Origin of the sequence: Paracoccus albus (genome assembly GCF_027913035.1) — a bacterium.
GTDB classification, from domain to species: domain Bacteria; phylum Pseudomonadota; class Alphaproteobacteria; order Rhodobacterales; family Rhodobacteraceae; genus Paracoccus; species Paracoccus albus.
Map to the genome: position 1 here is coordinate 900365 of NZ_CP115775.1, position 57671 is coordinate 958035.

46 protein-coding genes, 3 tRNA genes and 4 pseudogenes (1 of these 53 cut by a window edge) are annotated in these 57671 nt (G+C 57.8%); 26 read left to right on the forward strand and 27 right to left on the reverse strand.

What is annotated here, in order from left to right; all coding sequences use genetic code 11:
• Nucleotides 1-102: 102 nt before the first annotated feature.
• From phaR to PAF20_RS04495, 5 genes are all read left to right on the forward strand, one after another.
• Nucleotides 103-669, forward strand: a complete 567-nt coding sequence (phaR, locus tag PAF20_RS04475; protein WP_271072537.1) for a polyhydroxyalkanoate synthesis repressor PhaR — start codon at nt 103-105, stop codon at nt 667-669.
• Between the two features lie 42 nt (nt 670-711).
• A tRNA-Ser gene (locus PAF20_RS04480) sits at nt 712-801 on the forward strand.
• Between the two features lie 217 nt (nt 802-1018).
• Nucleotides 1019-4486, forward strand: a complete 3468-nt coding sequence (locus PAF20_RS04485; protein WP_271072538.1) for a class I SAM-dependent DNA methyltransferase — start codon at nt 1019-1021, stop codon at nt 4484-4486.
• A 114-nt stretch (nt 4487-4600) separates the two neighbouring features.
• The gene (locus tag PAF20_RS04490) at nt 4601-4825 is read left to right on the forward strand and encodes an AbrB/MazE/SpoVT family DNA-binding domain-containing protein (RefSeq protein WP_271072539.1); all 225 of its coding nucleotides are present in this window, start codon (nt 4601-4603) and stop codon (nt 4823-4825) included.
• On the forward strand, nt 4822-5208 hold the full coding sequence (locus PAF20_RS04495; protein ID WP_271072540.1) for a type II toxin-antitoxin system death-on-curing family toxin: 387 nt from the start codon (nt 4822-4824) through the stop codon (nt 5206-5208). The genes PAF20_RS04490 and PAF20_RS04495 overlap by 4 nt, the downstream gene beginning before the upstream one ends.
• Before the next feature lie 45 nt (nt 5209-5253).
• Here the strand turns inward: PAF20_RS04495 and PAF20_RS04500 are convergent, their stop codons facing one another.
• Genes PAF20_RS04500 through PAF20_RS04515 form a run of 4 tightly spaced genes read right to left on the reverse strand, consistent with a single transcriptional unit; the run spans nt 5254 to nt 7887 of the window.
• Nucleotides 5254-5799, reverse strand: coding sequence for a metallophosphoesterase (locus PAF20_RS04500; RefSeq protein WP_271072541.1), 546 nt, complete (start codon nt 5797-5799; stop codon nt 5254-5256).
• 22 nt (nt 5800-5821) lie between these two features.
• Complete coding sequence (locus tag PAF20_RS04505; RefSeq protein ID WP_271072542.1) at nt 5822-6892, reverse strand: hypothetical protein; 1071 nt, start codon at nt 6890-6892, stop codon at nt 5822-5824.
• Nucleotides 6893-7294: a DUF3768 domain-containing protein gene (locus PAF20_RS04510; protein ID WP_271072543.1), complete on the reverse strand. Its 402-nt coding sequence runs from the start codon at nt 7292-7294 to the stop codon at nt 6893-6895.
• 14 nt (nt 7295-7308) lie between these two features.
• Entirely contained in the window at nt 7309-7887 is a 579-nt protein-coding gene (locus PAF20_RS04515) for a tyrosine-type recombinase/integrase (protein WP_271072544.1), read from the reverse strand.
• 672 nt (nt 7888-8559) lie between these two features.
• On the opposite strand from PAF20_RS04515, the gene PAF20_RS04520 reads away from it, so the two are divergent.
• The 3 genes from PAF20_RS04520 (at nt 8560) to PAF20_RS04530 (ending at nt 14062) form a co-directional block, all read left to right on the forward strand.
• Nucleotides 8560-11688 (forward strand): P-loop NTPase, encoded by a 3129-nt coding sequence (locus tag PAF20_RS04520; protein ID WP_271072545.1) that lies wholly within the window; start codon nt 8560-8562, stop codon nt 11686-11688.
• Nucleotides 11689-12150: 462 nt separating this feature from the next.
• The gene (locus PAF20_RS04525) at nt 12151-12864 is read left to right on the forward strand and encodes an adenylate/guanylate cyclase domain-containing protein (protein ID WP_271072546.1); all 714 of its coding nucleotides are present in this window, start codon (nt 12151-12153) and stop codon (nt 12862-12864) included.
• 274 nt (nt 12865-13138) lie between these two features.
• Nucleotides 13139-14062, forward strand: a complete 924-nt coding sequence (locus tag PAF20_RS04530; RefSeq protein ID WP_271072547.1) for a TIR domain-containing protein — start codon at nt 13139-13141, stop codon at nt 14060-14062.
• Nucleotides 14063-14367: 305 nt separating this feature from the next.
• Here the strand turns inward: PAF20_RS04530 and PAF20_RS04535 are convergent, their stop codons facing one another.
• Complete coding sequence (locus PAF20_RS04535) at nt 14368-15219, reverse strand: cation diffusion facilitator family transporter (RefSeq protein WP_007803328.1); 852 nt, start codon at nt 15217-15219, stop codon at nt 14368-14370.
• A gap of 63 nt (nt 15220-15282) precedes the next feature.
• On the opposite strand from PAF20_RS04535, the gene PAF20_RS04540 reads away from it, so the two are divergent.
• Entirely contained in the window at nt 15283-15633 is a 351-nt protein-coding gene (locus PAF20_RS04540) for an ArsR/SmtB family transcription factor (protein WP_007803330.1), read from the forward strand.
• A gap of 321 nt (nt 15634-15954) precedes the next feature.
• Here PAF20_RS04540 and PAF20_RS04545 read toward each other — a convergent pair whose 3' ends face one another.
• On the reverse strand, nt 15955-16746 hold the full coding sequence (locus PAF20_RS04545; RefSeq protein WP_271072549.1) for a phytanoyl-CoA dioxygenase family protein: 792 nt from the start codon (nt 16744-16746) through the stop codon (nt 15955-15957).
• Between the two features lie 358 nt (nt 16747-17104).
• Nucleotides 17105-17788, reverse strand: coding sequence for a UPF0149 family protein (locus tag PAF20_RS04550; protein WP_271072550.1), 684 nt, complete (start codon nt 17786-17788; stop codon nt 17105-17107).
• 252 nt (nt 17789-18040) lie between these two features.
• Between PAF20_RS04550 and PAF20_RS04555 the strand changes: the two genes are divergently transcribed.
• Nucleotides 18041-19231 (forward strand): Aq_097 family APC-type transporter, encoded by a 1191-nt coding sequence (locus PAF20_RS04555; protein ID WP_271072551.1) that lies wholly within the window; start codon nt 18041-18043, stop codon nt 19229-19231.
• Nucleotides 19232-19449: 218 nt separating this feature from the next.
• On the opposite strand, the gene PAF20_RS04560 is transcribed toward PAF20_RS04555, so the two are convergent.
• The 3 genes from PAF20_RS04560 to PAF20_RS04570 form a co-directional block, all read right to left on the reverse strand.
• The gene (locus PAF20_RS04560) at nt 19450-19929 is read right to left on the reverse strand and encodes an SRPBCC family protein (protein ID WP_271072552.1); all 480 of its coding nucleotides are present in this window, start codon (nt 19927-19929) and stop codon (nt 19450-19452) included.
• Nucleotides 19930-20250: 321 nt separating this feature from the next.
• Nucleotides 20251-20907, reverse strand: coding sequence for an HXXEE domain-containing protein (locus PAF20_RS04565; protein WP_271072553.1), 657 nt, complete (start codon nt 20905-20907; stop codon nt 20251-20253).
• Between the two features lie 286 nt (nt 20908-21193).
• On the reverse strand, nt 21194-21634 hold the full coding sequence (locus tag PAF20_RS04570) for a hypothetical protein (protein WP_271072554.1): 441 nt from the start codon (nt 21632-21634) through the stop codon (nt 21194-21196).
• Nucleotides 21635-21679: 45 nt separating this feature from the next.
• Between PAF20_RS04570 and PAF20_RS04575 the strand changes: the two genes are divergently transcribed.
• The gene (locus PAF20_RS04575; protein ID WP_271072555.1) at nt 21680-22006 is read left to right on the forward strand and encodes a hypothetical protein; all 327 of its coding nucleotides are present in this window, start codon (nt 21680-21682) and stop codon (nt 22004-22006) included.
• A gap of 243 nt (nt 22007-22249) precedes the next feature.
• Here PAF20_RS04575 and PAF20_RS04580 read toward each other — a convergent pair whose 3' ends face one another.
• From PAF20_RS04580 to PAF20_RS04610, 7 genes are all read right to left on the reverse strand, one after another.
• The gene (locus PAF20_RS04580) at nt 22250-23872 is read right to left on the reverse strand and encodes a DUF927 domain-containing protein (RefSeq protein WP_271072556.1); all 1623 of its coding nucleotides are present in this window, start codon (nt 23870-23872) and stop codon (nt 22250-22252) included.
• Nucleotides 23873-24111: 239 nt separating this feature from the next.
• Entirely contained in the window at nt 24112-24831 is a 720-nt protein-coding gene (locus PAF20_RS04585) for a hypothetical protein (protein ID WP_271072557.1), read from the reverse strand.
• A complete protein-coding gene (locus tag PAF20_RS04590; protein WP_271072558.1) occupies nt 24824-25042 on the reverse strand; it encodes a helix-turn-helix transcriptional regulator in 219 nt (72 codons plus the stop codon). Before PAF20_RS04590 ends, PAF20_RS04585 begins: the two co-directional genes overlap by 8 nt.
• Before the next feature lie 217 nt (nt 25043-25259).
• Nucleotides 25260-26228, reverse strand: a complete 969-nt coding sequence (locus PAF20_RS04595) for a hypothetical protein (RefSeq protein ID WP_271072559.1) — start codon at nt 26226-26228, stop codon at nt 25260-25262.
• Between the two features lie 25 nt (nt 26229-26253).
• Nucleotides 26254-27438 (reverse strand): tyrosine-type recombinase/integrase, encoded by a 1185-nt coding sequence (locus tag PAF20_RS04600; RefSeq protein WP_271072560.1) that lies wholly within the window; start codon nt 27436-27438, stop codon nt 26254-26256.
• Nucleotides 27439-27946: 508 nt separating this feature from the next.
• Nucleotides 27947-28552: a hypothetical protein gene (locus PAF20_RS04605; RefSeq protein WP_271072561.1), complete on the reverse strand. Its 606-nt coding sequence runs from the start codon at nt 28550-28552 to the stop codon at nt 27947-27949.
• Nucleotides 28553-28623: 71 nt separating this feature from the next.
• Entirely contained in the window at nt 28624-31008 is a 2385-nt protein-coding gene (locus tag PAF20_RS04610) for a DEAD/DEAH box helicase family protein (protein WP_271072562.1), read from the reverse strand.
• On the opposite strand from PAF20_RS04610, the pseudogene PAF20_RS04615 reads away from it, so the two are divergent.
• Together PAF20_RS04615 and PAF20_RS18825 are read left to right on the forward strand one after the other, a co-directional pair.
• A pseudogene (locus PAF20_RS04615) lies at nt 31008-32315 on the forward strand (terminase gpA endonuclease subunit); the annotation flags it as partial. The gene PAF20_RS04610 and the pseudogene PAF20_RS04615 overlap by 1 nt on opposite strands.
• 2 nt (nt 32316-32317) lie before the next feature.
• Nucleotides 32318-32794 (forward strand): phage head-tail joining protein, encoded by a 477-nt coding sequence (locus tag PAF20_RS18825; RefSeq protein ID WP_353620608.1) that lies wholly within the window; start codon nt 32318-32320, stop codon nt 32792-32794.
• A gap of 29 nt (nt 32795-32823) precedes the next feature.
• Here PAF20_RS18825 and PAF20_RS04625 read toward each other — a convergent pair whose 3' ends face one another.
• Entirely contained in the window at nt 32824-36372 is a 3549-nt protein-coding gene (locus PAF20_RS04625) for a type I restriction endonuclease (RefSeq protein ID WP_271072563.1), read from the reverse strand.
• On the reverse strand, nt 36365-37603 hold the full coding sequence (locus PAF20_RS04630; RefSeq protein WP_271072564.1) for a restriction endonuclease subunit S: 1239 nt from the start codon (nt 37601-37603) through the stop codon (nt 36365-36367). Before PAF20_RS04630 ends, PAF20_RS04625 begins: the two co-directional genes overlap by 8 nt.
• Before the next feature lie 409 nt (nt 37604-38012).
• Here PAF20_RS04630 and PAF20_RS04635 point away from each other — a divergent pair.
• Nucleotides 38013-39139 (forward strand): IS3 family transposase gene (locus tag PAF20_RS04635; RefSeq protein WP_271072460.1). Its coding sequence is split into 2 segments (ribosomal slippage): nt 38013-38277 and nt 38277-39139, totalling 1128 coding nucleotides; the frame shifts between segments, so codons are not numbered across the junction.
• Between the two features lie 34 nt (nt 39140-39173).
• Here PAF20_RS04635 and PAF20_RS04640 read toward each other — a convergent pair.
• On the reverse strand, nt 39174-39305 hold the full coding sequence (locus PAF20_RS04640; RefSeq protein ID WP_271072565.1) for a hypothetical protein: 132 nt from the start codon (nt 39303-39305) through the stop codon (nt 39174-39176).
• Nucleotides 39306-39572: 267 nt separating this feature from the next.
• On the opposite strand from PAF20_RS04640, the pseudogene PAF20_RS04645 reads away from it, so the two are divergent.
• Nucleotides 39573-40821, forward strand: a pseudogene (locus PAF20_RS04645) (IS256 family transposase).
• A gap of 83 nt (nt 40822-40904) precedes the next feature.
• Here PAF20_RS04645 and PAF20_RS04650 read toward each other — a convergent pair.
• Nucleotides 40905-41191: pseudogene (locus PAF20_RS04650) on the reverse strand (IS5/IS1182 family transposase); the annotation flags it as partial.
• A gap of 312 nt (nt 41192-41503) precedes the next feature.
• Here PAF20_RS04650 and PAF20_RS04655 point away from each other — a divergent pair.
• The 5 genes from PAF20_RS04655 (at nt 41504) to PAF20_RS18935 (ending at nt 47694) form a co-directional block, all read left to right on the forward strand.
• Complete coding sequence (locus PAF20_RS04655; protein WP_271072566.1) at nt 41504-43654, forward strand: autotransporter outer membrane beta-barrel domain-containing protein; 2151 nt, start codon at nt 41504-41506, stop codon at nt 43652-43654.
• A 50-nt stretch (nt 43655-43704) separates the two neighbouring features.
• Nucleotides 43705-44831 (forward strand): IS3 family transposase gene (locus tag PAF20_RS04660; protein ID WP_271072567.1). Its coding sequence is split into 2 segments (ribosomal slippage): nt 43705-43969 and nt 43969-44831, totalling 1128 coding nucleotides; the frame shifts between segments, so codons are not numbered across the junction.
• A gap of 39 nt (nt 44832-44870) precedes the next feature.
• Nucleotides 44871-46811 carry an autotransporter family protein gene (locus tag PAF20_RS04665; RefSeq protein ID WP_271072568.1) on the forward strand — a complete coding sequence of 647 codons (1941 nt, stop codon included), beginning with the start codon at nt 44871-44873 and terminating at the stop codon, nt 46809-46811.
• A gap of 113 nt (nt 46812-46924) precedes the next feature.
• Entirely contained in the window at nt 46925-47488 is a 564-nt protein-coding gene (locus PAF20_RS04670) for an invasion associated locus B family protein (RefSeq protein ID WP_271072569.1), read from the forward strand.
• A complete protein-coding gene (locus PAF20_RS18935) occupies nt 47458-47694 on the forward strand; it encodes a hypothetical protein (protein ID WP_434802940.1) in 237 nt (78 codons plus the stop codon). The genes PAF20_RS04670 and PAF20_RS18935 overlap by 31 nt, the downstream gene beginning before the upstream one ends.
• 99 nt (nt 47695-47793) lie before the next feature.
• On the opposite strand, the gene PAF20_RS04680 is transcribed toward PAF20_RS18935, so the two are convergent.
• The 3 genes and pseudogenes from PAF20_RS04680 to PAF20_RS04690 form a co-directional block, all read right to left on the reverse strand.
• On the reverse strand, nt 47794-48102 hold the full coding sequence (locus PAF20_RS04680) for a hypothetical protein (RefSeq protein ID WP_271072570.1): 309 nt from the start codon (nt 48100-48102) through the stop codon (nt 47794-47796).
• Between the two features lie 95 nt (nt 48103-48197).
• Nucleotides 48198-48904, reverse strand: a pseudogene (locus PAF20_RS04685) (IS6 family transposase).
• 118 nt (nt 48905-49022) lie between these two features.
• A tRNA-Ser gene (locus PAF20_RS04690) sits at nt 49023-49112 on the reverse strand.
• A 141-nt stretch (nt 49113-49253) separates the two neighbouring features.
• Here PAF20_RS04690 and PAF20_RS04695 point away from each other — a divergent pair.
• The 6 genes from PAF20_RS04695 (at nt 49254) to PAF20_RS04720 (ending at nt 56439) form a co-directional block, all read left to right on the forward strand.
• On the forward strand, nt 49254-50123 hold the full coding sequence (locus PAF20_RS04695; RefSeq protein ID WP_271072571.1) for a hypothetical protein: 870 nt from the start codon (nt 49254-49256) through the stop codon (nt 50121-50123).
• Entirely contained in the window at nt 50120-51205 is a 1086-nt protein-coding gene (locus PAF20_RS04700) for an NUDIX domain-containing protein (protein WP_271072572.1), read from the forward strand. Before PAF20_RS04695 ends, PAF20_RS04700 begins: the two co-directional genes overlap by 4 nt.
• A gap of 103 nt (nt 51206-51308) precedes the next feature.
• Nucleotides 51309-52340 carry a cysteine synthase A gene (locus PAF20_RS04705; protein WP_271072573.1) on the forward strand — a complete coding sequence of 344 codons (1032 nt, stop codon included), beginning with the start codon at nt 51309-51311 and terminating at the stop codon, nt 52338-52340.
• A 2-nt stretch (nt 52341-52342) separates the two neighbouring features.
• On the forward strand, nt 52343-54799 hold the full coding sequence (locus PAF20_RS04710; RefSeq protein WP_271072574.1) for a mechanosensitive ion channel family protein: 2457 nt from the start codon (nt 52343-52345) through the stop codon (nt 54797-54799).
• A gap of 141 nt (nt 54800-54940) precedes the next feature.
• A complete protein-coding gene (gene hmgA / locus PAF20_RS04715) occupies nt 54941-56302 on the forward strand; it encodes a homogentisate 1,2-dioxygenase (protein WP_271072575.1) in 1362 nt (453 codons plus the stop codon).
• 61 nt (nt 56303-56363) lie between these two features.
• Nucleotides 56364-56439: transfer RNA gene (locus tag PAF20_RS04720), tRNA-Val, on the forward strand.
• 301 nt (nt 56440-56740) lie between these two features.
• Here PAF20_RS04720 and PAF20_RS04725 read toward each other — a convergent pair.
• The 3 genes from PAF20_RS04725 to PAF20_RS04735 form a co-directional block, all read right to left on the reverse strand.
• A complete protein-coding gene (locus PAF20_RS04725; protein WP_271072576.1) occupies nt 56741-57121 on the reverse strand; it encodes a transposase in 381 nt (126 codons plus the stop codon).
• A gap of 61 nt (nt 57122-57182) precedes the next feature.
• On the reverse strand, nt 57183-57428 hold the full coding sequence (locus tag PAF20_RS04730) for a winged helix-turn-helix domain-containing protein (protein ID WP_271072577.1): 246 nt from the start codon (nt 57426-57428) through the stop codon (nt 57183-57185).
• Between the two features lie 226 nt (nt 57429-57654).
• Nucleotides 57655-57671: the 3' end of a hypothetical protein gene (locus PAF20_RS04735; RefSeq protein WP_271072578.1), read on the reverse strand. The gene runs 343 nt beyond the window's last position; 17 of the gene's 360 nt are visible here — the last part of the coding sequence; its start codon lies beyond the right edge, outside the window; its stop codon occupies nt 57655-57657.

The following is a 57671-nucleotide window of genomic DNA, read 5'->3' on the forward strand; positions in this document are numbered from 1 at the left end:
TTATCGCATGACGAAGGGGTGGCACGATGTGCCGCCCCTTTTTCTTTGCAATTGCGGCGGATTGGACGCAAAATGCTGCAAATGCACTCATGAGGTAGCCCGATGGCCACGACTGACGCCGCCGCGCCATTGCTTATCAAACGTTACGCCAGCCGGCGGCTTTATAACACAGAGACAAGCGATTACGTCACTCTGGAAGATATTGCCCGGTTCATCCGCGAAGGGCGAGAGGTGAAGATCGTCGATCTGAAAACTGGCGACGAACTTACGCGCCAGTATCTTCTCCAGATCATTGCGGAACATGAAGGCCGCGGCGAAAATGTCCTGCCGGTCGATGTGCTGACGGACCTTGTGCGCAGCTATACCAGCCAGGCGCAAAGCGTGGTGCCGCAATTCCTTGCGGCCAGCTTCGAGATGCTGCGCGAAGGTCAGTCGAAGATCATGGAAAACATGTCCTCCATGCCGACGCCGATGTCCTCCATGCCCGGCTTTGACCAGCTTCAGCGCCAGCAGCAGGCCTTCCTGAAAGCGATGATGGGCGGCTGGCGCGGCGGCTCGTCGGGGCCTGCACCTGATGAGATGGATAACGCGGAAAACAAAGACAAAGGCGACATGGACGATATCCGTCGTCAGCTTGCCGCGCTTCAGGACAAAATTTCAAAACTCTGAGCCTTGCACAGCGCTGCATCACCCGCTAACTAGCGCTGGCACGGACGGTTGGCCGAGTGGTCGAAGGCGCACGCCTGGAAAGTGTGTAGGCGGGGAACCGTCTCGAGGGTTCGAATCCCTCACCGTCCGCCACAATATCCTGATTTGTCTTTATATTTTAGATACTTGAGGTGAGGTTATTTCACAGAGCCCCACATTTCACCCCACTTATTTTTCTGGATTGCATTGCTCTTCCGTGGATGAAGCTGGACACAGTCCGCCGATGACCGAACGCTTTGCCAGCCCAACCCCGCTTGCAGTCCTGACACTTCTTTGCCACTGATCGGACCTGACAGAGGTGGAGTTGCCGGTGCCGATCACAGTTCAGGAATTCGTAGAACGGTGGAAAGACAGCGGCGGTAGCGAGCGGGCGAATTTTCAGCGTTTTGCGGTCGAGCTGACGCAGCTCTTGGGGGTTGAGGAACCCAAGCTCGCCACAAGCGACGATCAGAATGACGGCTACCGGTTCGAGCGTCCGGTGGATTTCGGGCCAACCTCCATGCGCTCGCATGGGTTTATCGACCTCTACCGCAAAGGCTGTTTCATCCTTGAGGCCAAGCAAGGGGCGGCAGGCAAGGCCGGTTCAGGCACGAACCAGCTTCCTGCAACAGACAACAACACCCCAAAACAGGCGCGCACCGGGCATGGCGTACGGGGCACGCGCCGCTGGGATGACACAATGCTCAAGGCGCGCAATCAGGCCGACCGCTATGCGCGGGCAGTGGCGCGAGAGGATGGATGGCCACCCTTTCTGCTGGTTGTCGATGTCGGCCATGTGATCGAGGTCTATGCGGATTTTTCCGGTCAGGGTCAGGGCTATTCGCAGTTCCCCGACGGCAACAGCTACCGCATCCGGTTGGAGGACCTGACTGACGAAACCATACGCGCGCGGCTGAAAACCATCTGGCAGAACCCACTGTCGCTGGACCCCTCGCTTCAGGCGGCACGCGTCACGCGCGAGATTGCCACCCATCTCGCCGCATTGGGTAAATCGCTGGAAACACAGGGTCATGACAGCGAGGCGGTGGCGCGGTTCCTGATGCGCTGCCTGTTCTCCATGTTCGCCGAAGATGTGGAGCTGATCCCGAAACACAGCTTCACCGAGTTGCTGGAAAAGCTGCGCGGCCACCCCGAACATGCCGCGCCGTCGCTGTCGGGGCTGTGGCAGACGATGAACAGCGGCGGGTTCTCGCAGGTGTTGATGCAGGACCTGAAACGCTTCAATGGCGGGCTCTTCGCCGATGCCAGTGCCCTGCCGCTGAACGATGCCCAGCTTGCCCTGCTGATCGAGGCGGCACAGGCCGACTGGAAGCAGGTCGAACCGGCGATTTTCGGCACGCTTCTTGAGCGCGCTCTGGACAAGCGGCAGCGCCACAAGCTGGGGGCGCATTACACCCCGCGCTCCTATGTCGAACGCCTTGTCACGCCAACGATTATCGAGCCACTGCGCGAGGACTGGAAGGATGTCCAGACCGCCGTGCAGCGCCTGACCGAAGACGGCAAGGACGGTGACGCCCGCAATCTGGTCCATGACTTTCACCGCCGCCTGTGCGAGATCCGGGTGCTGGACCCGGCCTGTGGATCGGGCAACTTCCTTTATGTCGCGCTGGAGATGATGAAGCGGCTGGAGGGAGAGGTGACCGCCCTGCTGGAAGAACTGGGCGAAAGCCAGTCCTCGCTTGGCCTGTCGGGCATGACCGTGGACCCGCATCAGTTTCTGGGGATCGAGTTGAACCCATGGGCGGCGGCGGTCTCTGAACTGGTGCTGTGGATCGGGTTTCTGCAATGGCATTTCCGCACCCATGGTCAGGCCGCGCCGAGCGAGCCTGTGCTGCGTGATTTCAAGAACATCACCAATGCCGATGCGGTGCTGCAATGGACCGACCGGACCCCGCGCATGGACGCAGATGGTAACCCGGTCACCCGGTGGGACGGCGTGACCACGATCCGCCATGCCGTGACCGGGGAAGAAGTGCCGGACCCAGCCGCGCGGGTGCAGGTCTATGACTATGCCAAGCCGAAAGCGACCATCTGGCCACAGGTGGATTTCATCGTCGGCAACCCGCCGTTCATCGGGGCCAGCCGCCTGCGCGACAGCCTTGGCGATGGCTATGTCGAGGCACTGTGGAAAGCCTATCCAAAAATGCCGCAAAGTGCCGATCTTGTGATGTTCTGGTGGGAAAAGGCGGCGCTTGCGGCGCGGGCCTTTGACGCGAAGAAGGGTAAGGGCACGCGGCGTTTCGGGCTGATCACCACCAATTCGCTGCGCCAGACCTTCAATCGCCGTGTGGTTGAGCCGCATCTGAACGATCCGAAAAAGCCACTATCCCTGCTGTTCGCGATCCCGGATCACCCTTGGGTCGATGCGACACTTGGCGCGGCTGTGCGGATCGCGATGACCGTGGGCGCGGCGGGCAACCGTCAGGGGCGGCTGCTGAGCGTGGTGACCGAAAGCCGCGAGCAGAGCGAGGCGGATGGGCGGGCCGTCACCTTTGATATGCAGGTCGGAAAAATCTTCGCGAATTTGCAGATCGGGGCGGATGTGGCCGGGGCGAAGCCGTTGAAGGCGAATGAGGGCATAGCCAATCGTGGCGCTTTCCTGATTGGAATGGGCTTTCTCGGCACGAAAGAAGAATTGACATCTTTGTCCCAAGGAACCGACGCGATCCAAAAAAGAGTCGTTCGCCCGTTTGTGGGCGGCACCGATTTGGTCCAACGCAACCGCCAGCATTGGGTCGTGGATTTCTGGGGTCTTGACGAGAAGAGAGTCCAAAGCGTCTACCCCGCACTTTTTCAGAAAATCCTTGATGAGGTAAAGCCCGCGCGAGACCAAAACAATATGAAGTGGCGTCGCGAAAATTGGTGGGTTTTTGGTGACCCTGCGCGTGGCTATCGTGCAGCCACTGCTGAACTCAATCACATGATCGTAACCTCGCGAACCGCCAAGCATCGGATTTTTCAAACAGCATCACCAGACTTCATGCCAGAAAGCGAGGTCGTGACCTTCGGGTTAGAGAAAACATTTTATATCAGTGTTTTAAGTTCAAAAATTCATGTTATATGGTCTCTCGCAGCCGGGTCCCGTTTGGGAATGGGCAATGATCCTCGATACAACAGCAGCCTTTGCTTCGATCCCTTCCCCTTCCCCGACCTCACCGAGCCGCAGAAAACCCGCCTCCGCGAGTTGGGCGAGGAACTCGACGCGCATCGCAAGCGCCAGCAGGCGGCGCATCCGACACTCACTCTCACCCAGATGTATAACGTGCTGGAAAAACTCCGTGCAGGCGACCGGATCGAGGGCAAGGACCGCGAGATTTACGACCATGGCCTGATCGCCATCCTGCGCGACCTGCACGACCAGATCGACGCCGAGGTCGCCGCCGCCTATGGCTGGCCCGCCGATCTGACCGACGAAGAGATCCTGTTCCGCCTCGTCGCGCTGAACAACGAACGCGCGGCAGAAGAAGCGCAGGGCCATATCCGCTGGCTGCGCCCCGACTACCAGAACCCCGAGGGCCGCATGGCCGCGGCGAAGGACTCGCAGACCGCCATGGATATGGGCGTGGTAGAAACCGCGCAGAAAGAACCGTGGCCGAAAACCCTGCCCGATCAGATCGCCGCCGTCCGCGAGGCATTGGAAACCGCAGGCGAGGCCACCCCCGAACAAATCGCCCGCCGCTTCCTCCGCGCCCGCACCACCAGTGTACAACCGCTGCTCGAAAGCCTCGCCGCTCTTGGGCAGGCCACGGTGCTGGAGGATGGTCGCTACGCGGCATGATGCGAGATCGAAAGGCGATTACCAACGGCTCTTGCTGATGCCGAACTGAAAAACCCTGCTTGATAGCAGTGTTGCAGATGTGTATACATTTGTATATTCAAGTGAGGTATAGGCATGATGCAGGTCAAAATCCGTAAGGTCGGTAACTCGTCGGTGGTGACGCTCAGCGCCGAAATGTTGGCAATCCTCGATGCGAAGGAAGGCGACACGCTCTATGCAGTTCGCACCGATGATGGTGGCCTCAGGCTGATGACGGAAGACCCCGAACTTCAGGCGGTGTTAGCCGCTGCTGAAGACGTCATGGACGAAAACCGCGACCTGCTTCAGGCGCTTGCGTGAGTGATTGGCTTTGGGTGCCATTGAGGGCAGTGCTGATTATCCATGACCGGCAGATTGCACGGCATGGTGGGGCACCGGGCATAAGGGACGTTGCATTACTTGAAGCCGGATGTACCCGCCCTTTGCAACTGGAACATTACGGTGAACCGGACGTCTTCGACCTCGCCGCCGCCTATGCATTCGGGATTGCAAAGGCGCATGCTTACGTCGATGGAAACAAGCGCTCTGCATTTGTGACGGCATTTACATTCCTGCGCCTGAATGGTGCGGCCAAACGACCTGACCCGCTGATCGGTGTCAGGATGATGGAAGAGCTTGCCTCAGGCGACATCAGTGAATCGGCATTTTCGGCGTGGCTGAGGGGGATGGAAATCAGCGATTAAGGCCGATGGATCAGAAAAGCTGAGCTGTTGGTCAGCATTATCGCCTCACCCCACTCCCTCGATCTGATCCGCGATGTTGAGCGATTTCTGTCCTGCGGCTCTGATGACGATATCGGCGGCGTTTGCGGGGGCGAAGTCCCAGAGATCGACGCCGACATTGACCTGCCGGTCGGAGCCCGGCCAGCGGTCATGAACATGCCCGAAAAGCTGGATGGCTCCTTGTCGCGCACCGTTCCATGACAGCAGCGGGTAGTGGCAGAGCACAAAGCGCTCCGACCCGTCCGTGATCTCGGTCAGATCGTGGTGGCTGGTCCATGGCAGGCTGGTTATCGCTGCATCGTCGTGATTGCCGCGAATGAGGTGCTTTCGACCCGGCAGGCGCTCGATCAGGGTCCGGGCAAGCTCTTCGCCCCCTGAGCTTGTATCGGCGACATCGCCCAGCACCCAGAGATCGTCGCCGTCCTTCAGCCGTGTGGCGATGGCGTCAATTATGGCGTTGTTCATCTCGGTGATGCTTCTGAATGGTCGCCCGAAGTAGCGCAGGATACCCTCATCGCCAAAATGCAGGTCAGCGGTGAACCAATGAGTCATGGGATCTCCTGAATGTGGCTGATCATGTTTTGCCCCGCCTGCGACGCTTTGATCCGCCACGGGCGCAGTATCGCGCAACTGGGCAGATGTGGCGTTGATTGCAAAGGCTGCCCTTGCCGACAATGCGGGTCCGACAGACACCATGCTGGGTTTCGGCACAGAAGCGCCAGATGGCCAATTCGAGAAGCCGCGGGAAATAGTCCGGGTAAGCCGGGTCGATGCTTTGCACCGGCACGACACGTGCCAGTTCGGCAATCACCCCGTCACAGCCAGTTTCCCGATAGCAGCGCGGGCCGTAAGCATGCTCAAGCCCGAACGCGTGCAGGATGCCGGTGCGATCAAGGAATTTATGGACCAGCACATCGACGGTGCACATTGCTGCCCCGATCACGCGCCAGCGCATGTCCTTCGGCCTGCCCCCAAGCAGGATATCGGCCAGCACCATATTGGCCAGCTTGGCCGATACACCCTCAACCCGGCCAAATTGGCGCAGCAGGGCCTGTCGTGCAGCTGCAACGGCATCGGGCGGCAAAACCCTAGCTTCGATGCTGGCATCCGCCGCACAGCGCCGCTCAGGGCCTGTGCGGGCTTCCGCAACCGCCACCTCAATCACCTGATCGATGAACCCGGCCACATCGTCCTGACAGATGTCGCGCAGAAAGAAATGCAGCGAATGCGCCTGAACGTTCAAAAGGCCCTTGCGCAAAGGGAGCTTACGCACCGGGCACAGCCGCAGATGCTGCGGGCGGGCGCATGTGTTTGCCGACTTGCGGTAGCGGCAGCCGGTATAGGCCTCAAACCCCGCGAGCTTTGGGCAGGCACAACGCCTGCGGGCAAGCGCGGCCCGGATCTCCCTGCGCGTGGCATTGCCGTGGCGGATGATATAGCGCGTGGCGATATCGTCGGAGATCCCCTGCATGCTGAGTGACAACATCAGCTGGTCATAGATAAACCCGGCATCAGCCTTGGCCAGTGCTTTCGCCAAGCCGGACACCGCCACCTCATGAGCAACCTCGTCCAGATAACCCGGGCCAATCATCAGCTGACACAACTCAGCCAGCATTCGGGCGGCATCAGCCTTGCTGTTCGCCATTCAATATTCCGAAGCCAGCATGACGGTCAGAATGCGGCGGGTCAGGTGCGGGTTCGATGGGTCTGGCGAAAACCCCTTCAGCGCCCGGTCGTAATAGTCGATCTTCCAGATGATCCGGTGTTGCCCCACTGTCATGACCGCACAGTCATGCTCACCATAGGGGTCATTATCTTCATTAAAATCGTCGAAACAGGCGACAGCTTGCAGGATCGCCGCGAGTTCTTGCCTTGGCAGCATGCCGACCCCACGCGTGACGAAGACATTGCCGCCCAGTTCCCGCCGCCGAAGCGCATCGTTCAACATCCGAACCAATCGCACATCATAGGGTTGATCCTCCTCCCGCCGCTCAATGTTGCCAGTTTGTTCTTTTCCATCATCCATCGACTCCCGGTCATCCATCATTCGTCCCTTTCCTGTCAGATGAGTTTGATCAATCGACGCTGCGCCTGTTCATCGCCGTCGATATAGCCTTGCGTGGTCTGGATGGAGCGATGCCCGGCCAGAAGCTGGACATCCCGCAGCGAGCCGCCCGCCCGATGCAGCTGGCGTGCCGCCCGGGTGATAAAACTGCGCCGCCCGGAATGCGACGAACAGCCCTGCAAGCCCAGCTGCCGGTAGAGCCCGGTAAACCAGTTGACCAGCGATTTGGGTGACATCGCCCCACCCCGGCAGGACCGGATCACCGGCCCTTGCCGGTCGCGGGCACGCGGGGCCAGACCGACAAGCGCCCGCCGAAGTTCAGGATGCAAAGGAATACGTCGCCCGGATCGACGCTTGGCCGCAACCGGAGGCAATTCGATATGCGACCCGATCGAGCCATCACCCCGGGTCAGCATCGACCAACGAAGCGCGCAGACCTCGCAGGCCCGCAACCCCGCCGTGATGGTCAAGAGGAACATCACGCGGTCACGGGCAGCTGTCGGAGAAAGATCGAGATGTCGCAATATGCGCCGCTGTTCAGCGGCTGTAATCACCTTGGCCGGGCGGCCGCGCATATGCTCGCATAAATTGACATACGATTACAATACACAATCTAAGGTAGATTGTCAAGTGAAACGTTCAGCTTGCGGTGTTTGTGGTGCTGACCGCCTGATCGGGCCTGATATGATGCGACATGCCGCGATGATGTCGGTTCGACGTGACGTTGCATGCCCAGAATACGTGTTCATTAGTTACCAACTTATGCCCCCACCCGGCACCGGACACAGTCACGCGAGGGGGTTGAGCTTGCAGAATTGTCGCTTTCACTTGTTGACATCGTAGTCTGGCATGCCTGCCATGACCTGCTGCTGGCCGGGACTAAGCAACACGCCCCCGCTACATGAAGGGTACGGCGCTGCAAGGGGCTGCGGCGGCATGACCATCCGCATGTGGCGGTTTGTAACAAATGACATGTGCGGATTTCAACGGCACCACAAATCTCAGTCTGGCGGCTCATGCAGACAAACCCGAAGAAACACGCTGCTGGGTCTTGCATCTGCAGAATCTCGGCAGAGAGGGGGCGGATTCCGGTCATTCGCTGCGGTGGCGAATGCAATTGGATGACTGAGCGAAAGCCGACATTGGACGCGCGAGCGATGATGCAAAACACGCCTATGCTGTGTTGAACCTCAGGGAATGAACGCGCTATTCATCTGCATACGCTTTGAGAACCATGAGCGGGAATTATGCCCAAGAAGAAAAAAACGGACATCGAGCTTCCGCACATCCTCGTCGATGCAGTTAAGGAGCAAAGGGCCGTACTTGTCCTTGGGGCGGGTGCATCCATGGCTTGCCGGAATGCTAAAGGCGAGCATCCACCGAACGGCAATCAACTCAGAGACCATTTGGCGTCGAAATTTCTTGGCACAAAATCGGAAACGCGAGATCTCGCAACGGTTGCAGAGATGGCAATCGTTTCTGGCGCTGGACAGCCATTGGTCTTCGAAGAAATCGCAAAACTCTTTTCGGGCTTTGATCCCTCCGACGCTCACATTAAGCTCGCAGACTTCCGGTGGCGCGGGCTTGCCACCACGAATTACGATACGATCATAGAACAGGGATATGCCGCCAACCCATCAAGTAAACAGACGTGCTTACCATTTGTGAAGAACACTGAGCCCTATGATGATCGGCTAAAAAGGGAAACGAACCCTTTGCCGCTTTTCAAGCTTCACGGATGCATCAATCATCGGCTCGATCCTGATATACCGCTGGTTTTGTCGAATGAGCACTACCATAGACACCGGGACAATCGAGAGCATTTGTTTGATCGCCTTCAGCAATGGGCTCAATCATCCCCAGTCGTTTTCGTTGGCTACCAACTTGCTGATCCTCATATCCGTGCCTTGGTTTATGACATTGATCCCAAAAACCGGCCGCAGTGGTACATTGTTTCGCCGGGTGCGGATGAACATGTGATCAAACTCTGGGCGAACATGGGCGTCGACGTGATCCAAGGTACCTTCGAGCAGTTTGTTGACGCACTGGACGGCCAAGTCCCGGACTTGTTCAGAAGTCTAAGTCTGCCAGTAGACTTTGCCGACGCTCCGTATCGCCGGTTCTTCCGAACCGATGACGTCGGCTCTGACCAACTTAGAGCGAGTTTGGAAGCGGATCTTCTGTATATTCACTCCGGCGTTTCATTTGAAGAAGTGCAAGCCGATAAGTTCTATTCCGGTCATGACCGCGGATGGTGTGGCATAGTCCGCAAATTCGATTTCCGTCGAAAAGTTGGCGAGAACCTTCTGTATTCTGCGCTTGACGATAGCGATACGAGACAGCAACGGTTCCTTGTACTACATGGTTCAGCCGGGTCCGGGAAAACAATCGCGCTTCGACGTGCAGCCTATGATGCCGCCACCGCGCTGGACGAGTTGGTACTTTGGCTACGCCCGACCGGGCAACCTAGGGCCGAAGTATTTGAAGAGCTTTTTGGGCTTACAGGCAAGCATGCCGTTCTATTTGTCGATCAGGTTTCAAATCACGGCGATGCAATCGGTTCATTGCTTCGGACCCTGAAACGAAAAAATGTGCCGATCACGATTATTGCGAGTGATCGCGAGGCCGATTGGGGGAATTACTGTTCCGAGTTGGAAGAAGAGTTTTCTCCAGAACTCCATTTTTTGCGGCGCCTAAATGAACGAGAGGCGGAAGACCTTGTCGATCTCTTAGAGCGTCATAACTGCCTTGGACTGCTTCGAGCTAAATCGAAGCCTGATCGGATCGCGGCGTTTTTGGACGAGGATCGAGCCAACAGGCAGCTCTTGGTCGCCCTCCATGAACTTACCCAAGGCAAACCGTTCGAAAAAATTATCCTTGAAGAGTACGATAGGATCACGCCAGACGCAGCCCGGCAGCTATATTTGGATATTGCGACGATGCATCAGTTTGGGGTCGTGGCTAGAGCGGGTGCCATTTCACGCGTGAGTGGAATTCGGTTCTCGGACTTCGAGGAGCGTTTCTTTGGCCCTCTCAAGGACATCGTCCACGTCGTATCTGATCCGTATACAGGAGACAAAGGTTACGAGACGCGACATCACCGTGTTTCGTCGATTCTGTTTGGTGTGGCCTGTTCCGATGATGCGGAAAAGGCCGCCCAGCTTACCCGAATAATCAATTGTCTCGACGTCGGTTTTTCGTCGGACAAGCGTGTCGTGGAGAGCATCTGCAAGGGACGAAACATTTCACAAGAGTTCAACGATATCGATTCAGCTCGAAGCGTATTTGATGCGGCACTCACCTCACTTCCTGATACTGCCTTTTTGCATCAGCAGGCGGCCATGCTTGAGTACCTGCATCGAAAGGGCTGTCTCGAGAGAGCTCAAGAACTCGCCGAGCTAGCAAGATCTCTAGACGAAAACAACCACATCTACATCCACACGCTGGCGGAAGTTGCGAGGCGTCGGGCCAACGCTGCAACTTCAAAGGTTGCAAGCGAAAGGCTACGCGCTCAGTCCAGGTCGTATCTGAATAGCATAACTCTCAAGGACTCCCGGAAAGACCTATCGTTCTGTAGGCTACTGGTTGATGAAGCCATCGACTTGCTGCGGGACATGTCAGAAGACCCGAAAGATCATGAGCTTCTCGAATTTGACGAGAAAGTCGCTGATGCCGTGAATAGACTACGGAAAGCCCAGCAGGACTTTCCCAATCAGGCCGAATTTCCGACTGTTGAAGGTCAATTCTGGCAAACGCTTGGTGACGATGAAAAAGCTTCTCGTGCGCTCGAGAAGGCGATCAAGGTAAAACCGAAGAATTCCGGTGCATTTGCGCGCTTGTCACGAATTCAGCGTGCAAGCGGTTCCGAAAGCGAAGCAACAAAGACGCTAGATGATGCCCTCGAACGGTTCTCAGGTGACAAGGGAATCCATCTCCAGGCGGCGCTTCTCAAGATCGAGACAGGAGGTGATCCCTCAGACATAATCTATCACTTCCGCTCAAGCTTTTCGCCTGGAGACCACAATTTTGAAGCGAGATACTTTCTTGCCGAGTATCTGTTCTTCAATGGTCAAGCGACAGAGAGCAAAAAGCTGTTCGAAGAAATAGACTCCAAGGCCCCTGACAATTTTCGAAAAATGGCGCCTTCCTCTGGCGATCCCATCACGGAGCGTTTGAGCGAGTTTGCAGGTACCATATCGGACAAAAAGGATAGGTATTTCTTTATTCAATTTGGCGGGTATCCGTCGTCCGTATTTGCGCACATGAGTGCGCTGGTTGACCAGTCGTTTGACGAGATTGAAGTTGGTACTCCCGTACAGTTTCATCTGCGCTTTAATCGGCGCGGGCCAGTGGCAGTAAGCGTTTGGACGGATTGAGCTTGGACGTCGGTTTTTGAATCAAGATACTCGGTCGACCTATTTTCAGACGTTGGCGTCAATCAAAGACCCGAATGCTTGTTGCTGTATCGCGGCGCATGCCGGCTTGAGCAAGGGCTGCTTTGGAGAACCTGCGCTATGGCGTCCAGCCTTTTCAGAGACGGCAGCTGTGGGCCGTCGTTGCCTCGGCCGGCCAGCGACTGGCTTCCGTGGCGTGGCCGCACCGCCGCATGACCGGTCAGAGCCCATACTACCGAACGAAGCAGGTGCAGCATTCTGCAAATGCGGTGAGAGTCGATCGGAAGGGCCGGCCCAGAGTCGACAGTCGGCCCGTTCCAAATGTCGCGGCGCAGCGTCCCCAGACCGGACGGCAGTGCTGGGCTCGGATGGTTGCAACTTTAAGTGTTGCACCTCTAGGTGGCCGCTGCAAAAAGTTTCCTCGGGGTTGTTGAGACAAGCACTGTGGCAGTAAACGAAGAATTCCTGAAGGATCGTGTTGATACGTTGTTCGGCACTGCCTTCAATGAACGCGAAGGACGAGTCGTACCGACCACCCCAGACGTCGCATTGAAGGACGGTGCGGTCAAAATCAATGCGACGTTCTTGTATACGGATCTGGCAGGTTCAGCGAAGTTATCATCAGTATGCCCTTGGTCGACTACAGCGAAGATTATCCGAGCGTTCCTAGACTGCTCGACTAGGTTGATAGTGAAGCACGGGGGCGAAATAAGGAGCTTCGACGGTGACCGCGTGATGGGCGTCTTCATCGGAGATGCAAAGAATAGCAACGCTGCAATCTGTGGGCGCGAGATCCACTGGGTTGTTCGAAAGATCATTAGCCCGAAGGCCAGATCCAAATTCGACTCAGTCAAGAATAACGACATTCAGATTCGCAACTGTTCTGGAATCGACACCGGTGAAGTGAGGGCTGTCCGCTCAGGGATACGGGACAACAATGATCTCATCTGGATTGGAAAAGCCGCCAGTTTCGCTGCAAAGCTATCTGACGTGCGCGATACAGGCTATCACACTTACGTCTCCAGCCGCGTCTACAACAAACTTAATGCCAATGCCAAGCAGGATGCTGATGGCGACAGTGCTTGGTCGAGTACAACATTCAGCTTCGCCGGTACAACTGAAACCGTGTATAAATCAAATCACTGGAAGAAGCCCTAGGTCCGCTGCCAAACCCGTGCAGCGCTAACGGGCGTGAGCGGTGCCAACGTTTTGGCATGTATCGGAACCGTTGCCAATCGAGCTGCCCACCTTACCGCTTTGATTTTACCGCTTTGATTTTAGACGATGCGACCTAGATCACGAAGCGAGTATATGACGGGCAGCGAGAGGAACAGATGATCGGCACAGAAGGCTAGAACCTCTAGCGCGTTTTGAAATGGAGTCAGGGCAGCAGCGAGGATATCTACTCCTCAGCCTATTGGAGGATATTCACTTGAGCGAAATAATTGACCGATTCCGAGGAACTGCGGGGCGCAACAACCTCATCGACGCGATACTGCAGCAACAGATCGTCGGCGGCAACCGAGAACTCGCGGAGGCACTCGCGGATAGCGCTGAATTGGTCGAGGTAGCCAAGGGGCACGTCATCATCTCCCAGGGAGGAGACGACGATGACCTGTTTCTAATAGTCGCGGGCAGCTTCAGGATCGTAGTAAATGGACGAGACGTGGCGTCGCGGGGAAGAGGCGACCACGTAGGAGAGATGGCTTTGATCGAACCCTCGCAGCGTCGCTCTGCCGACGTTGTGGCAGCGGAGGCTGCGCTTGTTGCCAAGCTAACTAGCGCAAATGTGTCCGATCTCGCTTCACGACACTCTATCATCTACCGTGTAATCGCGAGGACATTGGCCCGCCGCCTACTCGAGCGGAACAAGCTTGTAGGGCAGCACCGCGAAAAGATAAGAGTGTTCATCATCTCATCCGCCGAGGCGTTGGATGTCGCGCGGAAGATTCAAGACGCGCTAGCGCACGATGGCTTCATCGTAAGGCTCTGGACGGACGATGTTTTCAAAGTCGCCAGCTACGCAATCCAATCTTTGGAGACGGAGCTGGACGATGCCGACTTCGCCGTGGCCGTCGCACACAGTGATGACATGACGCTCTTCCGCGGTCAGGACTGGCCAGCACCACGCGATAACGTTGTCTTCGAATTGGGCATGTTTATGGGACGCCTAGGCCGCACCCGTGCAATCCTAATGGAACCGCGAGAGGACAAGGTGAAGCTCCCAAGCGACCTAGCGGGTGTTACTACCATTCCCTACAGCTATCAGGCTGGCAAGGATGCTGCAGCACTTATGGCACCGGCATGCAATGCACTTCGTTCCCACATCAAAGAATTGGGTGCATTCAACGGATGAGGTCACGCTGCATATCAACGATGGCGTGAATGTGGAAAACACGCCGGGGTCTTGTTCGTCCCGCTCAGCGATCGCGCGGCCGGCGAAAATGCTGCACCGGGCATCGAACGACCGGTCTCGTGAATGCAGCAAGGCAGCGCGGCGCCCTGTCGAACGGCCGGACAGGGCCGGGCGTGCCATGTCGCTCTGCCAGGATGGTCACACGGCCTGCCGCACCGCCGCATGACCGCATCGAGCCCAGACTCACCGATGCTGCGGGGCGCGCGAATGTCGGCTTTCGTCCGGCGCGTCGCACCATGATGGAGTTAGTCAGCTTCCACCAAGTCACTCCGGGCATCGCGGATGATCATCCACGACGAATGCAGGAAAAGCCCCGCGATCGCGAACGCGACGATCAGGTCGGGCCATGCACTGCCAAGCCACGCGACCAGCCCGGCGGCGATGACCACGGCGAGGTTGCCGATGGCGTCGTTGCGAGAGAACAGCCAGACGGCTCGCATATTGGCATCACCCTTGCGGTGCTTTAGCAGCGGCAGCACCGCGAGGATGTTTACGATCAGCGCACCTACCGCGAAGGCTCCCATCAACCCGGCTTCTGGCGTGGTCTGGTTGAGGACACGCCAGAGCGTGCTGCCGACAACGCCAAGGCCCAGAAGGCCCAGAAACACGCCTTGGATCATCGCCGACCGCGCCCGCCATGTCAGGCTCCAGCCGATGGCGAGCAGGCCCAGAAACGTGATCGCACCATCGCCCAGAAAATCGAGCGCGTCTGCCTTCAGCGCCTGCGAACCGGACAAGAACCCGCCGAACATTTCGACCACGCCGTATCCGAGATTGAGCGCGACCACGATCCAGAGCGCGCGGCGATAGCTCGGGTCCTTGTAGGCCGGATCGGACGATGTATCGCCGTCCTCGATCTTCTCGAAACCGTAGCCGGTCGCGTCGAGCGCGGGCCGCACTTTCGGCAGATCGCCGTCCGCGATCCGCAATGTCATGATGTGGGTGGCGGCGGACACTTTCACGTCGCCTTCGGCCACGCCCGCAGACCGGGCCGCGCGCTCGATCTCGGCGGCATCTTTCGCGCAGTCCATGCCTTGCACCCGCATTCGGATCGGGGAGGAGGCTGTCGCCAACTTGCTGTTATCGGGCTGGCTCATGTGCGATCCTTTTTGTGGTGGCGGGCGAAAAGGTACGCTGCTAACGTATCAGTGGATAATGATATGACAGCGCAAAACATTCAAGACGATCTTTCGGCACCCGATACACTGGAACTGCGGGCAAAGCTCTTCCGGGGCCTAAGCGATCCCAGTCGTCTGACGATCCTCGATGCGCTGGTGTCGGACGAACGCAACGTGCAGGAAATCGTCGGGCATACGGGTTTGGGTCAGCCCAACGTCTCGAACCATCTGCGCTGTCTGCTGGAATGCGGGCTGGTCAGTCGCCGCAGCAAAGGCCGCTTCGTTCGGTATCGTCTGGCGGACAGGCGGGTCGCCGATCTCATCCGTGATGCAGATCAGCTACTTGCCTCGACAGCCAACGGAGTTGATGCCTGCCAAAGCTATACGGACTAACCGGCGCGACCTGCTGCAATGTCCTATCGGTGCGCCAAACCTGAAGCAGCCATCTGCGCATCCGCAGCGAATGCACCCTTTGTCCCGCATTGCTGACCTCAGACACTAAAGAAATCGAGCACCCGCAGCGAATGGCCGGTCTGGAGAAGCTGCAACGCGGCGCTCGGCGTCGGGATGAAGGTCCGCTTTGGGCCGGTCGTGTCATCCGGCCCCGATGGAGTGGCCAGGCGGCACGCCGCAGTGCCGCATGACCGGTTCGAGCCCTTCCACGACATTCGTGGCGAGGTTCCGGAACCGACCTGCGGTCCCGGAACCTCTTCCTTATATCGTCAGACCGCAGGCCTTCCGGATGGCGACCTGGACTGGCGACGGTGCAAGCTTCGGATCAAATTCCATGCTGGGCACCAGCGGCGGCTGAGCCATGAAGCGCGGCTCGGATCCATGATGCGGCTGCGCCGCATGAACCACGAAGGGATGGCACAGGTAGACCGTCCCTGCCGCTCCGGTAGCGAGAGCGATCTCGCATTCTTGCGTGGAAGCGTAGCCGTCGGCCGAGAGCTGCCTGAGCGTGGCACCGGCCTTGCCGTAGGGCAGAAGCTCACGGGCTATAGTGGCGTGCGACCCCTTCCGTATCCGCGTGGGGGCATCGTCAGGGCCAACATCCGAGAACAGGAAAAGCATCAGCAGTGCCCTTCCGCTGCTCGTGACGTTCGCCCGCCATTCCATGAAGTCAGGGTTCTCGGTCCCGAAGCTTACGTCTACATGCCAGCCATCATCCCCGGCGCTTTCGCTCGATGGAAAGCGGATCGGGAAGGTTCCGAGCCCCTGAGGGGCCAGCCACCGGCCTTCACCAACGAGAGTGTCATAGGCGGCATGCAGGCGCGGCGTATTGGCGGCAGCCACGAAAGATGGCGATGACTTCGAACCAATGCGAACGACCGGTTCGGTCCAGGTCTCTGGCCGATTTGGGGAGAGGCCCATGTCGGCCCACAACTCGTTTCGGCAGACCTTGGCAAGGTCGCGGCTGAAGGCATCATCCACCTTTACAAAGCCGTCGTTGATGAAGCTTTCGACCTGATCCGAAGTCAGGCCCATTTCTTGGGGAATGGACATTTCACGTTCTCCTTAGCGGCTGTCGCGATGCGACGCCGTCACGATTCAATAAGCGCCGGAGCGCCTGCGACGGGTGTCGCTCAGAATCGGGGGAAGAAGGTGGACGTAAACATCATGGGCGACTGGCTATTGCTGCTACTCGGATAGGTCAAGGTCAGCGTTCCCGATACCAGCGCAAGGCCACGGCCAATTGGACACCTTCACGACCGAACCAAGCGTCCGCTTCGTCCCGCATAGCAGACTTTGCCTGCGCGATCTCGCTGCGCCAGGCACGAACGTCCGGTCTGGGGAAGCTGCACCGCAGCGCCAGTCAGAGACCGACTGGCAGCTTTGGGCCGTGAGAGACTTGGGCGATCGGTCAGTTCCGACCGCAACATTGCTTGTATTTGCGGCCCGCCCCACAGGAGCATGGGTCGTTCCGCCCGGGCCGGGGACCGGCGTTGAACGGCATCTCGGAACGATTTGCGGGCTCCATGCGGGAAAGCTCGGGACGAGACTGATAGAGTATCGTCGCAACGCAGTTCGGGATCAGATTGGGTGCTTCAAGGTCGATTTCGTCGATCTCCTCATCCGTGAACTTGCTGTGGCCAGTGTATATTTCCTGAAGCGCCATCAAGAAGATCATCGTCGTCCGCGTCTCTTCGTCGGCCTGAGCGAGCAGTCGATCCCAAGCATCCGGTCTTAGCCCCATAGCGCGAGTGAAGCCATCGATCCAAGGCTCCCACATCACCTCATCACTGTTGGGGTCAACCTCGTAGATGGGTTCGATCCAAGGTGAGCGGGTCATCGCCTCCGCAACCGAGTTGTAGTGAGCCATGACCGCAGCGACCGTGGCTTCGGCGGTTTTCTGATCGGGAAAATTTGCCTCACCTGTCTCTCCCCAGACATGGGACATCCATTCCGAGGGCGGGATCATATCCGGGCAGGCAAGAACACCGACTACGTAGCCATCAAGTTCACTGAGCGTCATGGGCATGTTCTCGATGGGCAGCGCATGCAACAGCGCGCTGAGACGCTCGAGTTCCTGATCGGACTGGTCCATAAATACCTCCCGGTGTTGCTCGGAATTTTTTACTCTGCGCGACGCCAACCCGCAATCCGCGCGAAGCCTGCTTCAAGCTCGGACAGGAAGATTGCTGCAGGCACCCCGAATGTCCGCAGTGGTGAAGCCGCGACGTAGCATCAGATCGTCGCGCCAACGTTTGCAAAGTGCCGCTCGTTACTTCGGCAGAAGGTCTGCTTCAAGACATCAGGCTAAGTTGCCGAGCCGACTTCGCTTTGATCTTATCGGGGCATGATGAACATAGCGATTCTGTCAGCCGCGGTCCTTGTCGGCGCCCTGTTGATTTGGCCCCGCCTCTCCAACGCGCCGGTTTGGAGAGCGACGATTACGCCTCTGGCCTCAATCATCGGGAGCGGGTTTCTTGTTCTAGGTCCGATCCTTGATGTCAGCTACGGCGGATATGCGCCGCTGGTCATGCTTGGCTTGTGTGCGATCGCTTATTCGTTCGGAGCCGCTATCAGGTTCAACATTGGGGACATCGATGCACGCCCTGCGCCGTCTCGTCTGCTCTTAGGGCTTGAACGGGCGTCTTCCGTTGTTCTGGCCTTCGCTTTCATCGTTTCCGTGGCCTATTATCTCAATCTCTTCGGCGCATTTGGCGTGAGCCTGACAACGCTGGACGACGCATACCACGCCAACTTGCTGACCACCGCCGTTTTCCTGCTGATCCTTTTCGCGGGGATGACGCGCGGGTTTAGCGCGCTCGAACGTATGGAACAGGTCTCCGTCGGACTGAAGCTATCCATCATCGCGGGGCTGTTGCTTGGGCTCGCAGTGCATTTCGGGCAGGTCACGGGCCAAGGCGCACTAAAGTTCGATCCACCGCAGGTCACCGGGTGGGCGGGAGTGACACTCATGGCCGGTCTGATCGTGACGGTTCAGGGTTTCGAGACTTCACGGTATCTTAGGCAAGCCTATGACGCGCCCTTGCGGATCAAGTCCATGCGACTCGCTCAGTGGATATCCACCGCAATTTACTGCCTCTATATCGGATTGCTGACCTACGCTTTTGATGCCGATCCACTGTCTTTGGACGAAACAGCAATCATTGAATTGATGCAGGTTGTTGCCCCGATCCTGCCTCTGCTTTTGGTCGTTGCAGCCCTTAGCGCCCAATTCAGCGCCGCAATCGCGGACACAAACGGCTCGGGCGGCTTGATAGCCGAGACGACCAGAGGCGTCGTCACGGAAAAGTCGGCCTATGTGCTGTTGGTTGGCATCGGGATTCTGCTGACGTGGATGGCCAACATCTTTGAAATCATCAGCTATGCTTCGCGAGCCTTTGCCCTCTATTACGCCCTTCAATCGGGCATAGCCGCGATCCGGGCATCGCAACGCCCGCATTCATGGCAAACAGTGGGCTTCGCAATCCTGGCGCTTCTTGGTGCCGCAGTCGCTGTGTTCGGAACGCCCGTCGAATGAAAAGCAGACATCTTTTGTCTTTGCGTTGACGGCAGCAAAGTCCCGCACACCGGACATAAACCTCCTGCCAGAAGGTGTTCGCCAAAAACGGTGGTAAGCGCCGGTGACAAAAACGTACGGGTTTGGGCCCATACTGCGCTGCGGAGAACGTCCGGAAGGAGCCCTTTTTGCAGTTCACTGCACATAGCGCGAAGGGCCGCAGTCCATCTTGGTTCACTTCACGGCGATTCTGCATCGGACAACTCAGTCTCAGACCGTTTCGCCCGCATGTCCGCAAGCATTTGAACGCGCGGTTCATGCCGCTTGCGATACAGAAACCGTGCCCAGAGCGCGAAGGCCCATGACATCCAGCCCGCGTCGATTTCAACGACGTCACGCAGCTTGGATCCTGACTGCTGCGGTTCCACGGTCAGAGTGTGACGCCACGATTTGACGCCTGCGCCCTTTTCAGAAGACCGCAAAATCATTGCTTCGTCGTCGCATTCCAGGACTTCCATGAAATACGGCTGAGGCGGTAACTTCCCGAACAGCGACACCTGCACGGTAATTCTCTGGCCTTGGTATACGCGACCGCTCGGCAACCCTTCGAAGCTGACAACCCCATCCATGATTTCCCTGAGTGCATCGAGGTCCGTTGCCAGCGCCCAGACCTCCTTCGCCGGTGAGGCGTATTCATGTTCGAGGATGACAGTCTTCACAGTCGCTCCTGTGGTTCAAAAAGCTATCCCTGCTTGATTGACCTAAACCAAACATCTGCGCAACCGCAGCGAAAGCCAGCTCTGTCCCGCACTGCCGAACTTCATCCTCCGATGATGCTGCGCGATGGACGAATGGCCGGTCTAGTGAAGCTGCACCGCGGCGATCGGCAAGGGACTGAACGGCAGGTCAGGGCCGGAGTGCGCTGGTCAGGGGCCGCCCAGGACCGTTGCCGGCACCAACGCCAGCAAATCGACGTTAAGAGCCCTAAGTGGACGATGCTGCACGACGCACAAATGGCTGTTTTTGAAAGGTCACCGGTGCTAGGCGGCAGCGCGCAGCACATTGGTGTTCAATGTGAGGCCGGCCGAAGCAATCAAAACCAACGCGAGAGCGACAATGAAAACGGCTGCTTCCCGTCTAGAGAGGCCAAATCGCTGCAGCAAGACTGGTGCAAGCGCCCAATAAACGACGCTTGTTAAGAGGCCGGGAAAGTATTTGCCTCCGATCACGGCCCAAAGTGTGTGCGTTATTGCGTTGCCAACAACGCCATACACTGCAAAGAACAGCATTGGCACCAAGAGGAAGCGGTAGCTCAAGAAAGTGACACCCACTGCCGACATAAGGAAAACGGCGTAGGACCCCATATTAAAGGCAACAAAGACGATATTTGAGATTGGTTCGCCTTCGTAGACCAGCGGAAACTGTGTTTGAAAATCCGCCTCGAATTCCTCGGCGAAGTGGAGGAACTGAATGGCAAGAGCCAACGCAAATACTGGTATGATCTGTCTGGAGGTGGGGATCGGGCGCCCGGTCATCGTGAGACGAAGGTAGATAATCCAGCTGACAATGACCCCAGGTACGAACGTGACAATGAGTGCGTGACCGGGGCTTGCAAACGTAAAAACTGTCGCCATTGCCAGCGCAATCCCTGTGCCGACGCCGAGGTCAATGTTGCTCGCTTTAGAATTATCTGCCATCGCGCGGAATATATTTTACCCCCGCAGCGAAGTCATTCAAAATAGTCACAAACAAACCTGTTGCAGACATTGCGCAGCCCATCCTGAGCGGCAACAAAGTCTGCTTTGTCCGCACAGCAGACCCTCATTTTCCGAGAGTGCTACGCGATGGACGAATGACCGGTCTGGTGAAGCTGCACCGCGGCGGTCGGCCAGGGACTGAACGGCAGGTTAGGGCCGAGTGCGTTCCATCCAGCAGGGCGGCAATTCTGGCCGGGATCTTGCTATTACACCAGTGAGAGCCCGATCATTCCTGCGGGGTGACATCACGCATGCCCTTCTGGATCAGCATCGCCACCTGATCGGCGGTGAACTTGAAGTTCTGGCCATCAGGGACACGCTGCGCGGAGATCGGGTATTTCGGCCTGCGTGGATCAATGCCAGTGATCCGGAAGGTGTCACGACCGGTGGTGAACTGACGACCGTAATCGTCAGCGGACAGACCGAAGGCCTCGGCGAGGGCCTCGAAGCGTATCCGTTCCGGGTCAAGTACGGTTCCGTCGGGAAGCGGAATGGATACCCGGAATCCCAGATCGAAGCCCCAACGGAAATCCATGCCGGTGATTTCATTCGCCTCGACGGCGAGACCGTGCCGAGACGCAACCTCGCTACAGGCCTTCAGCATCTCCCGCTGAAGGCGCTGGCAGAGCGCAGGGGTCAGGTTTTTCGGCGGTCTGGTGTTTGGCATGTTTGCTTCGGATTCTCGGTGCGGCAATCCTGCACATCCTATGGCATGAACAGGCAAGCATCAAACCCGCCGCAGCGCTGCCCAACCGGGCTTTTTTGGTTGTTCCTTGCCAGCTCAGTCGAAACTGATATTGCGCAACATGATTGCGAAATGGCCGCTTCGCTCGTTGAGGGGGAAAGTCTCCAGAATCTTTTTGGCGCGCAGTTCGAAATTATTAAGGTCTCCTCATTGAATCAGGTTTCGAAGACAGACAATAGGATAGTCTGCATGGGAATGGTCACCCACAGCGGCGGGGAAGAAAGGATTCGAATCACCGTTGAAAACGGCTCAAACGCTACTGAAGTGCTCTTTCGCGTGGAGCCACTTTTTTGATGCAGGGGGCTTGGGTCGTGCAGGCCGGACTAGGAAACCAACCCACGCCCCTCACATGGCCTTTGTCATGAATGGCCATGTTGTCGCCCGGCTGACTCCATTTACCGCTTCGAGCTGCCGCGCCGCCCGTGCCGAAAGACGAGACGGGGCCGGGCTGCCTTTCAGGTCGACAACCCCAAGGACGGTCGGAAGAAGATAGGGGGCGCATCTCGCGCCCCCAAATCGATAAAGGTCGAATAACGTTCAATCCAACCAACAGGTCCGGAGCGTGATTTCATAGACCCTGCCGTCAATCGGTACATATGCCGGTGGCTTGCTGCCTGATCGGGTGTGCTTGCCGCCCTCACCTTTGACGTGACCAAGGTCACGCAACATTTTCAGCTCGGACGTAGCCGATGCCCCAAGCATGCCCTTCAGTTCATCCATCTTCATGAAGACTCGCGTAACTCCGCCACCTTCATCGACCCGAAAGCCCACCGCATTGGCTAAAACTGAGCGTTGCGGTTTTTTGCCGTCGACGATGCATGGTATGCGATCACTATTGGCCCTGATCAGGGCGACAAGGCGCTTGACGACCGGCGCACCAAAGCAGCAATCCATAGCCGCCATTTCACTGGCTTCATCGTAAATAGATTCGCATGCCCTTCGTATTGACGTCTTCTCGGTGGGCCAGATACCCCATGAGCACGCAAGCCATCCCGCAGCGAAGCTTAGTGCTATAGTCGTTGCGATTCGATTGGGCAGGTGCGGCGACTCTGGCAGTTCGTTGTGGAATTCATCGATAAGCTCGCATACTTCCGCAGAAAACCCCTCGCTGTCTTCTTCGCAGGCCGCGATGATTTCGGCGACAAAGGCGCGGCTGGCAGTACCATAGAACTGATTGGCCGCGTTTCGAAGGTCATTTAGCATCCGGTTGTGTTCATCCCGCGTCAGTTCATCGCCCGAGAACACTCGGTCCCCGACGTCAATGCTCAGACACCGGCTTCGTGCCGCATCCGTAATCGGTGAAGCGGCCTTGGCGCGATCCACGAGACGCTGATTGCCGGTTAGAAGCAGGGCGTTTCGGATCGGCTGTGCCCGCCCGGTGGCACCATAGCGCAGGCGCTCATCGCGCGACGTATGATCGAAGAACAGCTTCAGGTTCTCCTCAACCGACTTGTCAAGGATATTGGTTTCGTCGAGGAACAGCAGGCTGTCGCAGGCCATACGCTGCACCGGCTTGAAACTTGCAGGTGTCGCATTTGCCGTCCGACCGATGCCAATGTCGCCCGCAGGGTCACCGCCAAAAATCGATCCAATACCCATGGCGATCGTGCTCTTTCCGGCTTCACGCGAGCCGAAGAGTTCGACAATCGGGTTTTGGGGCGAGGGCTGAAGCTTGGCAATAAGCAGAGCCGCAAAACCATAGCCTAGCAGGAAGGACATCAGGTGCTGGCGCTTCAGCAAGGGTGCAAGCGCGTTCTGCCAATCCTCCAACTTGCCCGACGTCCCGAAGGCCGGGTCAGGCGGGAAAGCGACGATGATCTCGGCATCCAAGGTATCACCCTTCTGCACCTCACCGTCGGGATGGACGTAAACGAGGTCGGCGATCCAACCGGGCTGGGTCGCCACGATGGCGGTGTCTGGCACGGGGTGGTTCTGGAGCTTTGCCTTCAAGTCGCTTCGGGCCGGTGTCGTCAGCAGCGGAATGCCAACTTCAGCCAGTTCTTCAAAGATCCGCTTTTCGTCGGAGACCAATTCGGACAGACAAACCCAATGCTGTCGGTTGCCGCAAGTCACAAGACAGAACGTCGCGCCTTCGTCAGTTTGGACCGCTCGTGAGACAATGACGTCTGAGTAACGCTCATTAGTTGCCGTTTTTTTCATTTCTCTCTTCCTTTAGGATATGCGGGGATATCGGGGATTTCCCCGTTTTCCCCGGTTTTTCGATGACAGTTGAAATTGGTTTGGGCGGGCGCTGCGGTTTCAATCACATCGTGTGCAGTTTACGACCAACACCCGCCCAAGTAGCCCGCCAAGGTCTCAAACAGGCCGCTCAAGGGCCCTAACAGGGTTTTCAATCAAAAACCTGAAACAAGCCTGCATGATGCCCTTGATGAAGAAGATCATGCCGACCCCCGACATGCAGTTATCAATGTGATCGACGCCGGGTCATCATCCTTTGCCTTGCGGGCACGCTTCAACCCGATCAGGATCAACGGGTCCATGACTTGAAACCTGCCGAGAGCTGCATTCAGAACCGCAGCATCCGGTACTGAGAGTGGCTGGTCGACGCTGTCTCTGTAGGAGTTACGATACCCCGATTTAGGTATGGCGATATAAATGGAACGAAGGGTGAAGAAGTTTTTATAGACATAAGGCGCGACGATATCGCTCAGAGTGCCCGGTTGGATTGCCTTCTGCTTCACAGGAACGAAGACATTATTTTCGGGGTCGCGAGGGTATTTCGCCTTCAGGACCCGTTTTTCCTTTTCAGTCAACATCCGGGACAGGATCAGGTGAAGGTGAACTGACCATTTACCTTCGCCATTTTCGAAGACGTTGAGGCTGAAATCGACACACCCTGCCGCAATGCAGTCCACAGGAAGGCAAGCAGCGATTCTTCGGCGATGTTTCAGGACAAACGCGTTCAGGTCGAAGTCAGCCAGTTCGTCGCTCGTATACTGCGCATCTTCGGGGATGACCGTGATAAAAGCTGGCTTTGCGTAGGGGTCAAAGACCTTAACGAACTCAGCCGAGACATTGGCTTGGGTGCGCGTGCGGCATTCGATACACCCGAGGCTGCCGCAATAGCAGTCGAAGGCTGCAAAAAAATACTTAGCCATCGTTGCTCACCCCCTTGCTTTCGATGAAGTCGAGGATGTCGCTTTCGCGCCACACGCTGATGCGGGGACCGAGCTTCAAGGGTGGTGGGATTTCGCCGGCTTTGACCTTCAGGTAGAAACCTGACCGACTGATCGGCAGGATGCCGTCGGGGCCGATGATTTGTGCCAGCCGCAGGTAGCGATTAGAGCCGATAGTTGTTCTGTGTTCCACGCAATCCTCCTTATGTTTTCATGGACACAAGGAAACTGACAGGTGAACAGGGTTTGTGGAATTACCCCAAGGTGTAGTTAGGGACCCTAATTATGCGTTAGGGTGTCAGGATGCACCCCACACCACTGCGCGCTCAATCAGATATTGGCAGTGGCGTACGGTCGCCACTGCCCGGACATGAACAAAGCCTATGGTACTAGAAGCCGCGCCCCTATGATTATATTTGGGTGCCTATTTTATGAACATCCTCGATTATTTCCTTTTCCCATTTTAAAAGATCTGGTTTTGGGACTCGAATATTCTGGACAGTGATTTCAATTTCTTTATATTTCTCAGCCTCTTTCAGGTACTTGCTTTCTACCGAATTTAATATTTCCGTGGATAAGTGGGATGATACTTCCAACCACTCGCTCAATTTATTTCTCATAATTTCCTCGTCGCGAAGTCCTTTGGTTGAGATTTTTTTAAATGCGTCGAGTAGAGATCCTTCTGAACACTCAACTAGAGAAGCTGCATACCACAGCACAACATTTCCGCCGTATTCGCTTAGCTTACGTTCCAGCGAGTTCTTACCCAAATATTTAAATCCCATACCCTCTGAATTTGAGAGTTCACCACAGGAGTTGTTATTATTTTTTTCACTTTCGAACTTTTTCAGCACCTCATAAGTTCTCCTAAGGCTGATATCGTAAGAGCTATCTTTAAGTCCAGCTGTTTTCACATAATGCATCACTTGGAAAAACTTGAGGAAGTTTTGAATGTCATTTTGATAATTACGTACTATATATTCTGAGGTTCTACTTAGATGAGAGTCGGAGTTTAAGTTCTTTATCCCGCCAAGGGGGTAATAGACCTTATTGAGAAAATTCCTCAGCTTTCCCGAGCGCAATTCAGCATCTACCTCGCTGCGCCTGTCACCTTCAGCTTTTAAAACTGATCTTTCATGTTTGGCAAGAATTAAGCGCATACGCATTCGCACTGCGTCGTGCCGTAACTCGTGATCGTGAGGGGCGACAACCCATGCAGACAGAGCTGAAAAATACACCTCGTGAAGGTGGTTTATGCTACCCATATCCTCGTCAAGGATCTCTCGCATTACTGCATGAAAATTAAAATTTCTATAAGCAATCGTTTTGAATTTTTTTCGTTTCGGTCTGCTTTTGCTGTCAACCTTGGATTCAGTCATCGGTTGTTCCCTTTCGTTGGGACGATCATGCCCGCCTCGTGCAAAACGTTTCCCATTCATTCATCATTTCGCGCCTTCGATCCAACATATCACCCCGGCGATAGGCCGCCTCAACCCTATCCTTGACTGTGTGCGCCAGAGCCATTTCGGCAAGCTCATTCGGGTAGGTCGTGGTTTCAGCCACCCAATCGCGAAACGATGACCTGAACCCGTGCGCAGTCACCGGCACCTCCATACGCTTCAGCATGGTCAGGAACACCATATTCGACATCGGCTTGACCAGCTTAGTGCCCGGGAAGATGAATGGGGTATCTAGCCCGAACTGGCGAATTTCGGCGACGATGGCCTGCGCCCGGGCTGAGAGCGGCACCCGATGTTCACGACCGGCCTTCATGCGTTCGGCTGGGATTGTCCAGATTGCGGCTGCATCATCGATTTCGGGCCATTCGGCAAGCAGGGTCTCCGAAGTCCGAGTCGCTGTCAGGATCAGGAATTCGAAGGCGAGTCGAGCGATCTTGCCCCGGTTGTCACTTCGCCGCAGGCGCTGAATGAAAGCCGGGACTTCGGCATAGGGCATCGCCTTGTGATGTTCCTTCTTGCCGGACTGCTTCGGCAGCCCTCGCTCGATAGCGTCAACCGGGTTGCCATCTCTGCGATACCCTGCCGCCTTGGCCCAGTCGAAGACCGTAGATATCCGTTGCCTGACACGTCGCGCAGTTTCAGACTTGTCGAGCCAGATCGGTGACAGGACGCGGAGGATGTCGGCTGACTGAATGTGGTTCAGCTGCATCTCGCCGATTATCGGCATGGCAAAGGTTTCAAGCGTTTTGATCCATTGCTTCGCGTGTTTCTCGCTCTTCCACGTCGCCTTGGATTCGGCATGGACCATACGAGCGGCTTCAGCGAACGTCGGCACGACATTCCGTGCCTTTCGCCGTTCATCAAGAGGGTCGCCGCCCTCACGGGCCACCTTGCGATAACGAACAGCCAGTTCACGGGCTTCGGCAAGGGGAACCAGCGACACGCTTCCCAGCCCCATGTCGCGCCGCCTGCCATGGACGACAACGCGCAGTAGCCAGCGCTTTGCGCCGGTATTTGACACCACCAGATAGAGCCCGTTACCGTCTGGGTAGCGGCCGGGCTCCGATACTTGCCGCACCTTCAGGGCCGACAATTCCTTGTCAGGGTGCTGACCGTATCGTTTCGACATACCAACCTTCGAGCCCCACAAATGAACCCACATTTATGTTGCGATTGGGCTGGATGTCAATGGACTGTGCTGCATGCTAATTTTGCGTAAGGCCCTGAAACTCCAAGAGTGATGGACGATGGTGGATGTTGGTGGGAACTAAGTTGACGGACTCACCGTCCGCCATGATACATTGATTTTATTGAATAATTTCATATTTTCTTGATGCTACCTGCCATCCAACCTGCCATTGAAAAAACGCTTGTGAACCGGGGCAGACCTTCATTCACAGCACTGAATGCTGGCGAGACTGAATGAATCGGGCCAGTGCATCCAAGAACGACGCCACTCCTATGCGGTGCAACCCGTTGCAACCGTGCCTGAAGTGATAACGGCAGTTTAGAATACGGTCACAAAATAAGCGGTGCATTGCATTCCGGGTTCACTGAGAACTGCGCATGTCGGAAGCGAATGACAGTTTTCGGTGCAACCCGTTGCAAAATCCGCCTTGCTCGATGCTCATTTCGTTTCAGAAAGGGCTGCTGAACTGCGCATGTCGGAAGTGAACGCACATGCCGGGACGAGATAGCACCCCTTTCGGGGCGATGTAGCTGCGGATGATCCGTTTCGGCTTCTCGTGCCAGCCGATGTTGAACGCGCAGAGCCGGGGATAGAAGCAAAGCTCTGAATACGGCAGATGGTGATGTATCCACCACGCCAGCGACCGCCAGTCCTCGCCTTCGGCATAGCGGTCGGCAAACCACGGGATGGCTATGCAGGCCATTGCACCGCAATGTCCCTGCTTGTCGCGGACATCCCAGATGTGGCGCGCATGGTTTCGTTCGTTGCTGGCGCATCTGTAGCCCTTGCGGTTGCCAATCTTATTGATCTGCGCAGACCGATAGGCCGAACGGATGGCGATGCGCCCGAAACGGTCCTGAAGCGGTTCCAGCAGGTCTTCGCAGAGGCGCTTTCCGGTGTAGATGGCAAGCAGGGGGTCGGATGGCAGGTTGGTGATGCCTTCAAGCTGGCTGATTTCGCTGTGCAGGAAATCCCGCATGTAGAAGCTCTTGGAAAGACGTGTCCTGCCGAAATTCTCGATGTCGCGGAGGGTTCGGAACTTGTGCGCGGCCATGCCATGATTTTCTGGTGGATACGCAGAACCTTAGCACATTCCCGAGGGCGGTCACTCCTTTTCGATAGCTGTCAGACCCCCAATGCCTGTTTTTCGAATGCAGCTTTGAAATCGGAGTTTGTCTGCCCGGTCTCGTTGAAAAACGGCAGACCAAGAACCGCATAGTACCGGCCTTGGAATACGGTCTCAAGTCTGGCCTTGGCTTTCAGTTGTGTCAGGAAGGCCTGTTTCCAATCGTCCTGCGGGCGCAGATGGTTGCCTTTGGGTTCGATGAACAATTGCAGAATCGTGCTGGTCTCGTCCTCCTTCCGCCGCAGAAACAGGACAAAATCCGGTTCAAACGCCCGTCCGGTATCGAAGTCGAACAGCTTCACCGCCTTTTCATTCCGCAGCAAGTAGAAGTTGTCGTAGTGTTCCCGCAGCCGGTCGGCCTGATCGTTCATGTACTTGATGAAGTGCTTTTCCTGATCCGTGCCGTAGCTGTCATCATAGGCGTGCCAGTCTTTGCTGCCGAGGTCGATCTGATCCAGACCCGGCACATTGCTTTCGGTCCAGCTTAGCCCGGTTTCGCCCTCGATGCGCAGCTTCAGCACCTTGTCGGTGAAGCGGTCGCTGATCTTGTAAGGCTTAAAGTCCTTGGTTCCGATATATTCCACGCTTTCGCGTTTCACGCCGCTTTCGATCTGGTGCAGCACGTATTGCGTGATATCCCGCTTTTGCCGTGCCGTCAGATTGTCCAAGTCATCGGGCAAGGCCCGCACAGATACCGTTACGCCGCCCAGATAAGTGTCCGAGGTCACAAACTCTGATGTACTGGCGAGTTTCGGGAAAAAATCGCGCAACTTCGCGAAGTGAAAGAAATCATTCGCGTCCATGGTGAAGCTCAGAGTGGCTCTGCCGAAATCGGCCAGCTTGAGGTCGCGCGAGATGGGTTCCCTGCCGGACGGCTTCAGCGACAATTGCCCGCCGCCAAAGGCAGAGGCTTCCGTCACCCGGCCCGTCATCAGATTCGGATAAGTGAAATGGCTGTCGATCTGATAGGCACTCAGCCCGGTCACCTCGTCGCGCGGGTTCTTCACCCTGTCGTTCACCCAGACATGATCGTTCAAATACAGCGATGTCTGTCTGAAGCTGTCCTTCAGTCTCAGCCGCACCGTGCGGGCGGTTTCATCCAGCATGCCGGTTTCGCGAAGGGCATTGCGGATATCCTGAATGTACTTTGGGTTATGAGAACAGTGGTAATGCAGTTCTTCCAAGGTGCGCAGCGGGTTGTCCACGGCACTGTCATACTTGCGCTTTTCCGGCGCAGCATCCGGCTGGTCCGGGGCGAAGAACGGAAAATAGCGCGCCCCGCGCCCGATCAACTGCGCTTCGGCCATCGTGGTCTTGCCCACCTTGTTCGCCTTGCCGTCGCGGGTGTCGTAGAGGCGCACAATGTCGAACAGGTTCAGAACGTCCCAGCCCTCGTTCAGCTTATCGACGGCAAAGATGACCCGTATCTCGTTGTTCCGGTCTTCCAGCGTGTTCAATTGAATCTGCTGCGTTTCCAAATCCTTGGGGTTGTTGACGTTCACTACCTTCTCGGGGGCGAAATCCCCCTGAAGCTCACGGGCAAAATCCGCGCTGCTCATGGCCCGTTCGCCCATTATGAAGCCGAAGGCGCGCGAAAGCGTTTCATCGCCCTCTGACGCCCCTCTGAGGGCGTCCAGCGCGTCACCGGAAAGGCCCTCAACCATCGCGGTGAACGCCGCTTCATTCTCGGCGCTTTCCTTGATCGTCTTGGACTTCATCAGAATCACCGGCTTGCAGTGAATCCCCTTCACCTCGGCCACCTTGCGGCGATACTGGCTTAACACAATGGCCTGCATCATCCGTTCCGCAGGTGGCAAATCGGCCTGCCGCAACTCGATATCCTTGGAATAGCCGTCTTCCCGAAACTGCCGAAGGGAATAATCATACAGAATCTTGTCGCGATATTTTGCCCGGATAGCCTCATGCCCAAGGTCAACGGTCGCAGTAAATTCCAGCAGCATATTTTCAGGGTGCTGGCCGAAAATCTCTGAAACCGTGCCTTCCCAACTGGCCTTGTCGTCAGCCTCGCTCTTGGTCAGCGTATTCTTGGTCTCGGCATTCACGTGGTGGGCTTCATCCGAAAGCATCACCACTTTGTAGTCGCGGAAGTCTTCGATAGTGACGGCGTTTTCTTTCGGCTCCATCATCCGCCGGTGCAGACCTTGGATTGTCGTGAAATGGATATTGATCGCATCCCCGCTGGCCGCTTCGAAGGTCTCGACGGCACGGACATCCACGGGCTTGTCGTCAATCCGCACCTGCGGCGCGAAAAGATGTTTGGCCGAGGCCGGGTTAAGGAAGTTTTCCTTGGTTTTTTCGATGATCTGGGCGGAGTTCACGAAGAATAGGAAGTTGCGATAGCCGCGCCGGTAGAGATCAAGCATCGACCCCGACGATCCGAGGACTGTCGCGCATCGAGCGGGAGTTCGAGGCGAGCGACCAGCGCCGGTTCTTCGTGCCGTGCCGACACTGCGGCCATGCGCAGTGGCTGAAGTTCGACCGGCTACGCTGGCAGAAGGGGCGCCCGGAGACGGCGGAGTATCACTGCGAGGGCTGCGAGACGCCCATCGCGGAGCACCACAAGACGGCGATGCTGGAGGGCGGCGAATGGCGGGCGACCGCCACGGCCGCCGATCCGACCACGGTCGGGTATCACCTCTCGGCACTCTACTCGCCGATCGGCTGGCTGAGCTGGGAGCGGATCGTGCGGGCATGGGACGCGGCACAGGGATCGGGCGAGGCAATCAAGGCGTTCCGCAACACCATCCTCGGCGAGACTTGGGTCGAAACCGGGGAAGCACCGGACTGGCAGCGGCTCTACGACCGTCGCGAGCGCTGGACATCCGGTACGGTGCCTGCGGGCGGGCTGTTCCTGACGGCCGGGGCCGACGTGCAGAAGGACCGGATCGAGGTCGATGTCTGGGCCTGGGGCCGTGGACTGGAAAGCTGGTTCGTCGACCATGTCGTGATCGAGGGCGGGCCCGACCGGCACGACGCGTGGTCGGAGCTGACGGCCTTGCTGGATCGAAGCTGGCCGCATGAACGCGGCGCGCATCTCAGGATCGCGCGGCTCGCCATCGACACGGGCTACGAGGCCCCGGCGGTCTATTCCTGGTCGCGGGCACAGGGGTTTGGGCAGGTCTCGCCGGTCAAGGGCGTCGAGGGGTTCAATCGTTCCAGCCCGGTGTCGGGGCCGACCTTCGTCGATGCGACCGAGGGCGGGAAACGCCTGCGGCGTGGCGCGCGGCTCTGGACCGTGGCGGTGTCGACCTTCAAGGCCGAGACCTATCGCTTCCTGCGGCTGGCGCGGCCGACCGAGGAGGAAATGGCCGACGGGGCGGCGTTCCCGCCCGGCTCGGTGCACCTGCCGCACTGGGTCGAGAACGAATGGCTGAAGCAGTTCGTGGCCGAACAGCTGGTGACGGTGCGCACGAAGCGCGGCTTCGCGCGGCTGGAATGGCAGAAGCTGCGCGAACGCAACGAGGCGCTGGACTGCCGGGTCTACGCCCGCGCCGCCGCCTGGATCGCGGGCGCGGACCGATGGCCTGACGAGAAATGGCGCGACCTCGAGGATCAGCTCGGGGCCGCCCCAACCGACACCGATCCCGCCGGGCAGATCAACCGGCCGGGACAGGCCCCGCAGGGAAAGCGCCGCTCCGACTGGCTCGGGCGGCGTGGAGGATGGTTCTGAACATGACCGACTGGACGGAAACCGAGCTCTCGGCGCTGCGCCGGGCCTATGCCAGCGGCACGACCCGGGTCAGCTATGACGGCAAGTCGGTGGACTACGGCTCGGCCGAGGACCTGCTGGCGCGCATCCGGACCATCGAGCGCGCCATCGCGGGCGTCAGCCGACCGCTGCCCGTGGCCGGGCTCGCTGGCTTCTCGCGCGAGGGCAAGCCTTTAAACACGGCAATGGGAGAAGTGCGAGTTAAGCCGCCATATCTTGTTGATAATAATAAAATAAAGAGCGTTCTAGGCGTCGCACCTACTGCGCTGGAGGAGCCGGTCAATGCCCCCCAAGTATCCAAACATAACAGTCCAGCTGACTGGACAGGACAGCAATGCCTTCATGATCCTCGGCTTGTGCCGACGGGCCGCAAAAGAAGCGGGCCTCTCGCAGCAAGAGATCGATGCGTTCTACCAAGAGGCTATAAGCGGGGATCATGACCATCTGATCCAAACCGCCATGCGCTGGTTCAGCTGCGAGTAGCAGCCGAACCGGCCTGCGCCGCCTTGTCGGCATAGGTCGCCGCGAAAATCGTCTCCGAAAGCCATTTCTTGAACGATGGATTGTCGCTGAACTGTTTGAACAGTTCGGTATGGTCAGATAGAAGTTCGATGACCGCGCGCTCTAGTGCCTTGTCGTGCTCGATGCGGGCGTTCTGCTTATCCGAATTCTGCATCGCGTTTTGATAGGCCTTGTCGGCCGCGACCTTCGTGGGCAACTCCTCAGCTATCACCTTCCCGATCTTGTCGGCGTCCTTCCAGTCGATGTTGCCGAACATCTCGTTGAACGTCTTGAGGATGTTGCTGAGCAGGTCCAGTTCCGGCTCAGGCTTACGGCCGCCTCCGCCCAATGGCACAGGTCCGATTTCCGCGTCGGCATCGGGAAGCGCAATCGCCATCGTCGCCTGCGCCTCGACTCGGTAGCTGTCCATGTCGATGGCCTCCAGAATGCCCTTCGACAGGTCCTGCTCCTCCGGAGCGGGCAGTTTCGGCGTCAGGAAGTTCAGGAAAATTGAGAGCTTCTCCCACTCCGCATTCGTGTAGGGCAAGATGGCCGCGAGGAATCCGTAGGTGCGCGTGAAAGCCTTTGCCTTGCCCTTGAAGTCGACCTGACCATCCTCATCGAGATCGGCTTTGTAGACCGCGACGCACGCGTCGAGGATGGGGTCGAGCTTGTCGCGGTCGGCGCCACCGAGATATAGCGCTACGAGGTCCTCCACCTGCTCCCAGGAATAGACCTGGTAGCCGTCGAGCCGCGCTTTCAGGTCGTGCAGCTTGTTCGGGTCGGTCTCCTCGCTCAGGATCGTCGTGCGGTAATAGTCCTCGAACGACGCCTTGATGCTGTCCACATCGTTCATGAAATCCAGCACGAAGGTATCGTGCTTCTGCGGATGTGCCCGGTTCAAGCGCGACAACGTCTGCACGGCCTTGATGCCGGACAGCGTTTTGTCCACGTACATCGTGTGCAGCAGCGGCTCGTCATAACCGGTCTGGAACTTGTCGGCGACAATGAGGAACCGGTACGGGTCCTTCTGGATCAACTCTTCGATCTTGTTGCTGGGAAAGCCGTTGAGCGACGCCTCGGTCACCTTCTGACCGCCATAATCGTGCTCGCCCGAGAAGGCGACGATGGCCTGATAGGGGCTCTTGCGCTCCTTCAGATACTCCCCGAACGCCCGAAAATACTGAATGGCCCGATGAATTCCGCTGGTCACCACCATGGCGCGCGCGGCCCCGCCGATCTTGCGGTGAGCCATCACCTGGTCGTGGAAATGGTCGACCATGATCTCTGCCTTCTTGCGGATGGCATGGTCATGGGATTCGACATAGCGGCGGAGCTTCTTTTGCGCCCGCTTGGCGTCGAACTGCGGGTCGTCCTCCACCGTCTTCATAAGCCGGTAGTAACTCTCGACTGGCGTGTAATGTTTCAGCACATCGAGGATGAAGCCCTCTTCGATGGCCTGCTTCATCGAATAATTGTGGAAGGGGACGTGCCTGACTTTCCCACCCTCGGGGACCGCGGTGCCGAAAATCTCCAGCGTCTTGTTCTTGGGCGTGGCGGTGAAGGCGAAATAGCTCGCATTCGGCAGAACCTTCCGCGCTTCCATTAGCCGGTTGATGGTGTCCTCGACGGTTTCGTCTTCCTCCTCGGCGCCATTCGCGGCAAGCGCGATGTTCATCTTTGCCGAGGTCCGGCCGCCTTGGCTGGAATGCGCCTCGTCGATGATGATGGCGAAAGTTCGTCCGCGATGGCTGTCCCCGATTTCGTCCAAGATGAACGGGAACTTCTGCACCGTGGTGATAATGATTTTCTTGCCCTGCTGCAGGAATGTCCGAAGCTGTTGCGATCCTTCGGTGACCGCCCCGACGATGGAGGACACCTGCGCGAACTGCTTGATCGTGTCGCGGATCTGTTTGTCCAAATTGCGCCTGTCGGTGACAACGATGACGGTGTCGAAGGACGGCTTGCCCCCAGTCTCCAGCCCGATCAGCTGGTGGCCGAGCCAGGCAATCGAGTTGCTCTTACCCGAACCTGCCGAGTGCTGGATCAGGTACCGCCGCCCGGCGCCCGAAGCCTCGGCGTCAGCAAGCAGCTTGCGCACCACGTCGAGCTGGTGAAAGCGCGGGAAGATCTGCTTCGGCGGCTTCTTCTTTCCGCGCTCGTCCGTCTCCTCGACCACCTGCGCATAGTTTTCCAGGATGTCGGTGAGGTTGCGCTTGGTAAGAACCTGCTTCCAAAGATAGTCAGTCTTGAGACCATGCGGGTTCGGCGGGTTGCCCGCGCCGTCGTTCCAGCCCTTGTTGAACGGCAAGAACCAGGACGCCTTGCCCTTCAGGTGGCTGCACATCCGCACCTCGTGGTCGTCCACGGCGAAGTGGACGACGCAACGGCCGAACTGGAACAACAGCTCCTTGGGGTCGCGGTCGCGCTTGTACTGCTCGATCGCATCCTCGACCGTCTGCTTGGTCAGGCTGTTCTTCAGCTCGAAGGTCGCGACGGGCAGGCCGTTGATGAACAGCGCCGCGTCGAGCGACAGCTTGGTCGCATCCTTGGAATAGTGCAGCTGCCGAGTGACGCTGAAGATGTTGGCGGCGAACAGCTCCGCGGCTTTCGCGTTGCCGGGGGTCGGCGTCCCGAAGAACAGTTCGACCGATCCGGGGCCATGCTTCACACCGTTGCGCAGAACGTCGATGACTCCGCGTTTGGCGATTTCGCCTTGCAGCCGGTGAAGGAACTGCAGCCGCTTCGGGCCATCTTCACCAATGCCGAGGGCTTCGACAGCCTCCGGCTGCGTGGCGTTCAGGAACTCGAACAGCTTGGCCTGGTCGATGGCGTGGTCACGGTCGAAATCCTTCGGGGCGCCAGCGACGTAACCGGCCTCGTCGATCAGCGAGCGGACGATGAGGGTTTCGAGGCCCTTTTCGCTTGTGTCGGTGTGCTGGCGCATTTCGCGGCCTCCTTGGAACAAGGGGCCGGCATCGACCCGAATTAGGCCCGCTTCGCTCAGGAACGCCTCGAGTATTGGGTCTTTGGCCTCGAAACCGGCAACCAAGCGTCGCGCCGCATCAGACGGCATTTCCAAACGAACTCGAGAACTGTTGGCTTGGGTTACGGATGAAATCCCTATTTGCGCGAAAGGAACACCTACATAAGCAGCTACCATCGACACCAAGCGCTGCCGCTCTTTCTGGTTCATCTCATCCGGATCACGCGCCACGATCAGATCGACCAGCAATTTCTGCTCTGCCGTCATCGGCGGTGGATCACCGCGTGCAATGATGCACGGTGACTTCTTGTATCGTTGGAGGTAGCTCACGCCCCACTTTTCGTTATCTGCCCGCTCGTGACAGTTTGCGCACAGAGCAATGAGGTTTTCGAGCGAATGGTCTTGCGACTTGCTCCATGGAATGACGTGCGCATACTCAAGCGGCAGCGACGTGCAGCAGACAGCGCAATGATGACGAGCCTCGAAGAGCACATCGCGCTTTATTTCGATTGGGATTGCGGGCCTACTCATCGGCATCGGCCCCCTCCATCACCTCGGCGTCGTCGCCCTCCAGATCATCCTCCAGCGCGTCGTCCTCGTTAGCTATTGGCTCATCCGCGGGCGCCGCGATCTCGATGTGCCGAACATCGAGTTTACCGGTGACAACATCGGCGATCAGACGCTCGCGATATTCCTCAATCAAGCGAATTTCTGCACGGACTTTTTCTGCAGCTTGATTCAGTTCATCGAGGTCTTCGTCGATCTTATTTGCGATCTCGCCCTGCTCGTCAGCGTCAGCGACAGGAACGAATATTGCGCCGAGAGCAGGCTTGGTGATGTGCACCAGCCCAATGATGCCGTGAGCATTGTCTTCGACATGTTTCGTTACGGCCCGCAGGAGATAGTAGAAGTACTTTCGGTGGAGATCATAGCCTTCGAGTTTGAAAATGTGCTGATTCAGATAAGCCGGAAAATCGCGCGCCCATTCGAAGGATCCAAACGAGGTCCCCCGGTTTCCAGACCAAGCGAACACTAGGTCACCGGTCTGAATAAGCATGTTTTCTGGAAGGTCGGTCCTGTCGGTGTAGTTGAAGTGATCTCCGCCATTTAGATTCTCGATCCGGATGATGGGAACGCCCTCATCTTTCCAGTCAGCCGGCTTGAATGCGATGCCATTCGAAAACTTGGTGAGATACTTGAGCCGCTTGACATCCCAATGCGCCGGAACCTCGGGCATCCAGTCGATGCCGGTGGGCTTCATCGGGGCGTCGGGGTTCAGGCCGCGCGTGACGGCCCGGTTGATGATCGCCTGCTTCTGCTCGTTCAACAGCCCGATCAGCCGCCGCTTGTTGCGGATCAGGCGGCGAACCTTCCGATCGTAAGAGTCAATGAAGACGAGTATTTTGGACTGCTCATCCTTGGGCGGCACTACGACACGCACATCGTAGAAGTCATCCGAATAGAGGCGCCAGAACCCCTCAACGATGCCCTTCGTACGTTTGCGAAGCTCGGCCTTGTAGGAGGGCGTCTTGTAGAGATGCTCGAAGTATCGGACCTCGATGTCGTCAACCGGCCGGAACACAGTATAGTCCGGGCTGATCACGCCGGGCATTGAGGCATGCGCGAAGACCCCCAAATGGGCCTTGAGCCGGTTCAATACGAGGTCGCCAAGTTCGCACAGCTTCCCGCCCGCGTAACTTTCGGAGCGTAGCCGCCATGTGTCGATCTTCGCGCTCTCGACGAGACCGTGAATCTGGCTCATTGAAAGCTGCGTTTCTTCACCCGTCTCGGATCGCTTGTCCACCTCCCTGAAAACATACTTGCTTCTCCGGACCTCCCAGTGAGACGGGATTTCGGCAAGCCAAGGAAGGCCTGCCGCGCGACGATCTTCGTAGGGCCTCAGAGGCTGCGTGATCGTCCCAGGTTCATTCTGGGCAGTAGCTGCTATGGGCTGTGTATCGGGAATCATTGGCTGCTCAAATAGGGAGGGCTGGGGGTCGCTGGGCCGCGGTGGCGCGGTATCGGCCGGGGACGGCCGCCGAGGGGTCCAGCCGGGGATCTCGGCATTGGGCGCGGCCTGGACCGCCTCGATGGGCTGGCCGAACTGGAGTAGCCCCCTGAAAGTGGTCCACCAACTGGGATAGATTGTCCCGTATATTGGAGGATCAGCGATGGCTGGGAAACGAGAGAAGCCCGAAGATGTTGTATCGAAGCTTCGGCAGGTAGAAGTTCTGCAAGGGCAAGGCGCAACGATTGCCGAGGCGGTGCGCCAGATCGGCGTGACGGAGCAGACGTTTTACCGCTGGCGTAAGCTCTATGGCGGGATGCAGCGGTCGCAGCTCACGCGGCTGAAAGAGCTGGAGAAAGAGAACCAACGGCTGCGACGGGCGGTGTCCGATTTGACCTTGGACAAGCTCATCCTGACGGAAGCGGCGAAGGGAAACTTCTAAGCCCTTCGCGTCGTCGCAAGTGCATCGACCATGTGCGGCGGGAACTCGGCGTGTCCGAACGCCGCGCCTGCCGCGCGCTCGGTCAGCATCGATCTACGCAGCGCAAGATACCGCAGGGCCGCGCCAATGAAGAGCGTCTGACCGATGACATCATCGAACTGGCCGACAAATACGGGCGCTATGGATATCGCATGGTGACGGGTCTGCTGAACAACGCGGGCTGGTGTGTGAACCACAAGCGGGTCGAGCGCATCTGGCGACGTGAAGGGCTGAAGGTCCCGCAAAAGCAAAAGAAGAAAGGGCGGCTCTGGCTGAACGATGGGTCATGCGTCCGGCTCAGGCCGGAGCGTCCAAACCATGTCTGGTCATACGACTTCGTTCAAGACCGCACTGCTGACGGGCGGGTCTATCGGACGCTGAATATCATTGACGAACACACCAGGGAGGCGCTGATGATCCGCGTCGATCGCAAGCTCAACTCAACCGATGTGCTGGATGCATTGACCGACCTGTTCATCCTCCGCGGCACGCCGGAATACATAAGATCCGACAATGGGCCGGAATTTATCGCGCAGAAGGTGCGGGAGTGGATTGCAGCCGTCGGCGCGAAAACGGCTTACATCGAACCAGGCTCACCATGGGAAAACGGATACTGTGAAAGCTTCAATGCCCGGTTCCGCGACGAACTGCTCAACGGAGAAATCTTCTACAGCCTAAGGGAGGCCCAAGTCCTGATCGAGCAATGGCGTATCCACTACAACACAGTCAGGCCGCACAGCGCATTGGGTTACCGTCCGCCTGCGCCCGAAAGCATCGTCCCGATGGACCAGAGGCCCACGATGCACTAACAATCAAACCGGACCACCCGATGGGGGCACGCCACTAGCCCACGCCAAACTCGGAATCTGCTGCTGCAAGTTTGTATTCTGCAATCTTGGAGGCGAGGTCCATGCCGAAGAACAGACTTCGGCAAATGTTGGTCATGCCAAGGCAGAACAGGTCAAAGAAAGACATGTCAAAACCGGCATTTCGTGTTTGCGTTGCCAGCATGTGGTCAAGTAGGGCGGGGATTGACCTGTCTATCGGAAACTTCGAGGCTCGCGACTTGCTCCGACAAGACCTCGAAAGCTTTGAGGCCGATGTGGGGACAAGCGGGCGCGTGAGGATTGAGGGCGGTACTTCTTGAGGAATAGCTGAAAGTTGGTGATGGCCCCTGAGGGGCGGCATATCATGGCGGTGTTCAAGACGCCGTCAATTCTCGTAGAGAAAGGGATATGCCACATGAGAGAAGATACCATCACCGGCTTGCCTGATCCATCCGGATTTTCCGCCGATCCGCTCACCGACCTGATCCGGTCTGGAGCGCGGCAATTGATCGAACAGGCGCTTGAGGCTGAGCTTGGCGCGTTGCTTGCGCAGTTTGCCGATGACAGGACACCGATGGGGCATGCTCGGGTCGTCCGACATGGCCACTTGCCAGAGCGCGAGGTCATGACCGGCGTCGGCCCTGTGGCCGTGAAAGTGCCGCGCGTTCGGGACCGCGGTGAGCAGGCTGAGAAGGTGCGCTTCACCTCGTCGATCCTGCCGCCGTATCTACGCAAGGCCAAATCCGTCGAGGAATTGCTGCCCTGGCTCTATTTGAAGGGCATTTCCACGGGTGATTTCCAGGAAGCCCTGGCCGCGCTGCTTGGCCCGACTGCGGCTGGCCTGTCATCCACCACGATTTCGCGCCTCAAAGCCGACTGGTGGGAGGATTATGCACGTTGGCAGAAACGCGACCTCAGTGCCCGGCGCATCGTCTATGTCTGGGCGGACGGCGTGTATTTCCAGCCACGAATGGAAGAGAAACAATGCGTCCTGGTTCTCATTGGCGCGGATGAATGGGGTCGAAAGGAAATTCTGGGCCTGACGGACGGCTTATCGGGAAAGCACCCAGAGCTGGCGTGAGCTGCTCCTCGATCTCAAGCGACGCGGCCTTTCTCACGCACCCGATCTGGCCGTTGGCGACGGCGCACTCGGGTTCTGGGCAGCCCTGCGCGAGGTGTTTGGAGACCCCTGTGAACAGCGCTGCTGGTTCCACAAAACCGGAAATGTCCTGAATGCGATGCCCAAGTCGGTCCAGGCCAAAGCCAAGGGCCATCTGCATGATATCTGGCAGGCGGAGACGAAGGCCGAGGCCAACGCTGCCTTCGACTTCTTCGTCGAAACCTACGGTGTGAAATACGAAAAGGCGGTGGCCAAGCTGGTCAAGGACCGCGAGGGGCTACTTGCTTTCTATGACTTCCCTGCGGAACACTGGAAACATATCAGGACAACCAACCCCATCGAAAGCACCTTCGCCACCGTCCGTCACCGAACCGGCAAAACCAAGGGCTGCTTGAGCCGCAAAACCGGGCTGGCAATGGCGTTCAAACTGATGATGTCAGCGCAGGGCAAATGGCGAAAACTCGACGGATCAAACCGCATGCCTGAGATCATTCAGGGCATTGCATTCATCGACGGCATCAAGCAACTTCAACCGGCCGCCTGATAACGCCGTCACCAACTTTCGGGCATAGCTCACGGTAGGGTGGTAAGCGACCGCCGACAAGCTTGGTTCCCTTGACACTGCCGATAGGTTGCGTCGATCATGATTGCCTTATGCTCGGCGCTCTCGGCGGCAAGGCCGATCATGACTCGGGCGAAGCCCCGTTGTCACGCCAACGCTTCCGTTGGTTGTAGAGCGTCTTGGCCGGGATGAATTCCTTCGTCGCATTGCACTAGCAGAAGTATTTGAAATAGAATTAAATTATTCCACCTAGAACGTGACCACCGTCAACACGGGGCTTGTCATGGCTCGTTTTGCAAAGCGCCTTCAGCCGCTCCATTTGGGCGTTTGTCACCAGATAAAGATTGCTCATCGATCAAGTCTCCCTGCGGAGCCTAAATCGCGCCGAGCGTATGAAATCAATCGATCTGGAGCCAAAAATGGGGCCAGTCAGTTAATGGTAATTGACACTTCCACCAACATCGGTATGGCTTTTAACTCATACGGTTCAATAGCCAAAAATTAAGCTACAGATTGCGTTTCAGGAAGGTAGACCATGTTGCCCATTCATCACACTTTGCAGAACTTCAGAGGCGGTCGTATGACCAAATGGAAGGGAATCGCTGCCAGCATCGCTCCATTTGCATTGTCTGGTGCGGCGCTGGCCATATAGTCGACCTCGGCATTGGCGTTTAATGAATGCGGTGTGCTTAACGCGGCCAACACATCTCGAACCTGCAATGATACAGAATATACGAATGGTATCGCGTACACTTTGTCTCCAAGCAGTAACAGCTATTCACTGCTGCTCAACAATAGTGAGACGACAGTAGGAACGTCCCATAGCAGCATCTCACTTAATGAAAACGGGTTTAAACCTGCTGGCGATATGACTGTGACAGTCGATGGGATCAAGCTTTTAACGTCTGAGATAGGGGTGACAAGCTTCGGTGGAGACCCGGGTCCTGGCGGAATAACAGTCCAATCAACTTCGAGTATGTCGACAGCTTCAACATATATGGAAGGGGTTGGAACAAAAACAATCAATCTGATCGATACCGAAATGATCATCAACCATCGTGGCGGCTCTGGTGGAGCACTTTCCGTGAACGACAACGGATTTCTGACCAAGGGCGTTGTCAATGTGTCCGGCTCAACGATTACCGCCCTTAATAAAAGTTCAAATCAGTATGGAATTCGCACGAACAATGGTTCTGTTGAGGTGCGTGTCGAAGACTCTGCGATTGACGTCGGTGGCACGGGAATAAGTGCCTACGATAGAGGAGGGGTTGCGGAAGTAAATGTTGAAAATTCAGAGATTACCTCAACTTTCAGAGACGGAATTAATTTTAGTTCCGGCGTCAACGTATACCGATCACTATCTACAAACGTGGAGCAGCATTTAACTATAGCAAACAGTAAAGTCACGGCACAGAACGACGGGATAGCCTTTAGCTCACCGTTCATGGGCGCGCTTCCTGCCACTTCTCGGAGCATTTTGATAACCGAAAGCGAGGTTACAGGGTCGACAGGCAGCGGTATTCTGGTCAACACGGGGACACCCAACTCATATTATCAAACTGAACCGGAAAACGATGACGGAAACACGGATATAGAGATTTCCGGCGGGTCTGTCATCGGTGGTACAAATGGTATCCGCACTGTGATTGGTGGGGCTGGTCTGGCGACTATCGCTATAAGCGATGAAGCTGTCATTGAGGGCGGCGACGATACGGCGATCTTCAATAATTTCAGCAACTCGGATGTGGACATCACTTCGGGTTCGATTATTCGTGGTGGCATCACACTCGGTGACGGGAATGACGACCTTACCTTGAGCGAAGTTGATGTTGCGACTATTTCTTTTTTTGATGGTGGCGACGAGGTCACAACTGCCGATGGTTGGGTTGATACGCTAGCGCTGGAATCACTTTCTGCACCGGCTGTACTGACTGGCGCGAATGTCCGGAACTGGGAGTCCATCGTTCTGGACAATAGTGAAGTTACCTTCACCGATGGCGTGTTGACCACGGGATCTGAAGCCGGGTACGGGCTTACCGCTCAGAACGCCGCGGTTCTTGAGGTCAGCGGCGGCTTCGGCCTGACCGGGAATTTGAACAACAACGCGAGTGTTACATCGCAGGACGACAATGCTGGCGATACCATCAGCGTGTCGGGTGATTACGCTGCGGACGGTGGAAAGCTCGTTCTCGATACCGTTCTAAACGGTGACGATTCTGCGACGGACCGTTTGGTTATCGGGGGCGATACATCCGGTGCCACGGCGCTCGTCGTTAATAACGTTGGCGGAACGGGTGCACTTACTAAGGTCGGCATTCTAGTTGTCGACGTGGCCGGTGTCTCGGACGGAAGCTTCATGTTGGACAGCATCATAAACGGGGCGGAAGGTTGGAGCTACAGCCTTGTCAAGGGTGACGGCACTGATGGGCGCGCGATTGGCGACTGGTATCTGATCAACAACTGCGCGGGCACGGCGAGTCTTGGTTGCGTCACCAATGACACTTTGTCGGCAAACGGTTCGACCGCAGTCGCTGGAAATATCGAGGGTGCGGGTGGATCTGACATCATCACCGTCAGCGGTAACGCCAGTGTTGCAGGAGTTGTTATGGGCGGCGGTGCCGGCGTGGATGGCTCTGGCGATCAGGATACCGGCGACAGCATCATCATCGACACGACGGGTACTGTCGGCGGCATTCAGGGCAACTTGGGCGACGACACAATCACCGCGACATCGGGGACGATCACTAGCAATACTGAAGGCAACGATGGCAACGACACGATCACGCTGGAAGGCGCGACTGGAGTAGCCCCCTGAAAGTGGTCCACCAACTGGGATAGATTGTCCCGTATATTGGAGGATCAGCGATGGCTGGGAAACGAGAGAAGCCCGAAGATGTTGTATCGAAGCTTCGGCAGGTAGAAGTTCTGCAAGGGCAAGGCGCAACGATTGCCGAGGCGGTGCGCCAGATCGGCGTGACGGAGCAGACGTTTTACCGCTGGCGTAAGCTCTATGGCGGGATGCAGCGGTCGCAGCTCACGCGGCTGAAAGAGCTGGAGAAAGAGAACCAACGGCTGCGACGGGCGGTGTCCGATTTGACCTTGGACAAGCTCATCCTGACGGAAGCGGCGAAGGGAAACTTCTAAGCCCTTCGCGTCGTCGCAAGTGCATCGACCATGTGCGGCGGGAACTCGGCGTGTCCGAACGCCGCGCCTGCCGCGCGCTCGGTCAGCATCGATCTACGCAGCGCAAGATACCGCAGGGCCGCGCCAATGAAGAGCGTCTGACCGATGACATCATCGAACTGGCCGACAAATACGGGCGCTATGGATATCGCATGGTGACGGGTCTGCTGAACAACGCGGGCTGGTGTGTGAACCACAAGCGGGTCGAGCGCATCTGGCGACGTGAAGGGCTGAAGGTCCCGCAAAAGCAAAAGAAGAAAGGGCGGCTCTGGCTGAACGATGGGTCATGCGTCCGGCTCAGGCCGGAGCGTCCAAGCCATGTCTGGTCATACGACTTCGTTCAAGACCGCACTGCTGACGGGCGGGTCTATCGGACGCTGAATATCATTGACGAACACACCAGGGAGGCGCTGATGATCCGCGTCGATCGCAAGCTCAACTCAACCGATGTGCTGGATGCATTGACCGACCTGTTCATCCTCCGCGGCACGCCGGAATACATAAGATCCGACAATGGGCCGGAATTTATCGCGCAGAAGGTGCGGGAGTGGATTGCAGCCGTCGGCGCGAAAACGGCTTACATCGAACCAGGCTCACCATGGGAAAACGGATACTGTGAAAGCTTCAATGCCCGGTTCCGCGACGAACTGCTCAACGGAGAAATCTTCTACAGCCTAAGGGAGGCCCAAGTCCTGATCGAGCAATGGCGTATCCACTACAACACAGTCAGGCCGCACAGCGCATTGGGTTACCGTCCGCCTGCGCCCGAAAGCATCGTCCCGATGGACCAGAGGCCCACGATGCACTAACAATCAAACCGGACCACCCGATGGGGGCACGCCACGACATTGGCGGCGGTCCTCGGCGGCGACGGTGACGATTCCACGACCTGGACGTCTGGCGCGCTTGATTCGTTCGACGGAGGCAATGGATCGGATACTCTGGACATAGGTGCTGGATCCTATGATGGGAGTGTAATTCTTGATGGTGGTGATGATCTGTTCGTTGCGGATGGTTGGATTGACGAGCTGACATTTGCCGGACTTGATTTGTCGCTTGAAGGCGCGAACCTTCTGAACTGGGAAAACATGGTCTTGGATAACAGCACCATCACCTTCAGTGATGGTGCTGTTTCTGTGGGCGAGGATGAGGGCACCGGTCTGAAGATAGAGGATGATGCGACCCTTATCACGGCGGGCAATTTCACGCTTACCGGCAATATGACCAATCTCGGAGTGATTGACGCTCAGAACGGCACCGCAGGAGATGTGATCAGCGTTTCGGGTGATTACACCGGAGGCGGAACGATCCGGCTGGATACCGTTCTGAATGACAACTCATCCGCAACTGACATGCTGGTGATTGCTGGCGATGCGTCCGGTGTGACAACGCTTGATATTCTGAATGTCGGGGGCACCGGCGCGGAGGCTGTAAATAACGGAATCCTTGTAGTTCAGGTCGGTGGCACCGTCGCGGACGGGACACTGTTCTTACTCTCGGAAGACAGCAACACAGTCGCGGATGATTACACCTACGAACTGGTTCGGGTTGGCAACGAGTGGTATCTTCAGTCGGAAGGTGAGCCGGAAGAACCCGAGGAACCGGAAGAACCCGGTGAGCCTGAGGAGCCCGGTGAGCCGGAAGAGCCCGGTGAACCTGAAGAGCCGGAAGAACCCGGTGAGCCGGAAGAACCCGGTGAACCCGAGGAGCCAGGTGAACCCGAGGAACCAGGTGAACCCGAGGAACCGGAAGAACCCGGTGAACCTGAGGAGCCCGTTGAACCCGAAGAGCCCGAGGTTGAAACACCCGCGAATATCTATGAATCGCTGCCTTCCGCGGTCGCGGCGGCTTTCACCCGCTTGCCGACGCTGGAACAGCGTGTCGGTCAGCGCCAGTGGTGGGCTCGTGACAATTCGGCCAAGGGCAAGCTTGGACCTCAGCAGGGCGGCTGGATCCGCGTCTGGGGCGACTGGCTGGACCTGACGCCAGAGCACTCGGACAGTGCGGCGCGGGGTCAGATCAACAGCTGGGGCCTTCAGGCCGGCTATGACCATCCGCTTGCGGAAGGCTCGAACGGGCAATGGGTCCTCGGCGGCACGCTGCAATATGGCGAGATGTCGTTTGACGGGCACAGCTCTCAGGGCGGCGGAGAGATCGAGGCTGAAGGCATCGGTCTTGGTGTGACAGCGACCTGGTATGGCAATAACGGCGTCTATTTCGATGCGCAGGGCCAGATGAACAAGGTATCGGCCGATATCAGCACCGAAGCCCATGGCAAGCTGGCAAGCGATGTCGATATGACGGCCTGGGCGCTCAGCGCCGAGACGGGCTATCGCCACGCGCTCAATGAGACTGCGGCTCTGGTTCCGCAGGCGCAGTTGAGCTGGTCACGGATTTCGGGTGACGCCTTTACCGATGCTTCCGGCTACCGGATCGATCCCGGCTCGAACACCAAACTGACCGGGCGTCTTGGTCTGGCCTATGAGTACGAGTACTCGGAAGGCTGGCTGCTCGGGGATCGTTCGAACGGCGCAGACAGCAACTATCGCGAGAAATTCTACGTGATCGGCAACCTGCTGCACGACTTCCGCAATGAGAGCGAGGTCACAGTAAACGGTGTCCGGCTGACGCAGGAAGACACGCGCACATGGGGCGAACTCGGCCTTGGTGGCAGTATCGTGTGGGACGAAAACAAGACCGTCTACACCGAGACCAGCTACCGCGAGGCCTTTGGCGGAGACGACAGCGACGGCCTCCACGTCACCGCAGGCTTCAGGATGCAATTCTGAGCGTAAGCCTGCGTAGCTGAAACGTGAAGCGGCCCCCTGGCCGCAAGACTGGCAGGGGGCCGTTTCCGCTTAACAATCAGCGCAATTTGCCATGCGCAAGGATGGAGATCAGGATGATCATGAATATATGGGCTGCGGCGCTTGCCGTTCTGATGTTGCAAGGTGCTGCACATGCACAGACAGCGACACCTTCGCAACAGCCCCAGACGGAGGAAGAAGCGACGATGAGTGATGATGCCACCAGCCCTGACATCGGTTCAGAGAAAGTTCAGGATTGGATCGTTCGCTGCCAGGATGCCCCGGGCGGGCGACTCTGCGAGATGACGCAGGAGCACAACGACAGGGCCAGCGGACGCCGGGTTCTGGCTCTGGGCATTAAACGTCTGGAAGAAAATTCAGCGCAACTGACCATTGTCGCGCCGCTTGGGCTGAAAACCTCCGAAGGCGTGACGTTGAGCGGCCCGGGGGATTATAGCCTCGCTCTGCCTTTCGAAACCTGCCTGCCAAGCGGCTGCATCGTCAGCCAACAATTGAATGCGGCGGATATCTCGACCCTGCTTGAGCAGGCAGAGCTAACCGCAACGATGGTGACCACGGATCTCACGGAACTGGTAATCAACATGTCGACCGCAGGCATGCAAGCGGCATGGGAGAGATCGGCCGAGATAAAGGAGTGATAGGGTGGTATCAGACCAATTCCAAGCATTCTCAGAAATCGCTTTTTGCTGTTTTTTTGCGCTGCAGCAAGCTGACGCCACTCGGTAAGGGCGGCGGATCGGTTGGCTTTGAAATGTTTGCGCTTCGAAAGGTGGCGATCGAGATTGAAATGGTTGCAGACATTGGCATGGCCGGAGGCAAATTTCTGCAGGTTGATCTCGGGTGAGGTTTTGAAGTAGCGGAACGGAGAAGTTTTCGGCATGCCGCGACGGTAGGGTGGTAAGCGACCGCCTACAAGCTCAGTTCCTTTGACACTGCCTTTTCCTCACATCCGGCTGCCTTTTGCCGCTTCCGAAACCAGTTCGAAGATTGAAGATCCAATTGATTGCGACCGCATCAGGTCCACGGCTTGCGCAAGGTCCTGTCGCTTCGCGCCGATGGCGTCTGCTTTCCATTTGTCCAATAATTTTTGCGCCTGATTGTCCCTTGCTTTTCTCTCAGAGAGCAGCTCCAGAATCGTGGACAACAGAACAAACTTTCTGTCTGGTGTGGCCTCAAAATCGACATCAGAAAACAGCCGGAACGCTCCGGCATTGTCGTCTACAGACAAACCTTCGCCAAGTGCTGCGCTCAACAAATCTACCGACAATCCAATTTGGAAACTCGAACTTCTCTGCTGGTGGTGTCAGACCAATTCGAACCAATCTCAGAAATCGGCTTTTGATGTTCTTACGCTGCAGCAAGTTCACGCCATTCGGAGAGGGCGACGGATCGGTTGGCTTTGAAATGTCTGCGCTTCGAAAGGTGGCGATCGAGATTGAAGTGGTTGCTGATATCGGCATGGACGGAGGCGAATTTCCGCAGGTTGCCCATGCTGCGAAAACCCATCATCGCCCGCTCTCGTCGCCGGAACGGCTGGTGGGAATTCTCGGCCCTGTTATTCAGATGCCGCCCCGTCACGTGCCGATCTGTTGCACCGATCTCGCGCAAGGTAGCAGGGTAGGATCGCAGCAGATCCGTGACGATTTTTTAGGCAGGCCGTAGCGCTTGATCATTTTCTTGAGGAATTTCAATGCGGCCCTTCGGTCCCGCTTCTTGCTCACATAGACTTCGAGAACCTCACCTTCGTGATCGACGGCGCGCCACATATAATGCTGCACGCCGTTGATCTTCACGAAGACCTCATCCAGATGCCAGCACCATTGTGGTCCGCCATGAAATCGGGCAACCCGTTTGCGGCGAATTTCGTGGGCAAAGACGGGGCCGAACCGTTGCCACTAGAAGCGCACCGTTTCATGGCAGATGTCGATTCCGCGTTCATGCAGCAGATCCTCGACATTTCGAAGCGACAGTGGAAACCGGATATACAGCATCACCGCGAGGCGGATGATTTCGGATGCGGTCTTGAAGTAGCGGAAGGGAGAAGTTTTCGGCATGCCGCGAGGGTAGGGTGGCAGGCGATCGCACGCAAGCCAGTTCCTTTGACAGCGCCTCGCGGAACTTCAAAGCGATGTCCAAAGCCACGCAGCGCCGAGCAAAATTCGACAGGGTGGTTGGCGGAGAGGGTGGGATTCGAACCCACGGAACCCGTGAAGGCTCAACGGTTTTCGAGACCGCCCCGTTCGACCACTCCGGCACCTCTCCGCGCTTTTTTAATGTGGTGGGGGCGCATGTAACCGGCGGGGGGTTGAAGCGCAAGGGGGTTTTCGGCGAAAAGCGTTTGTCAGGTTCCGGGGAATGATCATGCGCTGTTTTCGCGTGGCGGCAAGCATAGTTGGATGTGGCTTGACCATGTCATGGGCTGCGCCCGCCTCTGCCCAGCAGGGTGCCGCGCCACCCACCGTGGTGACGCCGCCTTCCCATGTCGCGCCGCATGTCTTTGCCAGCGTTGCGGAAAAGCTGTTTCAGGCCGGGCTGGGCGAAAGCCGGGCTACTGCAATCAGCGCGGAATCGGGTGTTTTCGCGAATCGGATGGCTGCGATCTATATGGGCGGGTTTGAAGGCGAAAGCTGGCAGCAGGAGGTCGCGCGTATCCACGACGTGACGCGGGTCTCGGCGCTGCTGCTGGCTGCGATCGAGGCGCAGCTTGATCCGGTCACAGTTGCCGATCCGCGCCTGCGTGCTGCCTTTGGCGCGACAGGTGTCGATGCAATGCCGGACGGCGTGGGTCTGATCCTTGCCGCCCGGATAGAGCTCGCGCGACCGGGAACGATCGACGGCGTCACGGCACGGATGCGCTCGGACCGGGTGCGGGGTGCCTCTGTGCTGGCGGCGATCGATCATATGATCGTCATGCAGGACCCGGTCAGCCGGGCCATGGCCCGCCAGATGAACCGCCAGATTGCCTTTGCCAGTGCGTTTGCCGCTGCTGAGGGCTTTGAATTTCCGGCCCGTCCCGAAGATACGGCGGCCGATCTGTCCCTGCAGATCCCGGAACTGCGCCAGGATGCAGAGATGCGCATCCGGCTGGCCTGGTATGCGGCCTACGCGCCACTGGGTGCGCCTGCGGTTAACCGCGCGGCGGCGCTGATGGCGGGGCCAGAGGCTCAGGCGCTGAATGCGCTGATCGAACGGGCTGAGCAGGATGTGCTGGAACAGCTTGCCGGCGAAACCGGACGGGCGGCCGCACGCAGGATGAAAGGGGTGCCGCTTTGAACTTGGACGCGACAGGCCGAGAGATTCTGCTGGTCGGGCCGCTGGCTTCGGCAGAGATGATGGCGGCTCTGGGCGTGACAGGGCACCCGACGACACTTCCGGGGACGCTGCATGGCGGTGCGGATGCCGGGCTTGGCGGCGACTGGCCGGCCTTGCGCGACGGGCCAGGAGAGGTCGTCGCGATGCGTGTGCAGGAGAATGACGATCTGCGCCGTTATCTGCACATCACCGGGCTGTCGCCAGTTGATGTTGACGGTCAGCCGGTCTTCGGTCTTGGCAAGGGCGGCGGCGATGATTGGCAGGACAATGCGGCACCCCTGATGGCGCGTGCTGCTGACATGCTGCTGTCGCGCGGGATCGAACGCAGTGATCAATCCTCAACCGCCCGATTGCGCCGGCTTGCCGAGATTGCAGCCGTTCGCCACAGGGCAGAAAGCGAAGCCGGTCCGGCAGCCCATCTTCCTGCGCCCGATGGAGACCGGGTGGAAGTTCGGCATCGCCGTGAAGCCTATGGCCGCTATTTTTCGGTCGAAGAAATCGCGCTTCGCCACCGGCGCTATGACGGGGGATGGTCGCCCGTGCTGGAGCGCGAGGTTTTCATTTCAGCTGATGCGTCCCTGTTGCTGCCATATGACCCGGTGCTCGACTGTGTGCTGCTGATAAGCCAGTTCCGCATTGGCCCGCTGGCTCGTGGTCAGGCGCAATGCTGGATGCTGGAGCCGGTGGCGGGTCGCGTTGATGCAGGCGAAGCACCTGCCGATGCCGCGCGCCGCGAGGCGGTGGAGGAGGCGGGACTAGATATCGGCCGCCTTTATGCGCTGCCGGCGCATTATCCGACACCGGGTGCGAACAGCGAATATTATTATCCGTTCATCGCGGCGGTCGACCTGTCGGAACACGAAACGGGGCAGGGCTTCGGTGTGGCCGATGAGGGCGAGGACATCGCCACCCATATCATCCCGCGGGCAGAGCTGCTTCACCTTGCCGAAACGGGCCAGATTCAATGCGGGCCGCTGATCACGATGGCGCTGATGCTGGATCGGATGGCAGAACGGATCCGGGCGGATATGGCGGGAACGTGACCCGACGCGTTGCAAACATCGTATAATTTCCCTGCGGCAAGGCTTGCCGCCATTGTCAGCATTGGTATTGATCAGATCTGGACGTGACAGGAAAGGCGCCGACATGGACATTCGCCCCGATCTCGCTTCGGCAATTGGCAATACCCCCCTTATCAGGCTCAGCGGTCCGTCAGATGCGACGGGATGCGAGATTCTGGGCAAGGCAGAGTTCATGAATCCTGGCCAGTCGGTCAAGGATCGCGCGGCACTGTTCATCATCAAGGATGCGGTGGAGCGCGGGGAGCTGAAGCCGGGCGGCACGATTGTTGAAGGCACGGCGGGCAATACCGGCATCGGGCTGGCGCTTGTCGGTGCCTCGATGGGGTTTCGCTCGGTCATCGTTATTCCTGAAACGCAAAGTCAGGAAAAGAAGGACATGATCCGGCTGGCAGGGGCGGAGCTGGTGCAGGTGCCCGCGGCACCCTACAAGAACCCGAACAATTATGTCCGCTATTCGGAACGTCTGGCAACGGCATTGGCGAAAACGGAACCCAATGGCGCCATCTGGGCCAATCAGTTCGACAATGTCGCCAACCGCCGCGCGCATCAGGAAACGACCGGGCCAGAGATCTGGGAACAGACCGACGGCAAGGTCGATGGTTTCATCTGTGCCGTCGGCTCTGGCGGGACACTGGTGGGCGTTGCGCAGGCGCTCCAGCCCAGGGGCGTGAAAATCGGGCTGGCCGATCCCGAAGGCGCGGCGCTGCATTCCTTCTATACCACCGGCGAATTCGACAGCCCCGGCAACTCGATCACGGAAGGGATCGGGCAGGGGCGTATCACCGCAAACCTTGAAGGCTTCACACCCGATTTCAGCTACCGCATCCCGGATTCTGAAGCGCTTGAGGTTCTGTTCAAGCTGGCCGCGGAAGAGGGGCTGGTGCTTGGCGGCTCCTCTGGCATCAACGTGGCGGGTGCCATCCGCCTGGCGCGAGAGCTTGGGCCGGGCAAGCGCATCGTCACGGTGCTTTGCGATGCCGGGAACCGGTATCAGACGAAGCTCTACAATCCGGAATTCCTGCGCGAAAAGGGGCTGCCTATCCCCGAATGGCTGGATTCAGAACCGCGCAACTTGCCAGAAGTATTCGAGGCATAACATTGTTTCTGAACGTTTTTCGATCTGCGCTTCTGGCGCTTCTTTTGCTTGCGACCCAAGTTGCGGCGCAGGTGCAACAACAGATTGACTACGAGACATGGGAAACCTTCGCCAGTCAGGCAGAGGCCGCACTGGATGATCGCGACACCTCGTCCGACCAGATCGAATCCATTCGTGAAAACGCGACAGAGTGGCGCGCGCAGTTCGATGAAGCGCAGAATATCAATGCGCCGCGCATCCAGACGATCAAGGATCAGATATCATCTCTGGGGCCGGAACCTGCCGAGGGCGAAACCGAAGCAGAGGATGTGGCCGACCGGCGTGCCGCGCTGAATGCGCAACTGTCCGAGCTGCAGGCGCCCGGCATCAAGGCGACCGAAGCCTATAGCCGGGCGGAATCCATCGTCACCCATGCCGATGAGATAGAGCGCGCGCGAGAGGCGGAAGAGCTCATGTCTCAGACGCCATCGCCCCTGCTGCCGACAAGCTGGGTCGCCGCCGGCAAGGACGTGCTGGGCATAGGTGCCGGCCTGACGTCAGAGGGGCAGGATGCTGTCAGCGAGGCGCGGGGCTTCAATGGCTGGACCCAGCTTCTGCTGTATCTCGCCGCTGGTGCCGCGCTGATTTACGGTCGCCGTGTCGTGGACAACCTGCCTTCGATGCTCGGCGCGCGGGCGACCGGCGATGGGCGGGCGGTGATCGCGTTTATCGTATCGCTCGGACAGATCATGGTGCCGATGATCGGTCTGTTCCTGATTGCCTATGCGGTGGATTCGACCGGACTGGTCGGCGACTGGTTGCGGCCTTTCCTGCTGGGCATGCCGCTTGCCGGGCTTGCCTTTTTTATCGGTCTCTGGCTGATCCGTACGCTGTTTGCGTCAACGCCGGTCGCCTACGATACGCTGCATATGCCGCAGAAAAGCCGGACGCTGGCGCGGTTCTACGGCACCGGGCTTACCATAATGCTGTCGCTGCATGTGTGGCTGTCGCATGCCGCCCTGCCGCTGTCGGGTTTCGTGCGCCGCGACGGCGCGCCGCCGCAGATCCCCTATGAGGTGAGCGAGGCCGGCGCGGGCGTCATCCACTTTATCATCATGCTGGGTGGCGCGTTCTTCCTGTTCCAGCTTGCCAATATCCTGCGCCGCATGACCCGGTATTACGGCAATGAGGCCGCGCCCTACCGTGCCAAGATACTGGCCGGAGTTGGTCGTTTGCTGCGACTGATCGTCGTGGTTTCGCTGGTTCTGGTGATGATCGGTTTCGTCAATGGCGGCAACGCGCTGTTCTGGCCCGCGGTCAAAAGCCTTGCGCTGATCGGGCTGCTGATCCTGTTGCAGGATTTCATCGCGGATCTCTATTCGCTGGCGCTGCGCAGCAAAGAGGGTGCGCGCGATTCGCTGATACCGCTGCTGATCGGGCTGCTGCTGATCGTCGCCTCGGTCCCGGTCTTTGCCCTGATCTGGGGTGCCTCGCTCTCTGACCTGCTGGAGGCGCGGACCCGGATCCTGAACGGTGTGTCCTTCGGCAGCTTCAGCATATCCCCCGGCGCGGTGCTGACCCTGCTGATCGTGTTCGCCATCGGCTATATGATCACCAAATGGCTGCAATCTGTTCTTGGCACGCAGATTCTGCCGCGCACCAAGCTTGACCGGGGTGCCCAGTCTGCGGCCGTGTCGGGCCTTGGCTATATCGGGATATTTCTTGCCGCGCTGCTTGCCATCACCTCTGCCGGGTTCGACCTGTCCAGCCTTGCGATCGTGGCAGGTGCGCTCTCGGTCGGCATCGGCTTTGGCCTGCAAACCATCGTACAGAACTTCGTGTCAGGCATCATCCTGTTGATCGAACGTCCGATCAGCGTCGGCGATTGGGTCGAGGCTGGCGGTCAGCAGGGGATCGTTCAGGAAATCTCGGTCCGTTCGACGCGGATCAAAACCTTCGATCAGACCGATGTGATCGTCCCGAACAGCGACCTGATCAGCCAGACCGTGACGAACTGGACCCGAGGCAACGCGCGGGGCCGCATCATCGTGCCGGTGGGCGTGGCCTATGGCAGCGACACCCGCAAGGTCGAACAGATCCTGCGCGAGATCGCCGAGGATCAGCCGACCGTGCTGATCGACCCGGCCCCCGCGATTCTGCTGATGAATTTCGGTGCCGACAGCCTCGATTTCGAGGTCCGCTGTATTCTGTCGGACATTTCCGGCGGCATCGGCGTTGCGTCAGAGATGCGCCACCAGATCGCACAACGCTTCGCCGCCGAGGGGATCGAGATACCCTTCGCGCAGCGCGACCTTTGGCTGCGCAATCCGGAAACCCTGTTCGCCAAGAAAGGCGACAGCGCAGAGGAGCGGCCGGTTCAGATCGAAGAAAGTGTCGAAGATACAGACGCAAGACCGCCGCAGGATATCCGCTCTGTCGGGGAATTGCCGGGCGATGCGGATGGCGACGGCGAGTACTGATCGCGTCATTCATCGTTGAAAAGCGCTTCGGACCAGCCTCTCGACGGGTGGTCCTGTGCATTTTAACTCTCGCTGCAATTGACATGGTTGCATTTGCAACTTATTATGCTCTCCAAATCCAGCATTTTCGTGGGGGAGCGAATGACCATTGATGCCCTGCCGACAGGCATGATCCGCGCCGCAACCGTAAACGGCACCGCCGCGAATGAAGGCTATATGCCCGGTTTCGGCAATGACTACGAAACAGAAGCGCTGCCGGGTGCGCTGCCGCAAGGGATGAACTCGCCCCAGAAATGCGAATACGGTCTTTACGGCGAACAGCTTTCCGGCACGGCCTTCACCGCCGACACGCCCGAACGGACATGGTGCTATCGAATCCGCCCAAGCGTCAAACATTCCAGCCGCTATACCCGCATAGATGTGCCATATTGGAAATCGGCACCCAACGTCGTCGGCGATGTGACAAGCCTGGGCCAATATCGCTGGGACCCGGTGCCGCATTCCGGTGAAAAGCTGAACTGGATTACCGGGATGCGCACCATGACCACGGCGGGTGACGTGAATACGCAAGTGGGCATGGCCGCGCATATCTATCTGGTGACGGAATCCATGCGTGACGAATATTTCTACAGCGCAGACAGTGAGTTACTGGTTGTTCCTCAGGAGGGTCGGCTCCGCTTCGCGACCGAGCTGGGCATCATTGATCTGGAACCGAAAGAGATCGCCATCATCCCGCGCGGCCTTGTCTATCGGGTTGAGGTTCTGGAAGGGCCCGCCCGCGGCTTTGTCTGCGAAAATTACGGCCAGAAGTTCGAACTGCCGGGCCGCGGCCCCATCGGCGCGAACTGCATGGCCAATCCGCGCGACTTCAAGGCACCCGTGGCCGCGTTCGAAGACCGTGAGGCTCCGTCCACACTGACCATCAAGTGGTGCGGCCAGTTCCACGAAACCAAGATCGCGCAAAGTCCGCTGGATGTCGTCGCGTGGCACGGCAATTACGCGCCATGCAAATACGATCTCCGCAATTACTGCCCGGTTGGCGCAATCCTGTTCGACCATCCCGATCCGTCGATTTTCACGGTTCTGACCGCGCCCTCCGGCGTGCCGGGGACGGCGAATATCGACTTCGTGCTGTTCCGCGAACGCTGGATGGTGATGGAAGATACCTTCCGGCCGCCATGGTATCACAAGAACATCATGTCCGAGCTGATGGGCAATATCTACGGCCAGTATGACGCCAAGCCGCAGGGTTTCATTCCCGGCGGGATGAGCCTGCACAACATGATGCTGCCCCACGGTCCTGACCGCGATGCTTTCGAAAAGGCGTCGAACGCCAATCTCGGCCCGGACAAGCTGGAAAATACCATGTCCTTCATGTTCGAAACCCGCTTCCCGCAGCATTTGACAGAGTTTGCCGGCAAGGAAGCGCCTCTTCAGGATGACTATATCGACTGCTGGGAAAGCCTTGAGAAGAAATTCGACGGCACGCCGGGCAAAAAATGACGTCGAAATGACTTGAACACGCCGCCGCGCCGGGCTAATCCGGCGCGGTTCGCATTTGCGCGGGCGGTTAGCTCAGTTGGTAGAGCGCTTCGTTTACACCGAAGATGTCGGGGGTTCGAGCCCCTCACCGCCCACCATTTCCTTAAAATAGGCGATTGTATATTTGACAGACCCGCGTCACGCAGGTCATCGTCAACTTGTGTGAAAGGCCGGATCAGTCGGACGATTTCTTTTCGTCCGGCTTTTGCTTCACGATCTGCTTAAGGCGTTCCTTAGAGCGTGTCGCGTTTATCGGCATGGTATCCTGCGGCATTGAAGAAGTTGTAGCATTCTTCATCGGAGAACAGGTCGCAGACGTGGCCGACGACGTGCCAAAGTTCGTTATAGGTTCTGGCCCTCGCCTTCCTGATCAGAGCCTTGAGTTTTGAGAAGGCCATTTCAATGGGATTGAGGTCGGGGCTTTAGGGCGGCAGGAACAAAAAACCATGCGCCGACTTTCTGCAAGGTGCGGGCCGCCCCGGGGCTCTTGTGGCTGGACAGGTTGTCGAGGATCACAACATCGCCTTGGCTCAGCGTCAGTGCCAGTTGGGTCTCGACATAGAGGTCAAACATCTCGCTGTTCATCGCCCCTGAAATCACCCATGGCGCGTCCAGCCGGTCATGGCGCAAGGCGCCGATGAACGTCTGGGTGCGCCAGTGTCCGAACGGCGCTTGATCGACCAGGCGTTGGCCGCGCGGGGCCCAACCGGTGGTTTTGACCATGTTGGTCTTGACCGAGGTTTCGTCGATGAAGGCCAATCTTTCCAGATGGCCGGCCATGAAGGGCTGGCGTTTTGTGATCCAGATGCGCCGCGCCTCAGCGACGTCCTTGCGCTTCTGTTCAAGCGCCTGAAGGTCTTTTTTTGTGACTGAGGCCGAGCCTGTGCAGCAGCCGTCCGACCGACGAGCGATGCACGTGCAGCCCGTGTTCCGATCCCAGCTCCGCCGTCAATTCATCGATCGTCAGGTCGGGCTGCGCCGCGATCCGGCCCTGCACCCAGTCCTTGACGCCAGTCAGCTTACCGCGGCGCGGGTTGCCATGCGGCTTCGGCTTCAGGCTTGCGGTCTCACGCTTGAGACGCACCATGTCGTTGACGAACTTGATCGAAACGCACAGGCACCTGGCCGTCTCAGTGTGCGTGTTCCCTTGCTCGACAAGCGCGACGGCGCGTTCACGCAGCTCAACAGGATGCGGTTTGCCTATCCCTGACTCCTATATCTGCCTCAAAAGAAAGGAATCACAGAATGAACCTCTTGGGAATCCCGAATCCGATCAAAAACGACACGCTCTAACTGTCCACAGAACCTATAAGCTAAAAAAACTCGATCA

Coding starts and splice junctions, on each gene's coding strand:
- PAF20_RS04515 (WP_271072544.1), bottom strand. CDS start 7,887: ATGCGCGGCCGCCCGGCCAAGGTGATTACAGCCGCTGAACAGCGGCGC.
- PAF20_RS04510 (WP_271072543.1), bottom strand. CDS start 7,294: ATGATGGATGACCGGGAGTCGATGGATGATGGAAAAGAACAAACTGGC.
- PAF20_RS04730 (WP_271072577.1), bottom strand. CDS start 57,428: ATGGTGCGTCTCAAGCGTGAGACCGCAAGCCTGAAGCCGAAGCCGCAT.
- PAF20_RS04570 (WP_271072554.1), bottom strand. CDS start 21,634: ATGCCAAACACCAGACCGCCGAAAAACCTGACCCCTGCGCTCTGCCAG.
- PAF20_RS04605 (WP_271072561.1), bottom strand. CDS start 28,552: ATGGCCGCGCACAAGTTCCGAACCCTCCGCGACATCGAGAATTTCGGC.
- PAF20_RS18825 (WP_353620608.1), top strand. CDS start 32,318: ATGACCGACTGGACGGAAACCGAGCTCTCGGCGCTGCGCCGGGCCTAT.
- PAF20_RS04500 (WP_271072541.1), bottom strand. CDS start 5,799: ATGACTCATTGGTTCACCGCTGACCTGCATTTTGGCGATGAGGGTATC.
- PAF20_RS04550 (WP_271072550.1), bottom strand. CDS start 17,788: ATGGACCAGTCCGATCAGGAACTCGAGCGTCTCAGCGCGCTGTTGCAT.
- PAF20_RS04580 (WP_271072556.1), bottom strand. CDS start 23,872: ATGAAAAAAACGGCAACTAATGAGCGTTACTCAGACGTCATTGTCTCA.
- PAF20_RS04585 (WP_271072557.1), bottom strand. CDS start 24,831: ATGGCTAAGTATTTTTTTGCAGCCTTCGACTGCTATTGCGGCAGCCTC.
- PAF20_RS04505 (WP_271072542.1), bottom strand. CDS start 6,892: ATGGCGAACAGCAAGGCTGATGCCGCCCGAATGCTGGCTGAGTTGTGT.
- PAF20_RS04600 (WP_271072560.1), bottom strand. CDS start 27,438: ATGTCGAAACGATACGGTCAGCACCCTGACAAGGAATTGTCGGCCCTG.
- hmgA (WP_271072575.1), top strand. CDS start 54,941: ATGACCATTGATGCCCTGCCGACAGGCATGATCCGCGCCGCAACCGTA.
- PAF20_RS04595 (WP_271072559.1), bottom strand. CDS start 26,228: ATGACTGAATCCAAGGTTGACAGCAAAAGCAGACCGAAACGAAAAAAA.
- PAF20_RS04705 (WP_271072573.1), top strand. CDS start 51,309: ATGGACATTCGCCCCGATCTCGCTTCGGCAATTGGCAATACCCCCCTT.
- phaR (WP_271072537.1), top strand. CDS start 103: ATGGCCACGACTGACGCCGCCGCGCCATTGCTTATCAAACGTTACGCC.
- PAF20_RS04520 (WP_271072545.1), top strand. CDS start 8,560: ATGCCCAAGAAGAAAAAAACGGACATCGAGCTTCCGCACATCCTCGTC.
- PAF20_RS04625 (WP_271072563.1), bottom strand. CDS start 36,372: ATGAGTAGGCCCGCAATCCCAATCGAAATAAAGCGCGATGTGCTCTTC.
- PAF20_RS04535 (WP_007803328.1), bottom strand. CDS start 15,219: ATGAGCCAGCCCGATAACAGCAAGTTGGCGACAGCCTCCTCCCCGATC.
- PAF20_RS04640 (WP_271072565.1), bottom strand. CDS start 39,305: ATGTCTTTCTTTGACCTGTTCTGCCTTGGCATGACCAACATTTGCCGA.
- PAF20_RS04555 (WP_271072551.1), top strand. CDS start 18,041: ATGATGAACATAGCGATTCTGTCAGCCGCGGTCCTTGTCGGCGCCCTG.
- PAF20_RS04725 (WP_271072576.1), bottom strand. CDS start 57,121: ATGGCCGGCCATCTGGAAAGATTGGCCTTCATCGACGAAACCTCGGTC.
- PAF20_RS04545 (WP_271072549.1), bottom strand. CDS start 16,746: ATGTCCATTCCCCAAGAAATGGGCCTGACTTCGGATCAGGTCGAAAGC.
- PAF20_RS04610 (WP_271072562.1), bottom strand. CDS start 31,008: ATGCTTGATCTCTACCGGCGCGGCTATCGCAACTTCCTATTCTTCGTG.
- PAF20_RS04575 (WP_271072555.1), top strand. CDS start 21,680: ATGAACAGGCAAGCATCAAACCCGCCGCAGCGCTGCCCAACCGGGCTT.
- PAF20_RS04670 (WP_271072569.1), top strand. CDS start 46,925: ATGATCATGAATATATGGGCTGCGGCGCTTGCCGTTCTGATGTTGCAA.
- PAF20_RS04565 (WP_271072553.1), bottom strand. CDS start 20,907: ATGGCAGATAATTCTAAAGCGAGCAACATTGACCTCGGCGTCGGCACA.
- PAF20_RS04540 (WP_007803330.1), top strand. CDS start 15,283: ATGACAGCGCAAAACATTCAAGACGATCTTTCGGCACCCGATACACTG.
- PAF20_RS18935 (WP_434802940.1), top strand. CDS start 47,458: ATGGGAGAGATCGGCCGAGATAAAGGAGTGATAGGGTGGTATCAGACC.
- PAF20_RS04630 (WP_271072564.1), bottom strand. CDS start 37,603: ATGAGCCAGATTCACGGTCTCGTCGAGAGCGCGAAGATCGACACATGG.
- PAF20_RS04490 (WP_271072539.1), top strand. CDS start 4,601: ATGATGCAGGTCAAAATCCGTAAGGTCGGTAACTCGTCGGTGGTGACG.